Raw genomic sequence first — 56,088 nt, forward strand, 5'->3', positions numbered from 1 at the left:
TGTACGTGAGCCCGGACGACATGCCGACCGCGCCCTCCTCCATGGACCGCGCCACCAGCTGCCTCATCCGGTCGAGTTCGGCGGCGGTGGCGGGCCGGTCGTCCCAGCCGACGACGTGCATACGGACCGTGCCCTGCGGGACGAGGTAGGCCGCGTTGACCGCGATGCCCCGGCCGTCGAACCCGTGGTCGAGCCGGTCCAGGTACTCGCCGACCGTACGCCAGTCGAAGTCGACGGAGTCGTCGCCCGGGCCGCTGCCGTTCCAGCCGGCGATGGCCTGCCGTACCTGGCCGAGCGTCGTGTCGTCCACCGGCGCGTACGACAGCCCGTCCTGGCCGATCACCTCCAGGGTCACGCCCTGTGCCGCCTTGGCGGAGTGGTCCGGGTCGCGCAGCAGCGCGAGGTCGCTGTGCGCGTGCATGTCGACGAAGCCGGGGGAGAGGGCCAGCCCGGCGGCGTCCAGGACGCGGGTACCGGTCGGGCGGCGGCCCCCGGCCACCGTGCCCTCGCGCCGGATCTCCGCGATCCGGCCGTCCTCGACGCCCACGTCCGCGCGGTACGACGGGCCGCCCGTGCCGTCGATGACCCGTACGTCGCGTATCACGAGATCCATGCCCGCTCCCGGTCCTCTCGGATGATGTGCCGGCTTTGCTGGTGGTCGCGCCCGGCGTCCGTGGTTCGTGGTCCGTGACCCGCCGCGATCCAGCCAAGGAGCGGCCGGCCCGGACGGCCCACCTCGTCCAACCGGAACACCTCAGCCCGCCCGGCCTGCTCCGCGCGGAACCGGGCCCTGCGCGTACGCGGCCTGCACCAGGGGGCGGTCGGCGTTCCCGGCCGTGGTCGCGGTGCGCGACGGCCTCAGAAGAACGTGCGGATGAAGTCCGTGACCGTGCCGTCCGCCTCCACCAGCGGGATCAGCTGCCACTTGTCGAACGTCGTGCACGGGTGCGACAGCCCCATCCCCACCCAGTCCCCGACCTCCAGGTCCGCGCCCGGCTCCGTGGCCAGCCAGCCGTGCTGGTCCGACAGGCCCGTGACCGTGATGCCCGTGGCCGGGCGGATCTCGCCGGTGCGGGCGTCCCGTACGGCCTGGGGCTCCGGCAGGTCGATGTCGTACGGCGCGTCCCGCTTGCCCGCGTTGACGAACGCCTGGCCGGGCGACGGGCGGGAGACGACCTGCGCCCAGAGCCGGAAAGCGGGCTGCAGGCTGCCTTCCTCCGGGACGCGGTTGAACGGGGTGACGCGCCGGTAGTGGCCGTCGTCGTGCGAGACGTACGCGCCGGAGCGCAGCAGCTTGAGCACCGGCCGGGACAGCGCCGGGATCTCCCCGAACACCTCGGCCACCGTGTCGAACCACGCGCTGCCGCCCGCGCTGATCACGATCTCCTCGGGGCCCCCGGGCCCGGCGGAACCGTTCGCGCCTCCGAACCGGCCCTCCCCGTCGAACCTCGCCGCCAGGGCCGTCAGCCGGCGCAGATAGGCGCCGACCCGGTTGGTGTCGGGAGAGGGGACCTCGCCCTCGTAGCCGGCGACCCCGGCCAGCCGCAGCGTGGTCACGGCGGCCACCGCGTCCGCCACGGCCGCGCAGTCCGCCTCCGTACGGGCGCCGGTACGGGCGCCCTCGCCGGCGCCCAGCTCGACCACGACGTCGACCGGACGGGTGGCGCCCGCGTCCCGGAGCGCCTCGTCCATCAGCTCCACGCCGCGCACGGAGTCGACGTAGCACAGGAACCGGAAGCCGGGGTCGCGGTCCAGCTCGGCGGCGAGCCAGCGCAGGGCGGCGGCGTCCACCAGCTCGTTGGCCAGGAAGATCCGCCGGATCCCGAAGGCGCGGTAGACGCGGGCCTGGTGCGGGACGGCGGCGGTGATGCCCCAGGCGCCGCGCGCCACCTGGCGGTCGAAGAGCTGCGGGGACATCGAGGTCTTGCCGTGCGGGGCGAAGGCGAGGCCGTGGCGCTCCGAGTAGGTCTCCAGCAGGGCGAGGTTGTGCTCGACCGACTCGGCGGAGAGGGCGAGCACGGGCGTGGTGAAACCGCCGGTGAACAGGGACCGGCGCTCGGCGGCGAGCGCGGCGACGGTCAGCCCCTCGGCGTCGGGCGGGAGCGCCTTGAAACGGTGATCGACCCGCTCGTCGCCGAGCCGGTCCCGGTGCGGCGGATCGTCGTGACGTCGCTCGGCGTGGTGCTCGACGGCCATGAAGTCTCCCCTTGGGGCCGGCGGCCCGGTCCCGGCGTTCATTGCGTATGCTGCAACGACCATTGCGTATTGCGCTGCACGCTGTCTAACATCCCAGCCGACAGCGGGTCAATGGTGCCCCTCTGGAAGACAGCTGTGGACAGGCGAACGCCCAGGAGCCCCAAGTGACCGATCCCGTCGAACCCGCCGACACCGACACCGCCGCCCTCCCCCTCCCGGACGGTGCGGGGGACGACGGGGTGGAGGTCGTCTGTCTCGGCGAGTCCATGGTCACCTTCCTGCCGTCCCGGCCCGGCCGTCTCGCCGACGTCCCCTCCTTCGCCCGTACGATCGGCGGCGCCGAGTCCAACGTCGCCTGCGCCCTGGCGTCCGCCGGACACCGGGTGCGGTGGATCAGCCGGGTCGGCACGGACGGCTTCGGGGACCACCTGGTCGACGCGGTCGGCGCGTACGGCGTCGACGTGTCGGGCGTCCGCCGCGACCCCGGCCGGCCGACCGGCGTCTACTTCCGCACGGCCACGGACCGGGACACCGCGGCGCACGAGGTCGCGTACTACCGGGCGGGCTCGGCGGCGTCCGCGATGTCCCCGCGGAACATGGCCTACGACGACCTCTTCGCCGGCCGGGTGCTGCACCTGTCGGGCATCACCGCCGCGCTCTCGGCCGACTGCCTCGCGCTGATGCGCGACCTGACCGCGCCCCGCCCCGGGCGTCCGCTGGTCTCCTTCGACGTCAACCACCGCCCGGGCCTGTGGCGCGACGGGTCAGGACCGGATGTCCTGCTGGAACTGGCCCGGGGCGCCGACCTCGTCTTCGTGGGCGAGGACGAGGCGGCGTCCGCCTGGGACCTGCACGGGGCGGACGCGATACGGGCGGCGCTCCCCGAGCCGCGCACGCTGGTGGTCAAGCGCGGCAGCGCGGGGGCGACGGTCTATACAGGCGACACCGTCACCTCGGTCCCGGCCCTCCGCGTCGACGTCGTCGCGCCCGTCGGGGCCGGGGACGCCTTCGCCGCCGGTTTCCTCTCCGCGACCCTGCGCGGCCTGCCCGCGGCCGCCCGGCTGCGCCACGGACACCTGATGGCCGCCGCCACCCTGACCGTCGCCGGCGACCTCGGCACACCGCCCTCCCGGTCCCGCGCCGACCACCTCGCCGCACTCGACGCGGACGCCTGGGGCACACTGCGTCTCGGGCCCGGCTGGACGGCCGAGGCCCCGGAGGAGGTACGTACCCCATGAGCCAGACGGTCGACCGCGCCCTGAGCATCCTGCCGCTGCTCGCGGAAGGACCCGCCGACCTCGGGCAGGTCGCCGAACGGCTCGGCGTCCACAAGTCCACCGCGCTCCGGCTGCTGCGCACCCTGCACGAGCACGGACTCGTCTACCGCCAGCAGGACCAGCGCTACCGCCTCGGCGCCCGCCTCTTCGCACTCGCCCAGGAGGCGACGGAGAACCTGGACGTACGGGAGATCGCGCACCCCCACCTGGTCGCGCTCAACGAGCGGTGCGGCCACACCGTCCATCTCGCCGTCCGCGAGGACGACGAGGTCCTCTACATCGACAAGGTCGACAGCCGCTACCCGGTCCGCATGTACTCACGGATCGGCAGGCCGGTCGCGATCACCGTCGCGGCCGTCGCCAAACTGCTGCTCGCCGGCGCGCCCGAGGCCGAGCGCCGCGCGGTGGCCGAGCGGCTCGACTACCCCATGTACACGGCCCGTTCGACGCCCGACGCCGCCTCCTACCTCAAGGAGCTGGCGACCGTACGCGAACAGGGCTGGGCCACCGACCTCGGTGGCCACGAGGAGTCCATCAACTGCGTCGGCGCGCCCATCCGCGGTGCGGACGGCCGGGTCGTCGCCGCCATGTCGGTGTCCGCCCCGAACGTCGTCGTCAGTGCCGACGAACTCCTCGCCCTGCTCCCGCTGGTGCGCCGCACCGCCGACGCGATCAGCCGGGAGTACTCCGGCACCACCCACCCCAAGGACCCCGAGGAAGCCACGCATGAGTGAGCAGATCCCCAAGACCGCGCTGACCCCGGCCACGCACACCACCCCGCCGGCGAAGTTCTCGCACGGCGTCCGCAAGGGCAACATCCTCCAGGTCGCGGGCCAGGTCGGCTTCCTGCCGGCCGTCGAGGGCCAGGTGCCGACCCCGGCCGGCCCGACCCTGCGCGAGCAGACCCTCCAGACCCTCGCCAACGTCAAGGCGATCCTGGAGGAGGGGGGAGCGAGCTGGGACGACGCCATGATGGTGCGGGTCTACCTCACCGACGTCGACCACTTCGCCGAGATGAACGCGATCTACAACGAGTACTTCGAGGGACAGGGCCTGACGGAGCCGCCCGCCGCGCGGACGACCGTCTACGTGGGTCTGCCCGCGGGCCTGCTGATCGAGATCGACGTGCTCGCGGTCCTCGGCTGACGGCCGGAAACCCGCCGCACCCGCGCCCGCACTCACCGCCCGCGTCCGCACTCACCACTCGCACTCGTCACCCGTACACGTCACCCGCATCACTCGAAACACCGTGCCTTCACGCATGCCCCCGCCCGTCGGCCGGGCGCCCACCCCTGGGCGCCCGGGCCGCGGTCCCCCTTCGCCGCCGCCCGGAACGCGAGGTCCCCCTCCCATGCTGCTCGCCGCCGACGCGCCACCCCAGACCCCGCCCCACACGGGCGGTCTGCTCCTCCTCATACCCGGCACCGCCGGTCTGCTGACCGTCGCCGCCCTCGGTATCGCCCTGCTGCTCTTCCTGATCATCAAAGGCCGGCTCCAGCCCTTCGTGGCACTGCTCGGCGTCTCCATAGCCGTCGGCCTCGCCGCCGGCCTCTCGGTCACCGAACTCTTCGGAACGGTCCAGAAGTCCGCCGCCGTGTCCCTGATCGAGTCCGGCATGGGCGGCATCCTCGGCCATGTCGCGATCATCATCGGCCTCGGCACGATGCTCGGCGCGATCCTGGAGGTCTCCGGCGGCGCCGAGGTGCTCAGTGCCCGCCTGCTGCGGCTCTTCGGTGAGAAGCGCGCGCCGCTCGCGATGGGCGTCACCGGAGTCGTCTTCGGCATCCCGGTCTTCTTCGACGTCGGCATCTTCGTCCTGGCACCGATCGTGTACGCCGCCGCCAAGCGGTCCGGCAAGTCGATCCTGCTGTACGCCATGCCGCTGCTCGCGGGTCTCTCGATGACGCACGCGTTCCTGCCGCCGCACCCCGGTCCGGTCGCCGCCGCCGGGCTGTTCGGGGTGGACCTGGGCTGGGTCATCCTCATGGGCCTCGTCGTCGGCGTCCCGTCCGTCCTCGCCGCCTGGGCGTACTCCGCGTGGATCGGCAAGCGGCTGTTCGTGGGAGTGCCGCAGGACATGATGGAGGCCGCGGAGGAGTCCAAGGCCGCCGTCGCCGCCGAGCAGCGGGCGTCGGGCACCGCGCCGGCCGAGCGGCCGGTCTCGCCGGCCACGGTCCTGTTGATCATCGGCACGCCGCTGGTGCTGATCCTGATGGCCACGTTCTCGTCCATCGCGCTGGACCCGTCGACGGTCCGCTCGGTCCTCGAGTTCTTCGGCCACCCCTTCGTGGCGCTGACCATCGCGCTGCTGCTCGCGTACTACCTGCTGGGCATCCGCCGCGGCTGGTCCCGCCAGTCCCTGGAGACGGTCTCCACCTCCTCGCTCAAGCCGGTCGGCAACATCGTGCTGGTCGTCGGCGCGGGCGGGGTCTTCGGCGCGGTCCTCAAGGGCAGCGGCATCGCGGACGCCCTGGCCGACACCTTCAACGACGTCGGTCTGCCGGTCATCCTGCTGGCCTGGCTGATCTCGGTCGTCCTGCGGGTCGCCCAGGGCTCCGCGACGGTCGCGATCGTCACCACCGCGGGCATCGTGGTCCCGCTGGTCGAGGGCCAGGACCTCTCGCAGGCGCACCTCGCGCTGATCATCATGGCGATCTCGGCGGGTTCCATCTTCGCCTCGCACGTGAACGACGGCGGCTTCTGGATGGTCGCCAAGTACTTCGGCATATCCGAACGCGACACGCTCAAGTCCTGGACGGTGCTGGAGACCGTGCTGTCGGTGGCGGGCTTCGTGGCGGCGGCGGCGCTGAGCCTGGTGATCTGAGCGGACGGGGCCCGCTCCTCGGCGCGGGCCCCGTCGTACCTCCCCTGTCCCCGGTACCCGGCCCCGCGTTGCTCCGGACCCGCGTATCCCGACCCCCGTACCCCCGTTCTCCGTATCCCTTCAGAACTCCAGCACCGCGCGGTAGCGGGAACGGCCGCGGCGTACGTGCTCCAGCGCTTCGTCCAGGCGCTCGGCCGGGAAGGTCTCCACGTCCGGCCTGATGCCGTGGCGGGCCGCGAAGTCGAGCATCCGCCTGCTCTCCATCGGTGTCCCGACGACGCCGCCCACGAGGCTCTTCTCGGCCACCAGGAGGTTCAACGGCTGAACGGCCAGCGGCCCTGCGGGGACCCCGACCACGCAGAGCGTCCCCTGCGGCCGCAGCGCCGCGAGGTACGCGTCCCAGGGCAGATCGGCCGAGACGGTCGAGAGGATGAAGTCGTACGAGCCGGCGACCCGTTCAAGCCCCTCGTCCGCGACGACGAACTCGTGTGCGCCGAACCGGCGGGCGTCGTCCGCCTTCGCGGAGGTCGAGGAGACCGCGGTCACATGGCAGCCCCATTGCGCGAGGAACTGGATCGCGAGATGGCCCAGGCCGCCCACCCCCACCACGGCGACCCGGTCCGTGGGCCGCACTCCGTGCCGTGTGATCGCCGAGAACACCGTGATGCCCGCGCACATCAGCGGCGCCGCGTGCTCGGGGGCGAGGGCGTCGGGCAGCGGGTGGACGTACCGCCAGTCACTCGCGCGCACCCGGGTGGCGAACGCGCCGCGGTCGCCACGGAAGACAAGATCGTCCTTGTCCGGGCACAGGTGCTGCCGGCCGCTGAGACACCACTCGCAGGCGAAGCACGCCCCCGCTGTCGCGCCGACTCCCACGCGCTGCCCGACGGCCAGGCGCGTGCGGTCGACGGCGCCGCCCACCGCCGTCACCACGCCGACCGCCTCATGGCCGGCGACCAGGGGATACCGGGAGAGCCCGTGCTCGTCGTCGACCATGGCGACATCGGTCTGGCAGACGCCGCAGTGCGTCACGGCGACGTCCACCTCCAGGGGCCCCAGGGGCTCCGGCTCGTAATCGAGCCGCTGAACGGGGCCGCCGGCCTGTTCCACCGCGTATGCGCGCACCAATGACACGTCTCTCCACCACTTTCTAACTAACTAGTTGGTTTCTGCTGCGCACGCTAACCCGACGCGCGCTCGTTCGGCAACTGACCAGTTGGTAACCTGGCGGCGTGTCCACTCGGCCCACTCGGAAAAGCGACGTCACCCGCCGCCGTCTGCTCGACGCGGCCACCGTCGACTTCGCCGCCCATGGAATCGCGGGAGCCCGCGTCGACCGCATCGCCGCCGCCGCGGGCGTCAACAAGGCCCAGCTCTACGCCTACTTCGGAGACAAACTCGGTCTCTTCGGCGCCGTCTTCCGCCTGCACGCGGACGCCGTCGTCGACTCCGTGCCGTTCACGGCCGAGGACCTGCCCGGCTACGCCGTGGGGCTGTACGCCGCCGCCGCCGAGCGGCCGGAGCTTGTCCGCCTGGCCGCCTGGGCGAGGCTCGAAGGCGTGGTGACCGAAAGGCTGGTGACCGACACCTCGGCGGTCGCCGCCAAGCACCGGGCGATCGCCGAGGCGCAGCGGGCCGGCCCCGTCACCGCCACGATGGAGCCGGAGGATGTCCTCACCCTGGTGATCGCCATGGCCCTGGCCTGGTCCCCGGGCGGCCCCTCCGCCCCCTCTGCCGCCTCCGACGACCCGTCCTCGGACCACGCACGCCGCAAGAAGGCGCTCTTCGCGGCGGTCTCCGGCGCCTTCGCCCCGGCCCCGCGGGGGCCGTGAGCCCGCACGTCGAAGGCCGTTCCCGGGTGTCCGTCCGGGAACGGCCTTCGTGGTGGCCCGAGCGTGCGGCCGGGCAAGCGGTCGGGCCGTACGCCGTCCGGCGGCTGGGCGGTCACGCCGTCCGGCCGCCGCGCGGTCACGCCGTCAGCTCGCGCAGTAGGTCGCCTCTTTTCCGATGGACCGGTACATGCAGTCAGCGTTCTCGATGAGCTGGAGCACCGCGTCCCTGTTCCGGCTGGTCTCGCGCTCGATCACCTCGTCGGGCGGGTAGAAGCCGCCGCCCGAGGCGCCCTTCGGGTACATCTCGAAGGTGTACGCGAAGATCTTCTGGTTGCCCCACAGCCAGTCGTCGATCGAGCCGTCCGTGATGTACAGGTCGCTGGACTGCTCGGGCGTGTAGCCGTTGCTGGCGGCCATCTCGCGGCCCACGGTGGCGAAGGCGTCGCGGTCGTCCTGGGTCAGACCGGGGGCGGTGTCGGCGGTGGTGTAGCCGTACGGCCAGAGCACCAGCTCGCTGTAGGTGTGGAAGTCGATCGCGGCCTTGATCTGCTGCTTCCCGCCGACGACCCGCGAGCGCACGAAGTCCGCGACGACCTTGACCTCGGGGGCCGACTCGCCGGCCGCGCCGCGGTAGGTCTCGGAGCCGGTGGAGCCGGACGAGCCGCCGCAGCAGCCCCACTTGAAGTTCCAGTTGCGGTTCAGGTCCGTGCCGACGGACGAGGAGCCGGAGTTGGGCTGCCGGTTCTTCCGCCAGCTGCGGTACGAGCCGGTGGCGATGTCGTACTCGCCGCCGTCCGGGTTCAGGTCCGGCACGATCCAGATCTCACGGTTGTTCACCGCGCTGGTGATCCGGCTGTCCGAGCCGTAACCCGCGCCGAACTCGCGCAGCAGGTACAGCGCCATCTCGACGGTGAGGTGTTCGCGCGCGTGCTGGTGGTGGGTGAAGAGGACCTCGGGCTCGTTCTCGTCGGTCGCGACATTGTCGCTGATCTTGATCGCGAGGATGTCGCGACCCTCGTGACTCTTCCCGATCACCCGCTTGCTCATGATCCCCGGGTACGCGGCGATCCGCTGGTTGATCTCCGCCGCGGCCTCGGCGTAGTTGTGGTAACGGGAGTCCGCGGACGGGAAGTCGAAGGGCTGGGCGGCCAGGCCGTTCGTACGCGCCGGAGGCGCGGCGAGGGCCTTGAGCCCGTAGCCGAGCGCCCGCAGCCGCGCCGCCTCGGTGCCGTCGGCGCTCACGACGACGGAGTGGTCGCGGACCTCGTCGATCGACACGCCGGTGGAGGCGAGAGCGGTGCGGTCGGCGACGGTGGCGGGGCCGTTGATCTCGTACTGCCTGATCTCCTGGTCGCCGGGAGCGATGGAGGAGGCGGACACGGTGGAGGCGGCGGAAGAGGTGGAGGTGGTCGCCGGGGCCGCCGGGGTGGAGGTGGCGGTCGCGATGAAGGGGGTGCCCACCGCGAGGGCCACCAGGGTCGCGAGGACGGTGGATCTGCCACCGGGAGTGCGACGTCGCATGCTGTCTCCTGGGTGTGGAGTGTGGGGGTGGGGCGTGCGTCGGCGTCCGCGGGCGCGGAGTCGGTCACGCTGTGCGTTCCCTGTGCGCGCCGTGGTCCGCGCACATCGTGGGTGGGATGGCATGGACGGGTCAAGATGGCGCCTTCGGTCATTCAGTCATACTGTTCGGCGACGGGAGAACGGCGGTACGCCGCCGGCCTGAGACAGGCCGACGGGCGAACGGGGCGAGACGGGGCGTCATATGACGGACAGCGGGTGGAGCGACGGGGACCGGAGTGAGCGGGCGGCGCCGACCGGGAGTGCCGACTCCGAGGAAGGCCCCCGTTCCGGCTTCGGTCCGCCGCCCTCCGGGCCCGCGCCGGTGACACCGCCGTCCGGGCCCGCGCCGGTGACACCGCCGTCCGGGCCCGCGCCCGGCGCCCCGCCGAACCACCCGGCGTACGCTCCGCCGCAGTCGCCGCCTCCCCACGCCCCGCCGGGCGCTGCTCCGTACGGATCGCCCGCACCGCACGCTTCCCCGTACAGGCCGCCCCCGCCGCACGCTGCTCCGTACGGTGCCCCGCCGCACGCTGCCCCGCCGCCGTACGGACCGCCCGCGCCGTACGCCCAGCCGTACCCGGCCCACCCGCAGGGGCCCGGGCAGCCGCCCTACCCGCAGGGCCCCGGGCAGCCGTTCGCCGCGCAGCCCGCGGCCGTACAGCCGCCGGCCGGGCCCGACTTCCTGGCCGCCGACCGCCGCAGCGCCGTCGTGGTCGACGCCGCCGGGGTGTCCTTCGAGTGCAACGGCCACACCCTGGACTTCCCCTGGCAGGACATCGCCACGGTCCACTACAAGGCGGGCAGTCCGGGGCACGTCCTGATGGTGGCCGTGGTGCTGCCGGACGGCAGGTTCTTCGAATGCGCGGTGATCGCCCGCAACCGAGGGAAGCTCCAGCAGTGGTTCGCGGACCTCGCGCCCGTGCTCGGTGTCCACCTCGCCGGCCGGGGCCGATAGCCCAGGCCAGTGAGCCCTGGACCGTGTGCGGGCCCGCGATGAGATGTCGAAGTCCACTCGCGGGTGGTCCGGGATGTCCGCCGGGAGCGTGGACACATGCCCTCGCTTTCCGTTCGAGGGCGGGCCCCGCCGCCGGGGCGGAATGCCCGATATGCCGTTCGGTGGCCGCCGCGTTCCGGCGAAGGTCCGTACGGCACGGAACGGGCGGAGGGCCGTCCGGCGGCGGCCTGATGTGAACGTGCGTGCCACTAGCGGCAGTTGGGGCCCCTGTAGCTCAGTGGGATGCGGTGGCGCGATTCCTATGGGTAGGGTGCCCGTCAAGAACGGGATGTTCGAACGAAGGGCGCACGATGGCCGCACGGATCAACGTCGACCGTCACGCCTGCGCGGACCATGGTCTGTGTTGCGGCGCCGCCCCTCGATCCTCGACTGCGACGACCAGGGCGATCCCGTGGTGAGGCTCTCACCGCTGACGGGGGAGGCTTCGGCGGTCGCGCGGCACGCCGTGGAACTCTGTCCCGAGCGGGCGCCGAGGATCGAGGATGGCGGCCGCACACCCGGCTCCTGACGCACCGTCAGCGGCACGTCGGGAAACCACGGCCCCGTCTCCGTCAGTCGCGACGACGTCCCCCGTGAGCCACGAAGAATGTCCCGTCAGTCACGACGAACCCGCCGTCAGCCACGACGCGGATCCGCCCGCCGAGGGGAACGGGATCCGTGCGGGGATCCCCGTACCCGACCTCGGAGGTACCACAGCGATGACGCCGACCGACCCCACCGACCGGAGCGCGGAAGAGCTCGCCCCGCCGCCCGGGTGCCCGGCGCACCAGGGCGGTGACGTCCCGCACGGCGGGGACCGTGTGAGCCCCTTCGCGGTCTCCCTGAACGGCCCCCGTTTCCATTCCGAACCCCACCGCCTCTACGAGGAGATGCGGCGCGAGCACGGCGCGGTGGCGCCCATCGTCCTCGAGGGCGGCATCCCGGCGTGGCTGGTTCTCGGCTACCGCGAACTCCACCAGGTCACCGGCGATCCGGTGCTTTTCAGCCGGGACTCCGAACTCTGGAACCAGTGGGACCGCATCCCCGGGGACTGGCCGCTGGCCCCGCTGATCGGCCGCAAGCAGCCGTCCATCCTGTACACGACCGGCGAGCGGCACCGCGAACGGGCCGCGATGATCAGTGACGCGCTGGAGTCGGTCGATCCCTTCGCGCTCCGCCAGTACGCCGAGCGGTTCGCCGACGAACTGATCGACGGCTTCTGCGGCGAGGGCGGCGTGGACGTCATCTCCCGGTACGCGATGCCCTTCCCGGTGCGCGTCCTCGCGAAGCTCTACGGCTACCCCGACGAGATGGGGCCAGGACTGGCCGCGGCGGCCATCGACCTGGCCGACGGGGGTGACCGCGCCCAGGCGGCCCAGGCCCATCTGGCCGAGGCGACGGCCGCCCTGATGGCCGACCGGGAGGCCGGGAGCGGCCCCCGCGACGTCGCCGCCCAACTGGTCGGCAACACCTATGGCTTCACGGAGGAGGAGATCCTCCACGACCTGATCGTGCTGGTCATCGCGGGCCACACGCTGACGGCGGACTGGATCGGCAACTCGCTGCGGCTGATGCTCACGGACGACCGGTTCGGCGCGTCCCTGGCCGACGGGCGCAACAGCGTCTCGGAGGCCATGAACGAGGTGCTGTGGGAGGACACGCCCGCGCAGAACGGTGTGGGCCGGTGGGCCTCCCGCGACACCGAGCTCGGCAACCGGCAGATCATGGCCGGTGACATGGTGTGCCTCGGCCTGGCCGCCGCCAACAAGGATCCGCGGATCCGGCCCGACGGATCGTCGCTCACCGGCGGGAACAACGCGTTCTTCTCGTTCGGACACGGCGAGCACCGCTGCCCGTTCGCGGCGCAGGAGATCGCCGAGACCATCGCCCGTACGGCCATCGAGGTGCTGATCGACCGGCTGCCCGACATCGACCTCGCCGTCCCGGCCGAAGAACTCACCCGCCGTCCGTCCCCCTGGGCGCGGGGGATGACGGCGCTGCCGCTGACGTTCGCCCCGACGCCGGCGCTGGGCGCGGGCCGCGGCTGAGCCGCGGTCGCCACCGGCGCGACGGGGAGCGCGGGCACGGTACGGGGACGGTACGGGGACGAGTTCGGGGAGCGGTGACGCGCCCGTGCCCACCGAACTCTCACCCCGCGCCCCCTTGCGCGATCACCGCCACCAGGATTTGGTGACTTCGATCACGTACGTACGCAGGACGAGCGGGAGGCGGCGACACGTATGGCGGACACCGCGGACAGCACGAACACCACCGACGGCCCCACCACCGGCGCCCCTGGCGCCACCGCCGGTACCGGCCCGGACGCGGCCGTCTCCCGGCCGCGCAAGTCGAGTTGGACGTACATCGGCCCGGGCATCGTCGTCGCCGCGACCGGCGTGGGCGCCGGCGATCTGGTCGCGACGCTGATCGCGGGCAGCAAGTTCGGCTACACGCTGATGTGGGCGGCGGTCATCGGCTGTGTCGTCAAGATCTCGCTGGCGGAGGCCACCGGCCGCTGGCACCTCGCCACCGGCCGCACGCTCTTCGACGGCTGGCGCAGCCTCGGCCGCTGGACGACGGTCTACTTCGCGGTGTACGTCGTCGTCTGGGGCTTCGTCTACGGCGCGACCGCGATGTCCTCCAGCGCGCTGCCCCTCGCCGCGCTGTTCCCCGACGGCCCCGGGCTGAAGACCTGGGCGGTGATCACCGGCCTGATCGGGCTGGTCTTCGTCTGGTTCAACCGGTACGCCGTCTTCGAGAAGGTCATGACGGTGCTGATCGGCGTCATGTTCGTGGTCGTCATGTACGTCGCGATCCGCGTCACCCCCGACATCGGCGCGTCCTTCGCCGGCCTGCTGCCCGTCCTGCCGGACGGCTCCCTGCTCTACACGCTGGGCCTGATCGGCGGCGTCGGCGGCACGATCACGATGGCGGCGTACGGCTACTGGGTCAACGCCAAGGGCTGGACCGACACGGGCTGGATGAAGGTGATGCGGCTGGACAACCGGGTCGCGTACATCACCACCGGCCTCTTCGTCGTCGCGATGCTGATCGTGGGCGCCGAGCTGCTGCACGCTTCGAACATCGCCCTGACCCAGGGCGACCGGGGCCTGATCGACCTCGGCAAGGTCCTGGAGGACCGCTTCGGCGCCACGACGGCCAAGCTGTTCCTGGTCGGCTTCTTCGCGACGTCGTTCTCGTCGCTGATCGGGGTCTGGCACGGGGTCAGCCTGATGTTCGCGGACTTCGTGGCCCGAATGAGGCGGAACGAGGTCCCGGACGGGGCGGACGCGTCCCCGGCCGAGGCGGTCGGCTCCGGGGCAGGCGCGACCACCGAGGTCGCCTCGGGCGCACGGGAGCGTTCGCTCCCCTTCCGCGCCTACCTGTTGTGGCTGACCTTCCCGCCGATCACCCTGCTCTTCCTCGACGAGCCGTTCGGCCTGGTGGTCGTCTACGGCGTGCTGGGCGCCTTCTTCATGCCGTTCCTGGCGCTGACCCTGATCTGGCTGCTCAACTCCTCGCGCACTCCGAAGGAGTGGCGGAACGGCATCCTGAGCAATGTGATGCTGGCGGCGGCCGGGCTGCTGTTCGTGGTGTTGTGCGTGCAGCAGGTCCGGGACCTCTTCTGACCGGGCGCCGCTTCAGGTCCCGTCCGGCCGGACGGGACCTGAAGCGGGCCTGCGGCAGGTCGCGAACCTACACGCTCGACCAGATCCAGGAGGCGGCCAAGCTCAGCCAGTCCCGTCGGCCGGGCGGCAAGCTCATGCTCGTCCTGTGATCGGGTACCTCCGCCGGCTCGTCGTCACAGCAGTCCCACAGACGACCCCCGCCGACGTTGTCCTGCACAGCAGTCGAGTCCCGTATCCCAATGAGCGGTCGAGTCGTCGCGGGGCTCCGGGCGGCCAAGTCATGTGAGCCATCCGGACGGCGACAAGCTCACAGCCATACCCGGTACCCCTGGGCCCGGCGGAGGCCGGCGACGGGGGCGTCACGGCAACAGCGCGGGCGTCCTGTGGGCGGTGGAATCCTCGACGCGGAGCCGGAGGGGCCGACGGGGTTTGCCGCCTGTCCTGCCCATGTCAGCGGGCGTCCTTCGCAACGGAGAGGCGCGGCTACCGGGTCTCATCGCAGTGCACCGGGCATTAGCCCGGGGAGCGGAAGTCAACTCTTTAAACTCTCGCAACATCCCTCCGGCTTGACTGCGGGAGTTGGCCCACCTGGGGTCCGCAGAGAGGATTCATCATGCAATTCAGGCGAAGCTGGGGCATCGGTCTGGTCACTGCCGCAGTGCTGATCGGCGGCGGGGCGACGATTGCCAATGCTGCCTCCGGCGCCTCCTCCCACGACGGTGGGGACCAGCCCGCGGTAGTTCTGCCCGAGGGGGACCGTCCCGGTACGCCCGCGGGCGACGAGACGTACCGCCCCTGATCTCGCGTAGCTTGAGGTGGCTCGGTGCCGGGGCGGCTGCCCCGGCACCGGGTATGACGGTCCGCGCAGCTATTGCTGGGGCCCGTTACGAAAGGAAGAGCTCGGAAGTGGTGCGGGGGACGAGAGGAGCAGGGACGTGAAAGTCCTTGTGGTCGAGGACGAGCCTCTGCTCGCGAAGGCGCTGCGGATCTGTCTGCAGCGAGACTCGATGACGGTCGACGCGACCGGTGACGGCGGATCAGCTCTGGAGATGCTGGAGCTCAACGACTATGACGCCATGGTTCTCGATCGTGATATCCCGGTCGTGCATGGTGATGAGGTGTGTCGTCGCGCCGTTCATGCGTATCCGCAGGTAGGGGTGCTGATGCTGACCGCCGCTGGTCGGCTGGATGACCGCGTGGAGGGTCTGCGACTCGGTGCTGACGACTACCTGGCCAAGCCGTTCGAGTTTCCTGAGCTCATTGCCCGGCTCCGGGCGATTTCGCGACGTACGGGGCCTCGACTCCCTACGCTGCTCCGGGCCGGTGACCTGAGCCTTGACCCCTTCACCCGCCAGGTCTCTCGCTCCGGCGTCCCGCTGAGCCTGACCAACAAGGAATTCGCCGTCCTCGAGCAGCTCCTGCGCGCGGGCGGCGGAGTGCTGAGTGCCGAGGAACTTCTTGCCAAGGCATGGGACCGGAACGCCGATCCGTTCACCAACTCTCCCCGGGTGGTGATCTCCACCTTGCGTCGCAAGCTCGGCCACCCCTGGCCCATCGAGACCATCGCCGGCGCTGGGTACCGCATCATCACCGAGCAGGCCTCGTGTCCTCAGAAAGATCAGGACGCCGCCCGATGACCTCTCGGCGATTCTCGGTGAAGGCGCGGGTCACCATTGTGTTCGGTGCGTTGCTCACCATCAGTGCCGCCCTGCTCATCATGCTGGTGGTGGGTCTTATGGCCTATGTGCCGCGGTACACCCTCACCCCGGTCGATGTGACGCTCGTCCCGGGTCAGGCACCGAGTTCGGCCAGATCCTCCAGTGTTCCAACCACCGTGTCGAGCCCCGCTGATTTCCTGCGCCTCCTGACCATCTTCTCCTCTCTCGCCTTTCTCATCGTCATCGTGATCGGCGCCCTGCTCATGCGCGCAGTGGTCGGCCGTGCTCTGGCACCCCTCGCCGAAATCGACGCCGCGGCACGCAGCGCGGTCGCGGGCGACCTCAGTTCCCGCGTGGACGTGGACGGCCCGCCCGACGAGGTCACCAGCCTGGCCCGCACGTTCAACGCGATGCTGGGCCGACTGCAGCGATCCTTCGACCTCCAGCGCCAGTTCGCCGCCAACGCCTCGCACGAGCTCCAGACACCGCTCGCGGCCAGCCAGGCGGTTATCGACGTCGCCCTGGGCGACCCGAATCTGGGCCATATGCGCGACCTGCTCACTGATCTCCGCCAGCTCAGCACCCGCAGCACACAGACAGTGACGGCACTCCTCGATCTTGCGGCAGCGGAAGACGGCGAACTCAACCGGCAGACGGTCGCGCTGGACGCCGTGGTCCAGCAGGTACTGAGTGAACAACGGCCCCAGGCGGCTGTCGTGGACGTCGAGCTACGACTTGCCCCAACCTCTCCGGTCCCGGTCAAGGCCGACCCGGTACTCCTGCGACTGATGCTGGACAATCTCGTCAGCAACGCCATCCAGCACAACACGAAGCCGGGAACGGTGGATGTCAGCCTCACGGTCGACGCCGAGCAGGCCCTCTTCAGCATCAGCAACTCCGGACCCGCCCTCTCCCCCGAACAGGCCGCCCAGGTCACCCAGCCGTTCTACCGAGCCGAGGGCCGGACGGTCAGTGCCACCGGCAGAACTGGACGCGGGCTGGGCGCCGCGCTGGTCGCCCACATCGCGAAGCGACACAGCTGGCCCTTGGGCGTGACCGCGCGACCAGCCGGCGGCCTTCTTATCACTCTGCAAATACCGTGCAGCCCCCTGTCACACGACTGAAGTTCCCCCCGCGAACTGGATCGTCAGACCCGAGTACTAGCCGTGTGAGGTCCCGTACAGGTCGACGACTTCGGCGCCTTCGCGACGGATCCGTTCACTACCCCAGGCACCGAGCGGTTCGAGCGCCTGGTTGAGCGTGTGCCCGTGTTCGGTCAGGGAGTAGCACCCCGGAGACCTCAGCACGGTCACCATGATGGGCGCGACGGCCGACCACATCGTCGAGACCAGCCGGTCACTCGGCCTCGACCTCGCGCTCCCCCTGGCCGTGCGGGCCCACTACCGGCGCGCGATCGAGGACGGGCACGGCGGCGACAACTGGACCCGTGTCATCGACAGCATCCGAGCGCCGCGCTGACCGGAGGCGGGCCACCGCCGGGACGCCGGCTCTCGGGCGGCGACCGCGCTCACCGTACGGGAAGCCGCTCACCGTACGGGGAAGCCGAAGGAGTACCCCTGCTGCTTCAGCCAGGGCAGCACCTCGCGCAGGGCGGCCACGGTCTGAGCGCGATCCCCGCCCGCGTCGTGGAAGAGGACGGTCGGTCCGCCTGAGATCTCGCGCTTGACGGTGGCGACCATGGCGTCCGCGCCGGGACGCTCGAAGTCCCTGGAGTCGACGTTCCAGCCCAGCGGACGCATCCCGCGGGACGCGGCGAGCTGCCGGCTGTACGGCGTGAAAGCGCCGCCCGGGGCCCGGTAGTACTGCGACCGGACGCCTCCGGACGCCTTGGTGATCATGCGTTCGGCGTCCAGGATCTGCTGGGACTGGTAGGCCTCCGGCTTGGTGTCCATGGTGGTGTCGTGCGAGACCGTGTGGTTGCACAGCCGGTGTCCGGCCGCCACGATCTCCTTGACCAGGTCCGGGTGCGCTTCGGCCTGCGGGCCCACCATGCAGAACGTGGCCTTGGCACCGTTGTCCTTCAGCAGTCGCAGCACCTGCGGCGTCCAGGTCGGGTCCGGTCCGTCGTCGATGGTGATGTTGACGCCCCGCTCGCCGGCCTCGGAGGCGTGCGCGATCTCCGCCGACACCTTGGCCGGGGCCCGGTCCTGGCCGGCCGGCGCCGAGGCACGGGCTTCCGGCTGCCGGCCCCCGGCGGGATCGGCCTGCGCGGTCCACACCGAGGTGGCGGCCGCCAGCGCCGTCACCCCGAGCGCCGCCGCGACAACCCGGCCGTGCCATCCCCGTCCCCTGTGCCTCGCCACGTTCGCCCGCCCCTTTGCTGTCTCCGCCGATGTCGTGCGCCCATGAAGACACACGAACCTGTTTGGGGGCTCCCTCTGTTACCGATCACGGACACACCCGCGGGCGGTCGGGGACAGACGCAGGAGTTCCGCGACAGACGGGACGGGTACACAGACGGGACGGGTACGGGGACGGGGCTCGGAACGGGGCCGACGCGGACGGGCCCCAGCACGCCGGACGGCGCGCCGGGGCCCGAGGGGTTGTCGCGGCGGTGCCGCCCGATGCCCGTACGGCTACGGGAGGCCGTGGACGTGCGGGCCGACCGCGTTCGACCAGGCGTTGCCGGCCGTCGCGTCCCAGTTGGTCGACCAGGTCATCGCGCCACGGATGCCCGGGTAGGTGCGGGGCGGCTTGAACGAGCCGCAGTTGGTGCCCCGCGCCAGGCAGTCCAGGGCGTTGCGCACCACCGACGGGGCGACGTAGCCGCTGCCCGCGCCCCGAGTGGAGGCCGGGACGCCGATGCCCACCTGGGACGGGGCGAGGCCGCCTTCGAGCTGGATGCAGGCGAGGGCCGTCAGGAAGTCGACGGAGCCCTGGGAGTAGACCTTGCCGTCGCAGCCCAGCATGGAACCGCTGTTGTAGTACTGCATGTTGACGACCGTGAGGATGTCCTTCACGTTCAGCGCGGTCTTGAAGTACTCGCCGGCCGTCGACTGCATGTCGATCGTCTGCGGGGCCATGGTGAGGACCATCCCGCTGCCCGCCTTCGCCGACAGCTGCCGCAGCGCCTTCGTCATGTACGTCGAGTTGAGGCCGTTCTCCAGGTCGATGTCGATGCCGTTGAAGCCGTACTCCCGCATGAGCGCGTACGCGCTGTCGGCGAAGGCCGTCGCGGAGGCGTCGCTGTTGACCGACACCGTGCCCCGCTCGCCGCCGACGGAGAGGATCACCGAGACGCCGGCGTTCTTCTTCGCCGCGATGTCCGCTTTGAAGTCGGCGACCGAGGCGTAGCCGACGGCCGGGTCCAGGGTGAAGCCCAGGCCGCCGGGCGTCGAGGTGGCCTCGGCGAAGGAGACCGCGATGATGTCGTACTGCGACGGGACGTCACGCAGCTTCTGGACGGCCGCGCCGTTGTCGAAGTTCTGCCAGTAGCCGGTCACGGCGTGCTTCGGGACGGACGGGCCGTTCGGCTCCGGGTCGCCCGGGCCGGTGCCCGGCGCGGTCCGCGCGGTGACGGTGGCGGACTTCGCGGACTCGCCCGCCGCGTTGGTGGCGCTCACCTGGAACTGGTACGAGGTGTTCGCCGCGAGCCCCGTCACGGTCGCCGATGTGCCGGTCGCCGACTGGACCTTCGTACCGCCCCGGTAGACGGAGTAGCCGGTCGCCCCGGCGGCCGCGCCCCAGTTGAGCGTGGCGGAGGACGAGGTCACGGAGGCCACGGTGACGCCCGTGGGGGTGGCGGGGGGCTGGGGGTCGGGGTCGCCGCCCCCGCCGCCGTCGGGACCGAGGACGGAGACGTCGTCGACGTAGTACGGACTCTGCCCGTACCAGCCGTGGGTGTAGACCGTCACGGAACGGGTGGCGGGGCCCGTCCTGAAGCTCGTGGTGAGCTGCTTCCAGCCGGGGCTGTCCGGGGTCCAGGTGGACACGTCGGTGGTGCCGGTGCCCTCGGCGCCGAGGTAGGCGTAACCGCCCTGGACCCAGGCGCTGAGCGCGTACGCCGAGTTGGGCCGGACCGCCACGGTCTGTACGCACTTGGCGTTGTCCTGCCCGGCGGGCGTGGCCTTGAGCGCGGCGCCGCCGCCGTGCGCGGGGGAGGCGACGGCGCTTCCGCTGCCCGCGGAACAACTCCAGCCCGACAGCCCGGACTCGAATCCCGCGTTCTTGACCACATTGACGTCGGCGGCCTGGGCTGTCCCGCTCAGGCCGGTGATGCTCAAGGCGCCGACGGTGACCACGGCCGCCGCGGCACCCAGCAGTGATTTCAGGCGTGCCGGTGTCCGTGGGGCCGGCAGTCGTCCGGGTCCGCGTCTGCCGCCGCTGCCGTTCATTGACGTAACCGCGCGTTCCACTTGTTGCCTCCGCTGGGTCGTGGGGGGACGGTGGCCATCGCCCATACAGTTGGTCCAGACCAATTGCCTTGTCAAGACCCCTGCGACCAGTGGAGGTTGAAACGGCCCGCGCGCGGGCCCGGAACCTACGGCCGGGCGCCGGGCTCGAGTTCGGGCACGGCGTCGGGCCCGGGCCTGGCGGTGCGTGGCTCGGGCATGGAGTCGCGCCCGGCCCCGGAATCGACGGCTCTCTGTTCCGCGGGCGGTTCGTCGGACGCCCTGGCCGCCGCGTCCGACGGGGTCCGGGCGCGGTCCGCGGGCTCCGCCGGGCTGCCGGGGCCGGGGGTCCGGGACGGGGCGGTGGGGCGATCGTCGGTGGTCGGGCTCTTCTCGGCGGGCCGCGGTGACGCCGGCGCCGACGCCGACGGAACGGGCACCGGCTCGCGACTGGGGGGCGGCGGTGGGGCGAGCGGCACCGCCGGGGGCGCGGGTGCCACCTGGGCCGACAGCCGCAGGGGCAGCACGATGAGGGCGGCGACGGCGCAGGAGGCGCCGACGGCGGCCCCGGCCCGCAGCAGCCGCCGCCGCGCCGCGGTCCGGCGGATCGTCTCGTAGCGGCCCGGCGGCGGGGCGAGGTGATCCGAGGGAGGTCGCAGGACGAGTGCGAGCGGGTCGTCGGGCTCGTGGTCCCGGCCCTCGTCAGCGGGTGTGATCAACGCTTCTCCTCAGGTGGGCGCGGAGCCGCTCGCGGGCCGCGTGGAGGTCGGCCTTGATGGTTCCTTCCTTGCGCCCGGTCAGCGCGGACACCTCCCGGAGCGGCATGTCAGCGTAGTAGTGCAGCAGGATGGGGACGCGCAGCCGTTCCGGCAGCGACTGCACGAGCATGCGGACGGAGGGGTCGGCCTGCTCGGCGTGCGGGCGGACGGCGGCTTCGGCGGTGGCCCGGCGGACGGCTTTGCGTTCGCGCTCGAGCTTGCGCCAGTGGTCCCGGACGAGGTTGGCCGCCGTGACGTAGAGGAATCCCTGGGGCTCCGAGACGGAAGTCCAGCGGGCCCAGAGCCGGGTGAACGCCTCCGAGGCGATCTCGTGGGCCGTCTCGTCGTCGTCGACCAGCCGGCGGCACCAGCCGGCGAGGCGCGGGTAGAGGGCGGCGAACAGTTCGGACGCTGCCTTCTCGCGGGACCGTTTCAACGCTCTCCATGGTCGTGAGGGCACTCGTGGGGGGGCAGGGGGGAAGACCCCGGGCCGCCGGAACGGGTTCCGGCGGCCCGGCGCCAGGGGTACGGGCGGGGCCGGTGTTCGACGGGGAGCGGGCCGCGGGCCGCACGCGGTGGGCCGCGGGCGGTGGGTCAGCGGCTCGCCGAGTCCAGTGCTGCGAAGACGATCACGTTGTCGCGGTAGCCGTCGTCGCTTTGAGGGCCGCCGCAGGTGATGAGCCGCATCTCGGGGCGGTCCACGTTCCCGTAGACGTCGTCCGCCGGGAAGTCGGCCTTGGCGACCGTCCGTACGGTGCCGACGGCGAACACCGCCGTCGTCCCGTTCTCCAGGCGCGCCTCGATCCGGTCGCCCCGCCGCAGCCGCGCGAGGTGGCGGAAGACCCCGTCCCCGTAGTCGCCGACCGTGACATGACCGAGGATCACCGACGGGCCGGTCTGACCCGGTGTCGGCGAGTGCCGGTACCAGCCGGCCCGGTCGTTCGCCGTGGCCGGGGGCACCTCCACGCTGCCGTCCGAAGCCGGCCCCAGCCGCATGACCGGGGTGTCGACCTCGATGGCCGGGATGCGCAAGCCGACCGGGACCGATCGTCCGAGGGGGCGCGCGGCCTTGGCGGGGGAGCCCGGATGAGGCGGCGTGGCGCCGGCGCGTGCGGTCGTCTTCCGGCCGGACGCGCCCTGACCGGCCGCGTCACGCCCGGACGTGTTCCGACCGGTCCCGGGGCCGCCGCACCCGACGAGCAGCGAAGCCAGCGCCGCGGTGGCGAAGGCGCGCCTGGAGAGCGGTGTCATGCCCCGGTCGCCTGCCGGCGGCGTACGAGGAAGAACCCGGCGCCGCCCAGCGCGAACGCCGCGGCGGCCCCGCCACCGATCAGCGCGCCGTCGGTGCCGGCGTTCGCCGACTCGGTCACCACACCGGTGTTGGGCGCTCCCTCGGGCACGACGGAGACCTGGTCCCGGGCCGGTGCGGGTGTGGCGGCGGGGCCGTCCGAGTCCTTGGCGGGCCGGTCGGCCGGCCGGGCCTGCTCGGGGACCGCGCTCGGGGCGGGCTTCTCCGCGGGCCGCGCCGCCTGCTGCTCGGCGGCCGGTGCCTTGGGAGCATCGTCCGAGGCCTGGGCGGCCTGGGGAGCCCGCTCGGCCGGCCGGGCCGGGGCCGCGTCGTCGGCGAACGCGGGCACCGTGCTCGCCAGCACGGCGGTGCACGCGAGTGCGAGGGCACTGAGGACAGTTCGGCGCATGAACGCTCTCTCTCGTCGGCCCGCCCGGTGAAGCGGCGGGCTGCGTTACGGATCGATCGGAGAGACGAGGCGCCGCCGGGACCGGTTGTAAAGAGAAGGCAAAGTCATGCGCGGGGCGCGTGGGCACGGGGGTGGCCGTCGCCCGGCCAAGGGGCGAGCGGAGATCGGCCCTCCTCCGGCCAGTGCCGCGACCGGCACGGTTTGCCCGTCAAGGAGGGGCGCTAGGTGGCCGTGACCACCAGGTCCGCCGCCGACCGGCCCGGGGCGACCAGGCGGGCGTTCGCCTCGTCCGAGGCCAGGACGAAGCGTTCCGCCTCCTCCCGGCTCTTGCCGAAGCGCTCATGGCGGGTGATCAGCCTCCGTACCCGCTCCTCCGTGTCCAGATCCACCCACCAGGTCTCGTCCAGCAGCTCGCGCACCGCGCCCCACGGGGCGTCGTCGAGCAGCAGGTAGTTCCCCTCGGTGATCACCAGGGGCACCTCCGGGAGGACCGGAATGCTCCCCGCCACGGGCTGCTCCAGCTCACGGTCGAAGCCCGGCGCGTACACCGGCTCGCCCGGCCGCGCCGCGCGCAGCCGCCGCAGCAGCGCGGTGTAGCCGTACGGGTCGAACGTCTCCGGAGCGCCCTTGCGCCCCATCAGGCCGAGCCGGCGCAGTTCGGCGTCGGCCAGGTGGAAGCCGTCCATCGGCACCAGAACGGCGCGTTCGGGGCCCAGTTCGGCGACCAGGCGCGCGGCCAGCGTGGTCTTCCCGGCGCCGGGCGGGCCGACGATGCCGAGCAGCCGGCGGCCGCCGGACGCGGCCAGGCGCTCGGCGCGCTCCAGGAGTTGCCGGGGAAACATGTCAGTCCTCCTCCTGGAGCCGGTCCGCCGCGTACCCCGTCACGCATCCGACCACCAGCACCGCGTTCGACAGCGACAGGTCCTCCACGGTCATCCGTTCCCACTGGAGCGCCAGATTCAGCGCCTGCGCCGTCACGGGGACGGTCAGGACCGCCACCAGGTGCCGTGCCGCGCGGTCACGGAACGGGTCCCGGTGGAAGCGGCCGGCGGCCCAGGCGGCGGCCGCGACACACAGGGCGTTCGGCAGGTGGACCAGTGTCAGCCGGCCCGCGAACGTGTCCAGGTCCTCCCGCGGGGCCAGTTCTCCGTAGACCAGGGTCGCCTGGACGTACTCGGTGACGAGCAGGACGACGATGCCGGCCGCCCAGGCGACGGCGAGTGCGAACAGCGGGGCGCCCGGCCCCTCGTCGCGCCCGGAGCGCGTGCCCGGGTGGTCGTACCGGGTCATCGGTCCCCGCCTCCCCCAGGCGTGCCGCACGGCTGGGCCCCGCTCAGCTCGGATCCGTATGTCTCGCACATCTCGTACACCTCGCACATGCCGCGCGTTCCGCGCCTCCGACCCGCCCGCACCGTCCCGTCGCTCCCGCCGCCTCACAGCACCGTGAAGACGTACACCACCGCGAATCCGGCCGCCCCCAGCCCGCATCCCGCCACCAGCAGCGCGTACTGGAGCACGGGCGTCCCCGAGCCGCGGCCCGTGACCGTCGCGGTCCGGTCGGGGGCGGCCGGGTCGTAGGCCACCGTGACCCGCGTACCGGCCCGCACCGACCGGGTCGCCAGGTCCTCGAACTCGATCTCCCGCCCGTCATCGGTGCGGAAGGTGAAGAAGTATCGCCGCGTGTCCGAGCGGTTGTACGGCTCGGTCTCGACGCGCGCGCAGGTGCCGGGGACCCGCACGCCCCGGCGCAGCGCCCGGGTGACCGCGGCCAGCCGGCGCGCGTAGTGCGTCGCGAGCCAGCCGAAGAGCAGGACCATGCCGAGGAAGAAGAGGTGGTCGCCACCGGGAATGTCCATGGTGCCCGCCTACGTGACCGTGATGGAGCGGAGGATCTTCGTCAGGTCGCCGTCGCCGAGTCTGCCCTTCCGCGCGTCGACCCGAACCGCGTACGTCTTCTTCGCCGAGTCCAGTCCCGCCACGATCACTCCTTCGACGCGCGTCCCCTTCTCCGTGAACGCGAAGTCGGTGCGCCGGGCCTCCGCCGGGCCGTCGGGCCCCGCGACCTCGATCGCGCTCTGTTCGCCCAGCGTCGAGCCCAGGGCGACGGCCGCCTCGGCGCCGATCGCCGCCTCCTCGGCCGAGTCGGCGTCGGTGAAGTCCAGCTGGACGGTGATCATCCCGATGTCCTCGCCGCCCTCGGTGAGGGTCGCCGCCGCGGCGTTGTGGCGGCTGCGTTCCTTCCCGCCCTGGGGGACGAAGCCGGGCGGGTGTGCGACGGTGACCGAGGAGGTCTTCAGCGTGCCCCAGCCCTCCGGGACCGTGCCGCCGCCCGCGTCCGTGGCGCCGCAGCCCGCCGCGGTCAGGACGACGGCGGCGACGACGGCGAACCGGGCGGCGACGGCGAACCGGGCGGCGACGGCCGATCGGGCCCCGGTGGTGGCGGTGGAGAAAGAGTGCTCGCTCATCACGGATTCGCTCCTGTCACCCGTCTTCGCTCCTGTCACCCGTCGACCGTCACTTCGCACAGTAGCTGTACGGCACATAGCCGCGGCTGTCCCCGTGCGGCGCCCCCAGGAACCGCGCCTCGTCCAGGGTCTCTTCCTTCCGCTCGGTCGACACCGAGAAGCCGAGACTCAAGCCCAGATTCAGCTCGAAGCCGTACTCCGCCGCGTCGGTCCGCCCGGTGTAGCGGAGCCTGCTGGACAGCCCCTCGTCGAACAGCAGTCGCCCGAACGGGTCGTCCGCGCCGGGACGCTTCGTCGGCGCGTGGCCGTCGAACATGTAGGTGAAGGGCGCGGTGTTGTCGCCGTGGCCGTCCAGCCACTCCTGGGCGATCCGGCGCTGCCGGTCGCCCTCGGAGCCCTTCGGAATGATCACCGAGTTGGAGACGACCTCGATCCCGGACTCCTGGTCGCCGCCCTTCGCGCTGCCCTTGCCGCCGCGCTTGTCGGCGCCGTCCTTGCCGTTGCCGCCGTCGAAGCCGGCGCCGTCCTTCGCGCCGCCCTTCTCCACCGTACGGGTCATGTCGACGCGCACCAGTTCGCCCGTCTTCTTGTCGTAGGAGACGGTGATCGTGCCCGTCTGTGTGGTGGAGGCGGACGACTCGCCGGTCAGGCGCCCGGCCTCGTAGCCCGCCTTCGAGCCGTACTCGACGGCCGCGCTGTACGTGTACGCCTTGGTGCCCCGGAAGTCGTTGTTCGTCCAGGTCGCTTCGGGCGAGAAGGTGAAGTCGCCGCCGAGCGTGGCGCTCAGCTTCTTCTCGTCGCCCGCCGACAGCTTGAGCCCGCCGGCCACGCCCGTCTCCAGGCCGACCTTGCCGTAACTGATGTGCCTGTTGCCGAGCTTGTCCTCGATCCGGTCACGCAGCTTCTCCTCCTCGGCCATCGGGCCCTTGCCGAAGAGATAGAGGATGCTGTTGCCGAGGCCGCCGCCGCGCGCGCCCGACTGTCGGTTGGCCAGTTCGTACGTCTTGAGCTTCTCGATGTCGTCGCGGAAGGCGGCGGCCTCCTCCTCGCTCTCGAAGACCCAGGTGTCGCCGTTGGTCACCTTGAGCCCGGCGCCGAGTTCGACCTTGTCCGCGCCGAACCTGCCGACCTTGGCGCCCGGTCTCCAGTCCTTCTTGGCGGCGACGGACGCGGCGTCGGTGAAGGTGAGCATCACCAACTGGTCCTTCCCGCCCACCTCGCCGTCCCCGTCGAGGTCCTTGCCGGAGGCGAACATCTGCTGCTGGAAGCCGTACTCCTGGCCCCATTCGAAGAACAGGACCTTCGCCTTGCCGCCCGCCTTGTCCGTGACCGAGGAGATCTGGCAGAGGGCCGGCTCGTAGTCGGCGTCGCTCCTGGACGCCGACTCGTCCCGGTCGCCGCCACCACCGCCCGCGGTGCAGGGGCCGCTGAAGGTCACCAGGCAGCGGAGTTCGGCCGCGATCCGGGTGTCGACTCCCGTACCGACCAGGGCTCCGGCGACCGCCGCGACGACCACCAGCACACCCACGTACTCGGTGGCGGTGGCGCCGCGGTCGCGTGCCACCGGTTTCTTTCCCGTTCCCCGTCTCACCCGACGTCCCCCTCGTCCGATGCGCGTCCCCCGTGGGACTCCGGTGCCTTTCGCACGCGGAATCGGAATGGGAGCGTACGGTCGCGGCCCGCGCGATGGCGTGGGCCCCTGGGCCCAATCCGGGCCCAAAACGGAGCACTTGGTTACCGAAACGGAACGTGTTGGTGCTGGAAGCAAACAAACAGAATATTCATTGAAACGCGGGTTAACTATTGACTGCTTCGCCCGACTTTGCTGGTTCTTGTTACTCGGAGCTGCGGGACCGTCGTCCGATAGGTGTTCTCTAGCCCTTAAGTCGTGGATAAAGTGCTCTGCCAGAAGAGCCGAACAGGCGTGAACCGTGGCCGACGGGTTCCCGACGGCTGGATCCGAACGGGGAGTCACCGTGCCCACCGCGATCGCAGTCACCAGCCCCGATCTGGTGCTACCGCCCACGGACCCGTCGACGCCCACCGCCGCCCTGGTCCACCCGCCGGACGCCCAGCCCCTGGACGCGGCCCTGGCCGACATGCAGGTTCTGGTGGAACAGCACGGCTATGTCGTCGTGCTCTGTCCCACCTCCCTTCCCCTCGCTCACGAACGGCGCCTGCACACGGTGCGCGGCATCCTGGAGAGCGACCGCATCGCTCTGCTGAAGCTCGATCTGCCGCCGCTCGGCGTGGCCGTACTCGTGCGTCAGCTGCGTCAGTTGTCCATCTGCGACTTCAGCGCCGGCGTCATCGCCTCGGCGGCCCGGCTGCTCACGCACTACATCCACGCCGGGGCGCTGCTCCACTCCGTGACCAAGCTCGACCGGGTTCCGGTGAGCCTCAAGACGCATGCCAAATCCTGGTTGCCGGGTACGCAGTTCGGGGTGGTCGCGAACCCCGAACCCCAGTTGATCAGGATCGGTGCCGGAGAACTCGCCGGACCGGACTTCGCCACCCGGATGGTGATCGGAAAGGGGCAGTCGCAGTCGGACTGGGTGACCACGAAGCTGGCTCCCGCCTGGCAGGTGCAGGGAATCCAGGAGAGTGCTCTCCTCGCCGATTCACCGCGCTGGTGGGGTACCGCCAAGATGGTCGAATTCGCCGCCTTCCTCCCGGACATCTCCGTCCTTTATCAGCTGGTCGCCTCCGTCCGCCGGGAGAAATGCCCCTGGTGCGGTATCGAACTGATAGGGGACCGGTGCGGATTCTGTTCGGCGCCTCTCGTGCCGTACGAGAACCGGGTCCGGCCGGCAGACGTCCTCAGCCACGGAACGCCCATGCAGCCCGACTCCTAGCGCCCGTAGCGCCCGGCGCCCGGCCGGTCCCGGCGGCCCGCCCGTGGCCGGTACTCCGAGACGGTGGCTGCTCCCGGGGGTGCTCCCGGAAACCGCTCCTGGGAGGCCGGTGGCCCGGACCGCCGCTGACCGGACACCGCTTCCCGGGCCCCGGAGCACCCTCGCCGCCGACCCGGCCGGACCGGCGCCGGAGCCCGCCGCCAGGGCCTCGGGAGCGCCCCGTCGGCCCGAGCGCACCGTACGGCGCGACCGCGCCGCGACCGGCCCGTCCGCACCGCGGCGGCACCGCACCGGTGGCCCGCCGCCCGCCCTCCACCCGTCCCTCCGCACCCTGTCACCGAACGAGGTCCTACCGCCCATGAATTCACGGCAGCGCCGCGGCGTCATACTCCTTCTTCTCTCGGTCCTGTGTGCCTTCGGCGCTTTTGTCGGCGTCCTTTCGGTGATCAGCGACGTGAATTCGAAGGTCGGCCCCGTGGTCAAGGCGTACGAACTCAAGGAAGACGTGGCGCCGTACACGGAACTCAAGCCGAATCAGTTCGCCAAGGTCACCATGCCCAGGCGGTGGCTTTCCGAGAACGCCGTGACCGACCTGGCGGTGCTGAACGGCAAGATCGCCGTCACCCAGCTGAAAAAGGGGTCCCTGCTCCAGGACGACATGATCGTCCAGCGGCCGGAACTGGCCAATGACGAGCAGGAGATCGCCATCATGATCGACGCCGAGACGGGAGTGGCGGGCAAGATCACCCCCGGCGACCTGGTGAACATCTTCGCCACCTTCGAGGGCGACGGCCAGGCCGCCAGGGCCCAGTCCCGGATCATCGTCTCCAACGCCAAGGTGCTCGACGTCGGCAAGATCACCGCGCTGGAGCCGGGCAGCGACAACAACAGCCGCAGGGCGGCCCGGCAGGCGGTGCCCATCACGTTCGCCCTGAAGACCAAGGACGCCCAGCGCGTGGCGTACGCCGAGTCCTTCGCCTCGCACGTACGGCTCGCGCTTCTGGCCGACGGCAGCCCCACCACCCTGAGGCCGGGCGAGAACACCTACACCCTCGAAGGGGACAAGTGAGAGACACCGACGCCTTCGGAGGGGAACGAGTCGGAGGGGAACAAGTGAGGGACGCATGACCACCCGAATCCTGCCGGTCGTCGGCGACGCCGACGCCGCCCGGTCCATCACCACACTGCTCAGCCAGCTCCCCGACGCGGAACCGGCCGGTCCGGTCGGTGACTCGACCTCGCTCATCGACACGCTGGCGCGGCTGGCCGCCGAGTCGGTCGAGGAACTGCCCGAGGTGGTCCTCGTCCATGAGCGGATTGGCCCCGTACCGGCGCTCGAGCTGATCCGGGAAGTGGCCCTGCGCTTCCCCGCCGTCGGTGTCGTCCTGGTCACCACGGACGCGAGCCCGGGCCTGTTCTCCGCGGCGATGGACGCGGGGGCGCGCGGCCTGGTCGGGCTGCCGCTCTCGTACGAGGAACTCGCCCAGCGGGTCCAGGCGGCGGCCGGCTGGTCCGTGGGCGTACGACGCCACCTCGGCCCGGGCGGGGACGTCTTCACCGGCCCCGGTGGCACGGTCGTCACGGTCAGCGGGGCGAAGGGCGGTGTCGGCACGACCGTGACCGCCGTCCAGCTGGCGCTGGCGGCCCAGGCGTCGGGCCGGACGACCGGACTCGCCGACATGGACCTGCAGTCCGGGGACGTCGCCTCGTACCTCGACGTGCAGTTCCGGCGTTCGATCGTCGACCTGTCCACCATCCAGGACATATCCCCGCGCGTGCTCCAGGACGCGGTCTTCAGCCACCAGAGCGGGATCGGCCTGCTGCTGGCGCCGGCGGAGGGGGAGCGGGGCGAGGAGATCAACGAGCGGTCCGTACGGCAGGTCGTCTCCGCGCTCCGCAACCGTTACGAGGTCGTGGTCATCGACTGCGGCACGCAGATGAACAGCGCGAACGCGGCGGCCATCGAGATGGCTGACATCACCTTGCTGGTGACCACGCCGGACGTGGTGTCCGTCCGCGCGGCCAAGCGCATGGTGCGGCTGTGGGACCGGCTCCAGATCCGCAAGGCGGAGGAGACGGTGACCGTGGTCAACCGCTTCACGCGGAACACGGAGATCCAGCCGCCGCTGGTGGAGCGGATCACGGGCACGCGGGTCTCGCGCGTGACGATCCCGGCGAACTTCAAGGAACTGCAGGCGTCGGTGGACGCGGGCCGGATGCAGGACCTGGAGGCCAAGTCCACGGTGAAGCAGGCCCTGTGGGGCCTCGCGGGAGAACTGGGACTGGTGAAGATCCCCGAAACGGGGGAGAAACAAGGCAGGTTCAAGGGGGACCGCGGGTCGATCGGGGTCCTGCGAGGACGGTCGAAGTCACGGTGACGGCGGCGGTTTGGCGACGGACGAGGACCGAGGGGGCGCGTTGAACCATGAGAGTCCAGGAACCGGCAGAACGACGCGGGCGACACGGAAGGCGTGAACGACGCGAGCGGCGCGAGCGGTACGAGTGGGGTGAGCGGTACGAGTGGGGTGAGCGGCCCGGGCGACGGTCACGTCCGGGGGCGCGGCCCGGGGCGCGGCCGTTGTCCCGGCTGTCGGCGCGGCTGAAGGACGACCGGGGCCAGGCCGTCCTCGAATTCGTCGGGACGGCCCCCCTCATCCTGGCCACCTGCGTCCTGCTCTGGCAGGCGGCGCTGGTGGGCTACACCTTCTCACTGGCGGGCAACGCGGCGGACGAGGCGGCGCGGGCCGGGGCCGTGGCGGACCCGGGCAACCGGAACGCCGCGTGCCACGAGGCCGCCTCGGACAAGCTCCCCGGTTCCTGGAGCCTGGGCGACGTCAGGTGCCCGGAGGCCGGTGACCTCGTCGAGGCGACCGTCCCGGTGAAGATCCCGGTCCTCGTCCCCGGCTTCGATCTTCCGGTCGATCTCGAGGGCCGCGCGTCCGCGACGAAGGAGAGCTGACCCATGCTGAGACGTCGTCCGAACGGCGAGGCGGACACGGGCCAGGCCGCCGTGGAGTACGCGGGTGTGCTGACGCTCCTGATCTTCGTGGGGCTCGTCGGCGTCCAGCTCGGCCTCGTGGCGTACGCGGCCCAGCAGGCGGGTACGGCGGCGCGGGCGGCCGCCCGTACCGCGTCGTACGCCGAGACCTCGATGAGCGCGGACGCGGCGGCCAAGGCCGCGGTGAGCGGCTGGCTGGACGCCGGGATCGATGACATGAGCACGACGTCGGAGGCGGTGACGGTCACGGCGCGCGTCAAGGTTCCGGAAATCCTGCCCGTCTTCGACTTCGGCGATGCCAAGAGGACGTCGACCATGCCGCGCGACTGACCGACGTGCGACCGAGGCGCGATCGAGGCGTGTCCGAGGCCGCGGTCGACGCGCGACGTACGCGCGGGACCTACGCGCCCGACGAACCGACAGCGGCGGTAGCGGCGGTCACGGCGTGACGTGACACCGCGACAGCGACAGCAGAGACAACAGCGACAGCAGAGACAACCGAGCAGCAGTACACCAGTACAACCTGGGAGTTGAGGACATGAGCCTGCGGGCGCGCATCAACAGCCCCGAGCCGGCCAAAGGGCAGAGCGAGGAGAGTCTCCTCGTCGGGGTCTACCGCGCCAAGCTCCTTGAGGAGATCGACCTCGCGGAGATGTCCGCGCTGGCGGCGGCCGAGCGCCGGGCCCGGCTGGAGCGGGTGCTCGGCCACATCATCAGCCGCGAGGGCCCGGTCCTGTCGACCATGGAGCGCACGCAGCTGATCCGCCGGGTGGTCGACGAGGCCCTCGGCCTCGGCATCCTGGAGCCACTGCTGGAGGACGCGTCCATCAGCGAGATCATGGTGAACGGGGCGGACCAGGTGTTCGTGGAGCGGGGCGGCCGGCTGGAGCTGCTGCCCATGCGGTTCACCTCCAACGAGCAGCTGATGCAGACCATCGAGCGCATCGTCTCCACCGTGAACCGCCGGGTGGACGAGGCCAATCCGATGGTCGACGCCCGGCTGCCGTCCGGCGAGCGCGTGAACGTGATCATCCCTCCGCTCTCGCTGACCGGGCCCATCCTCACCATCCGGCGCTTCCCCCGGGCCTTCACGCTGCACGAGATGATCGCCCTCGGCTCGCTGGACGAGCACATGATGCTCCTGCTGTCCGGCCTGGTGCGCGCCAAGTTCAACGTGATCGTCTCCGGGGCCACCGGCACCGGCAAGACGACGCTGCTCAACTCGCTCTCCGGGCTGGTCCCGGACGGCGAGCGCATCGTCACCATCGAGGACTCCGCCGAGCTCCAGCTCCAGCAGTCCCACGTCATCACGCTGGAGAGCCGGCCGGCGAACGTCGAGGGCAAGGGCCAGATCACCATCCGTGACCTCGTCCGCAACTCCCTGCGCATGCGCCCCGACCGCATCATCGTCGGCGAGGTCCGTGGCGGCGAGACGCTCGACATGCTCCAGGCCATGTCCACCGGTCACGACGGCTCGCTGGCCACCGTGCACGCCAACAGCGCGGAGGACGCGCTGATGCGGCTCCAGACGCTGGCGTCCATGTCGGAGGTCGAGATCCCGTTCGTGGCGATCAAGGACCAGATCAACAGCGCCGTCGATGTCATCGTGCAGCTAACCCGGCACGCGGACGGTTCCCGCCGGGTCACCGAGATCGCCATCCTGGACTCGCACGGCCGGGAGGAGTACCGGATCGTCTCCGTCTGCCGCTTCCTGGCCGAGCCGATGGCCGCCGACGGGCGCGTGCACGGGAAGTTCGCGTACTATCCGCTGCCCCGGCGCATCGCCGACCGCCTCTACCTCAAGAACGAGCCCGTGCCGCCCGCCTTCGGGGTCGCGGAGACGGAGTCGGACCTGACCGTACGCAAGTCGGTGGCCTGAGCATGCGCCACGCCCGTCACTCGCGCCCGCGCCCGGACCTCACGCGGCCCACTCGCCACTCGCGCCCGCGCCCGGATCGTCGCCCGTCCGTGTGTCCGGCCCGCCGCCGTTCCGGCCCTCCCCCCAGAGCGCGCCGCGCATGTCCCGCCCACCGAAAAGGTCCCCTCCGCCATGGATAACCTCCCGCTGCTGACGATCGGCGTCACCCTGCTCACCTGCGTGCTCGCCGTCGTCGGCCTGCACGTCTACGCGTCGGGCAAGGCCCAGGGGCAGGCGCTCTACGAACGCATGTCCCAGACGGGACCGCCGAGAGCCGGGAGCGGCCGGCCCCGGCGGTTCGTCGCCCTCGACCGCCGGCTGCGCGCCACCTCGGTCGGACGGCGTATCGAGCGCAAGATCGCCGCCACCGGCCTGGACCTGACCCCGGGCGAGTACGTGGTGTACGCGGCGGCCGGGGTGCTCGGCCTGTACTTCGCCGTCGGCGCGGTCTTCGCCCCGTTCTTCGGGGTCCTCGCCGCGCTGATCGGCATATGGGGAGGCAACGCCTTCCTCAACTACCAGCGGGCCAGGCGCACCGAGGCGTTCATCAACCAGCTGCCCGAGCTGACCCGCGTGCTCGCCAACGCCACCCAGGCCGGTCTGGCGCTGCGGACCGCCCTGGCGATGGCGGCCGACGAACTGGACGACCCGGCGGGCGAGGAACTGCGCCGGGTCGCCGACCAGCTCGCCGTCGGACACTCCATGGAGGACGCCCTCGGGGAGCTCTCCGACCGGCTGCCCTCGCGCGAGCTCGTCGTCCTCGTCACCACGCTCGTACTCTCCAGCCGGGCCGGCGGCCAGGTGGTCAGTTCCCTGCGCAACCTCACCGAGACCCTGGAGGAGCGCAAGGAGACCCGGCGTGAGGTCACGACGATGCTCTCCCAGATCAAGGTCACCTCGGTCGCGGTGCCGGTGCTCGGTCTCGGCTTCCTTTTGCTGATCAATGGCATGGGAGACGGCGCGCTGGACAAGATGACGGGGTCGGTCCTGGGCCAGGCGGCGGTCGTCGCGGCCTTCGCCATGTACGCGGTCGGCTTCGTGCTGATCCGGCGGCTGTCCCGGGTCCTGGTCTGAGAAGGGGGGAGGACACATGACAGGTCTGCTGCTCGCGGCCGCGTTCGGACTGGCCGTCTACGGCGCCTTCTTCGGAGTACGTCTCATCCGCGCCGACGCCAAGCTGCCCAGCGACCTCGCCATCGCCCTGGAGGTCGGCGCCGGCCGTACCACCGCGGTCGGCTCCGGCATCGACCGGCTCGGGATGCGCTACGCCCCGGCCGTGCTGCGGATGATGGGGCCCAAGCGGGTCGAGGCGCTGCGCCGCCGGCTGGACATGGCGGGGAATCCGGGCGGCATCACGGTGGACCGGTACGCGGCCCGCCGCGCGGTCTACGGGTTCCTCGGGATCCTGGCGGCGCTCGCCCTGGTGCTACGCGGACAGCCGGTCATCGCGCTGCTCGCGCTCGCGTTCGGACTGGTGTGGACCGATGTGATCATCCGTTCGGCCATCCGCCGGCGCAAGGACGACATCGAACGGACCCTGCCCGACTTCCTGGACGTCCTCGCGGTCGTCGTCTCGGCCGGGCTCGGCTTCCGCCAGGCCCTGGAGAGGGTGGCGGAGAAGTACCAGGGGCCGTGGTCGGACGAACTCCGCATCACCCTGCGCCAGATGGACATGGGCGTCAGCCGCCGCGTCGCGTTCGAGCAGTTGCGCAAGCGCAACGCGTCCGAGCAGGTGTCGATGTTCGTGACGGCCCTCCAGCAGGGCGAGGAGCTCGGTGCCCCCATCGTGGACACGCTGATCCAGATCGCCAACGACATGCGCCGCACCGACGCGCAGAACGCCCGGCGCAAGGCGGCCCAGGCCGTTCCGAAGACCACGCTCGTGGTCACGATGGTGATGCTCCCGGCCACGCTGATGCTGATCGTCCTGGGCTTCTACTACGGCTCGGGGGTGGACTTCGGCGACATCCTGGGCGGGTGACGTACGGGACGCCGCCGATGTGGCGGGACCGCCGCACAGCACGTCGTACGAACGACCCGCCACCACGGACCGACGACTCCGACCGACGACCCCGACCCACGACCCCGACCCACGACCCCGACCCACGACTCCACCGACCTGCACGAAGCGCGATCCAGCCCCGCACAGGAGAACGGGAGGTGACCCCACCATGTCCCCGAAGACCGTCGCACTCACCGGCGGCGCCCACGACGACGCCTTGTCGACGACGGCGAGAGGCGCCGCTCCGCGCCATGTCCCGCCGCTGGCGATCCAGGTCAACGCCCTCCAGGCGCTGTGCCGCCAGGTGTTCGCCTTCAGACTGGCGATGATCGCCCTCGCCACCCCCTTCGCCCTCTCCCGCACCGCCGCGGGAGTGGGCCTCTGGCTTGTCGGTGCGGCCGTCCTCGCCACCTTCATGGTGTCGTACGCCCTGCTGCGGGACTGGGAGCGGTTCGGGCCGTTGCTCCTGCGCCATCCCCTCCTGCTCGGCGTCGACATGATCTTCGGCGCGCTGCTGCTGGTGACGGCCTCCCCGGACTCCACGCTGGCGTACGTCACCATCTGCACGCCCCTGCTGGCCGGGCTCGTCTACGGCTGGCGGGGCGCGGCGTTCTTCGCCGTGCTCCAGTCGCTGTTCGTCGCCGGGGCGTACGCCGTCAACAGCGCCGCGGAGCCCGCTTTCACCGCTCTGCTGCTGCCCGGTCTCTGCGTGATAGCCGGCGCGATCGGCAGCACCCTGCGCAACCTCATGCTCGGCTTCGGCACCGCCAGCCAGGCGCTCACGGAGGCGCGTGCCCAGCTCGCCGTGGCCGGCGCCGTGGAGGCCGAACGAGCCAGGCTCGCCCGCGAGATGCACGACTCGGTCGCCAAGACGCTGCACGGCCTCGCCCTGGCGGCGGACGGCCTGGCGCGGTCGGCGGACCGGATCGACCCCCAGGACGTCAAACGGCAGGCGGAGCTGGTGGCCCGCTCCGCGCGGCGGGCCGCCGCGGAGTCGCGCGAGCTGCTGTCGGACCTGCGGCGCGAGTCGGGACTCGACGGCGGGGTCGACGTGCTGAGGGAACTGGATTCGCGGACCAAGGACTTCGCCCGCCGCCACGGCGTACCGGCCACCTTCCTGCTGATCAGCGGTACGCCGGTGCCGCCCGTCCCGCACGCCGTGGCCCGGCATGTGCTGACGATCGCCACCGAGGCCATGGAGAACGCCTACCGACACGGGCGCCCGAGCCGTGTGAACGTCTCGGCGGGGCCGGTGGGCCCGGTGCTGAGGGTCAGCGTGTACGACGACGGTGCCGGACTGCCGCCGGGCACGACCCTGGCCGACCTGCGGCGGGCGGGCCACTTCGGCCTGGTCGGGATGGTGGAGCGGGCGGCTTCCATCGGCGCCCGGATCCGGATCGGCCGGGGGCGGGCCGCCAAGGGCACCGAGGTACGGCTGGAACTGCCGCTGACCGCCCTGCGGCCCGTGACGCGGAAGCAGCCGGCCGGGCCCTCGGCCGCGCCTCCCGCGCCGGCACTGCGATGACGCCGCACGTGCCGCCACGGGCCCGGGCCGCGGCCGCCGTGAGCCCGCGGAAGCCGTGCGGCCGCGGGGCACATCCGGACCGAGAACACACATCCACCCGTTCGCTCACTGTGAGAGGAGGCCGCGGCCATGACGCACGAGATCCCCGGTGACCCGGGTCCGTACGCGGCACCCCGGCATCCCGCACCGGCAGGACCGCCGGAACGACCGGAACGACCGGAACGACCGGAACGACCGGGCCGACCAGAGCAACGAGGGCGGCCCGGACGGCCCGAACAGGTGTGGGCGCCCGGCGATCCCTTTCCGCGGGCGATGCCGGCCGCGCCGCCGATGCGGGTCGTGGTCGCCGACGACAATCCGGTGGTTCGGGCGGGGCTCACCGTCCTGCTCTCCGGCCGCGACGACATCGAGGTCGTCGCGGAGGCGTCGGACGGCCGCCAGGCGTACGACGAGGCCCTGCGGCACCGGCCGGACGTCATCCTGCTCGACGTGCGCATGCCGGGCGTCGACGGCATCTCCGCGCTGCCGCACCTGGTGGGCCTGGCCCCGGTGCTGATGATGACGTACAGCCGGGAGGGCGAGATCGTGCACGAGGCCCTCCGGCTGGGAGCGGGCGGTTACCTCGTGCACGGGGAGTTCACCGCCGACCAACTGGTCGAGGCCGTACGGGACATCAGTCAGGGCCGGGCCCACTTCACCCACTCGGCGTCGAGCGCGCTGCTGGCGTCCGTACGGGACGGGGGCGCGAGCGGCGGACCGGACGGCGGGCCGGTGGTGCCGCTGCCGGACGGCCTGGGCACGGCGCTCACCGGGCGGAGCCGTCCAGCGAATACACAACAGCAAACATCTGCAAATATATATGAGGCGCCATCCGGTCATCCTTCCCTGTCTACCGCAACGAATCGCCAGGCGGGGGGTGTTGAACAGGAATCAGCCGCTCGGAAATTTCCTCAAAACGCTTCGCTTTCGCAAGTCGATGTGGCACATTCTTCCCAGGGTCGGCAGCAGACCGGTGCCGCCGGGAGCCCTGCCCTGTACGCGGAGCTGAGCCAACGGGAGGTGGAGATCATGGACCTGATCGCGTCCGGTATGACGAATCAGCAGATCGCCGCTGCCTGCTTCATCAGCCAGAAGACCGTCAAGAACCACATCAACCGGATCTTCGGCAAGCTGAACGCGGGAAGCCGCGGCGAGGCGATCGCCCTGTGGCACGGCATTGGCGGAAGGGGGCCGGCGACCCATGGCTGACCGCGAACGGCGCGCCCCGCGCGGCCATGACGGAGACGAGCCGCGCACCGGCGACGTGCCGGGCCCGCGCGGCTGCGGCATACCCGCCCCGGACGCCCGCCCCGCCCCGCGCGCCACACCCGTCGCCCCGTCCTGGCGGGCCCAATCCATGAGTTGGGCCCGGAGTTGGGTCCTCGGGCCCATGGCCGGGAGCACCTCCCCCACGTACGTTTCTCATGTCGCCAGCGAGACCGGCCGGGAGGAAGCCGGAACCGCGAACGGCACCGAGAATTCGTATGCGTCGGCCGACAAGGGGCCGGCCGGCACCGGAGGGGTACCCCATGTCGAACATCACGCTGAAGGCCGCCGCCCACGCCAAGGTCTACGTCGGCTCCTGGGCGAACACCGCCGTGTCGGCGATCAAGAGCCGCCGCGACCAGGGCCAGGGCGCCGTCGAGTACGTGGGTGTGATCGTGCTGGTGGCGCTGATCATCGTGGCCATCGTGGGCTCGGGCGTGGACGAGACGATCGCCGACGGTCTGACGGAGCAGGTCGAAGAGATCCTGAGCGGCGAGTAACCATGCGCCACGCTCGTGAGTCAGGGCAGGCCGTCCCCATCTACATCACGATGGTGGCGGGCCTGCTCTTTCTCGCGCTCGCGTTCTTCACGGTCGGTCAGGCCGGCGCCGCACGCAACGGAGCCCAGGGCGCGGCGGACGCCGCGGCCCTGGCGGCGGCCCAGGAGTCCCGTGACCAGTTCCGTCTCGATCTGGAGGCCAACCTTCTCGACCCCGGCTGGCTGGACGACGTCTTCAACGGAAATCCGCTGGGCACGTACGACGGCTGCCGGGCCGCGAGCCAGTTCGCCGCGCTGAACGACGCCCAGCTGGTCGACGGGGACTGCCGCGCGCTGGGGGACGGCCGGTGGGGCTTCACGGTCCATGTCGAGAACCAGAAGCCGATGGGCGAGAACATCCTGTCGGCGGCCGAGAACAAGCGGGCCGACGCCCACGCCACGGCCGTCGTCGTGCCCCGGTGCTCCTTCGAGCCCGCGGAGGAGGACGAGGAGCCGCCCGCGGACGGGGACGACGGCGACGACGAGGGTGGCGAGGGTGACGACACGCCGACGTCACCCGGCTCCCTCGTTTGCGACGGCGGCGTCCCGTGGACTATCGATCCGGAGCATCTCGACCTCCTCCCGGACATGGCCGACCTGTTCTCCGTCCGTCTGGACGAGGACTGACCGCGAGCGAACGCAAAGGAACCGGATTCATGAGTGTGTGGCACGGGGCGAAGGCCCGTAGGGCGGCGGGGGCCGCCCTCGCCGTGGTGGCGCTGAGCGTGTCCCTGACCGCTTGTGGCGGCGGCGACGGGGGCGGTGACAAGGAGAAGAGCGCCGGCTCGTCGTCCTCGTCCTCCACCCCCGGCGACGCGAAGCCGAAGGAGAGCGACGGCCCCACGGTGCCGGACACCAGCAAGACGCTGGCGACGATCAACGGGAGCAAGGGGCTCCAGTTCGTCATTCACACGGCCACACGTGACGAAGGCGGGTTCCTCACGATCACCGGCACCCTGAAGAACACGTCCAGTTCGTCGGAGACGATCCCGATCGCGTGGAACGGGTCGGAGACGCAGGTCCGCAGGACCGGCCGCTCCCTGGCCGGGTTCACGGTGGTCGACAAGGCGGAGAAGAAGCGCTACTACGTCCTGCGCGACACCGACGGCTACCCGCTGACGACCACCGGCATCAGCCGTCTCGACGGCGGGGCCGCCGAACCGTTCTTCGCCCAGTTCCCGGCCCCGCCGGCCTCCACCACTCAGGTGGATCTCCAGATGCCGCTGATGCCCACCGCGACGATTGAGATCTCCTGATGCGTGCCACGACGCCCCGCGCCCGCGGGGCCTCCGCGCTCGCGGCACGCCCGGCGGTGACGGCGCTCGCGGCGGCGGTGCTGTTCACCGGTGTCCAGTTCACCCTGGCGGCCGGGGCCCGCGCCGACGAGACGCCGAGCGTCCCGCCGGGCACCGAGTCGACCTCCCCGCCGCCCCAGGTCGACGCCAACGCACCGGGCCTCAAGCTCCGGGGCGGCGCCACCCTCGCCCCGGCGAAGGTGCTCGACATCATCTCGGTGGTCGAGTCCCAGGGCGGCGAGGAGCGCCGCGAGGACACCCCGGAGAACGTGAAGATGGCGCTCCAGGCCGAGGTCCTCTTCGGCAAGGACAGCGCCAGGCTGACCTCGTCGGCGAACGCGCGCATCGCCGAGATCGCCGCGGAGATCAAGAAGCAGAAGGCCACCAAGGTCCGCGTCTTCGGCTTCACGGACGACCTCGGCACGTACGAGCACGGAAAGGTCCTCTCCAAGCAGCGTGCCGACGCCGTACAAGGCGTCCTGAACGATCAGTTGGGCTCCGCCGGGATCACGTACGAGGTCCGTGGCTACAGCGAGGACTACCCGATCGCGGACAACAGCAGCGAGGAAGGCCGCAAGAAGAACCGCCGCGTGGAGGTCTCCTTCCCGCGCGGGGAGAGCTCGTAGACCTTCTTCCAGGTCCCACACGAGGGGCGGACCCGCCGCGGGCCGCCCCTCGGCACGTCACAGGGGTGTCTGGGTCGGCCGGATGAGTCCGGTTTTGGGTCCTGGGGCCCAAGACTGGGGGTGTATGAGCCCATAACCTGCTGCGTATGTCGCCATCGGGGGTAGTGCGTCGTTTTCGTCGTCGTGCGCGTCGGCTCGTCCCGCGTACGGATGTGAGATTGCCGGGGCTGCGCGGAAGGCAGCGGGGTCAGGGAGCCATCGAGTACGTCGGGGTGGCGGCCCTTGTGGCCGGCATCGTCGGCGCGCTGGTGCTCACCGGGGTCGGGCCGACGCTTGCCGAGGGGATCGGTACGCAGGTGTGCCGGATCACCGGCGGTGACAACTGCGGCGGGGGAGCGGCCGGCGACGACGAAGCCGCGGGCAACGACGAGGCCGGCACGAACGATGAGACCGGCGGGGACGACGAAGCGAGCGGCGATCCCGGTCCAGGCGATCCCGGCGATCCCGGTCCGGGCGACCGCGATCCCGGCGACGGGGACACCTCCCGGGCCCAGATCGACTACGACGCCGCCCTCAAGGAACTCCAGGACGCCCAGGCCGCCGAGCAGTCCGACTCCGACAAGGCCAAGGAGGCCGCGCGGGAGCTGGCGAAGATCCTCGCCGAAGAACTGGGCATCACCGACGCCCTGAACTGCGTCACCCAGGGCGACATGGGCGCGTGCACGGAGACGCTCATCAACGTGCTCACGAGTCTCGTCGGCGGCGCCGTGGGCAAGCTCGCGGCGAAGTACGGCGCGCCGTGGAAGTGGAAGAAGGCCGTCGAACTGGTCAGAAAGCTGAAGAAGCACGGAGGTGACCTGTACGACGGCCTGAAGAACCTGGTCAAGAACCGCAAGCGGGTGGGTGACGCTGAAGACCGGCTCGCCGACGCGAAGAAGAAGCTCGACGCCGAGCGCAAGAAGAATCCCGAGGACCGGCCGGGCGAGAAGAAGCCGGTCGCCTGCCCCGTCCGGCACAGCTTTCTCCGTGGCACGCCGGTGCTCCTCGCGGACGGCACCAGGGTCGCCATCGACCGGGTTCCCGTGGGCGCTCGCGTCCTCGCCACCGACCCCGTGACCGGCCTGACCCGGGCCCGCGCCGTCGAGCGGACCATCGTCACCCACGACGACAAGGACTTCACCCGGCTCACGGTCCGAGCGGCCGGTGCGTACGCACAGCTCACGGCAACGGACACGCACCCGTTCTGGCTGAGCGGGGAGCGCCGTTGGGCACCGGCCGGCGAACTGGCCCCGGGGGACGAGCTGCGCACCCCCGGAGGCGGGACCCTGGCGGTCGCCGCCGTCGCCCGCCACACCCAGCGGCAGACCACCTACGACCTCACCGTCCAGGACCTCCACACGTACTACGTCGGGGTCGGCGCCGCGAACGCGCTCGTCCACAACAACGACTGCGAGATGACCCCGGAGGAGGCCGAGGGCGCCCGGAAACCGGCCGTGGGCGAGGGCGACGCGAAGAAGTTCAAGGACCACTTCCTCCGGCACAAGAAGCTGATCGAGGACGCGCTGGGGACCAAGTACAAGAAGCTGAAGGACGACGGCCCGAGGTTCCGCGAGGACATCGCGAACGCCATCAAGGACGGCACGTTCGAACTGGTCGGCAAGGGAACGCTGAAGAAGGGCGAGCCCGAGGGCCTGATCTATCGTGGCAAGGGCGTGACCGTCGTTCTCAGGGAGAACGGCGACTTCTGGACGGCCCTCAAGAGCGGTGAGGGGCTCGACACCTCGATCGAGATCACCAAGAAGGTGCCGAAGAAGAAGGGCGACGGGTGAGGCACGAAGAAGTGGTGAGGCGCGGAGCAACCGGCGAGACGCGCGAAGGGCCGGTGAGGTCGTGAACGCGGCGAGCACGCACCGGACCGTGGAGGAGACGCTTCGCGACCGCCGGGTCCGCGACGTCCTCGTCCCCGGCTGGGTGGACCGGGACGGCGACGTACCCGAGTTCCGCCCGCAGCCCGTGGCCGTATGGCTGCGGCTGGACGAGGGTGTGCTGAGGTTCGCGTCGGCCGGCCGGTCCGCCGGTCTGACGGCGGCCCGCGCGGCGGCCGTGGACTGGTCGGACCTCGAGTTGCTGGTGGACGCCGAGGACGAGGTGATCGTCGCCTCGTACGGGGAACAGCTCTTCGGCGACGGCCGGGAGGAACTTGTCTGCACGCGGCTGCGCGTCCACCCCGGGGACGGTACGGGGACATCGCCCGGCACGAAGACGCGGGCCGGTGAGGGAACACCGCCCGGCGCGGAGACGTCGGCGGTCGCGGGAACACCGTACGGACCGGCCGAGTGCGGCTGCCTCGCCCTCGACTTCGAGGGCGGGCACACTCTCTTCCTCGATCCCACCTGGACCTTCGGTATCCGGCTCGGCAACGGGGCGGACGAGAGGCGCCGCCTGGAGCTGTACGGCGGCGGCCCGGCGCCCCTCGTCACCGCGTTCCCCCGGAACGGCGCATGACGCGCGGGGCGCGGGGAGCGCGGACGGTGGTGCCGTTCGGGGACGAGCTCCGTGACCTGCTCGGCGAGCCCCGCCGGGCCCGGGAGCTGGCCAGCAGCCCGCGCTCGCGCGTCTGGCGGGTCGACCTGCCGGACCACGGGCCCGCCGTCGTCAAGCAACTGGTCGGGGGGAACGGGGCGGCTGGACGGTACGCCCGTGAGGTCGCGGCGCTCCGACTGGCGGGCGACGCCGCGCCCCAGGTCGTCCCCCGGCTGCTCGGCACGGAGGACCGGGCACGGCTGCTGGTGCTGGAGCGGCTGGAGCACGGCCGCCCGGCGGAGGGCTGGCAGGTGGGCTACGCGGCGGCGCTGGCCGGGCTGCACGCGGCCGGGCAGGCGGCGCCACGGACGCGGTCGTCGGCGACGCCGGTGACCGCGGCGGCGACAGCGGCGAGTGCGGACCCGGTGACCGACGACCCGGTGACCCACGACCTGATGACCGACGACCTGATGACCGGGGCATCGGCCGACGAGGGCGCCCTGCCCCGTTGGGCCGCCCCCACCGGCACCGACATCGACTCCTTCCTCGCCCTCGCGGACACCCTCGGGGCCCCGCCCGTGCCTTCGGTACGCGACGAGCTGGACGCCCTCGTCCAACGGCTCGCCCGGCCGCCGGCGCGGCCCGCGCTGCTGCACGGCGATCCGTGCCCCGGCAATGACCTGCACACCCCCGACGGCATCCGCTTCATCGACTTCGAACAGGCGTCGATCGGCCGAGGTGTGACAGAACTGGCCTATCTCCGCATCGGTTTTCCCACCTGCTGGTGTGTCACCGCCGCCCCGGAGCCGCTGCTCACCGCCGCGGAGGACGCGTACCGCTCGGCCTGGCACGAGGCGACCGGAGAGGCGGCCCCGGACACCACCACGAGCGACCTCGTCGACGCTTGCGCGGGCTGGCTGATCCGGGGCGACGCCCTCGTACAGCGTGCCCACCGGGGCACCGCCGACCGGCTGGCGAGGCTCGCGCACCGGGACTGGACCTGGGGCACTGCCACCGCCCGGCAACGGCTGCTGCACCGGCTGCGCGTGGTGGCGGAAGCGGTGGAGGACAAGGACGGCGACGACACGTCGCTCGACGGACTGGGAAGGCTGTGCGGCCAGATGGCCGACCGGATGACGTCCCGCTGGCCGCGCCTGGGTCCCGTGCCCGCGCTGCGGCCGGACGATTCGGCCTGAGCCGCCGGTCCGACCGCCCACGGCGAACGAGGAAAACGAGGAAAACGACGAACGAGACGGGGGAGAAGCGGACATGAGGACACGTACCGCGTACAGGACCGGGGCCGCCGTGACCGTTGCCCTGGTCCTCGGACTGACGGGCGCCTGCGGAGGCGGGCAGGGCGACGGCGGGGACGGCGGGAAGGACAGGCCCGACGACCGGGCGAGTACGACGACCGGGGCGACGACGGGACCGCCGGAGCGGGCTCCCGCACCGGCCGCCGCGAGTCCGCGCCCCGGTCTGACCGGCATCGGGGCACGCGACGGAAGGGTCCTGGCGCAGGGCGAGCTGGACCGCGCCGTCCTCGCCACCGGCGACGTGTCCGGTTTCGAGGTCCGCCCGATGGACCCGCCCCCGGCGCGGGGAGAGACCGCCGACAGGCGCGCGTGCGCACCACTCGTCGGCCTGATCAATGGAACACCGGAACCGCGGGCCAAGGCCGTGGCCTACCGTCAGCTCGTGGGGGGGGACGGCAACGGCGGTCCGGCCGTGTCGGAGTTCCTCGGCGCCCACGGCGTCGGTGACGCGCGCACGCTGCTGAGCCGGCTCAGCACCGCCATCGGCTCCTGCGCGGACGGCTTCACCGCACGCGGCGGCGACGGTCCCTCGACGTACACCGGTGTGCGCCGCCTCGACGTGGCGAAGACGGGCGACGACGCGCTCGCGTACGAGGTCACGGGAGACCACGAAGGCGATCCGGTTCCGCTCGTCTTCCATCTCGTACGCGTGGGAGGCACGGTGGCCACCTTCTACACGGCGAACTTCGAGAGCGGCACGACACCGATCCTCCCGGCGGGCCTGCTGACCGCCCAGGCCGCCAAGCTCGCTTAACCCGTCGCTCCCGCCGCGCCGTCCGCCCCGCCGGCCCCGCCGGACGCGGTGCCGCCGTCGACGCTGATGCTCACGCGCGCGCCCGGCCGCAGGCCCCACCGTTCCATGGCTCCGGCCTCCGCCTCCAGGACGTGGCGGGCGCGCAGGCGGGGGAGGGGGAGCCGGCCGGGCTTGAGCGTCTGCACGTCGAGGACGGTCAACTCCTTGTCCACATAGGCGACATCGATCGCGAAGCGCATCCGGAAGGTGTGGACGCTGTTGCAGGGCGTGATGAGCAGCGCGCCCTCGATGCCGTCCCGTCCGAGAAGCCCGCGCCGCCGGGTGCCGTACGACGCGGCGATCTCCAGGGCGATACCGGTGGAACGATTTGTGGGACTCTCCGCCGGGGCTCCGTTCCGCCCGATGACCGTCAACTGACCGCTGCCGTTGCGCCACATGCCCATGGAGGTAGACCGTAGCGGTCCCGCGGCGGGATGTTATGGGCCCCTGGGCCCATGACCGGGCCCGCCGTTGGCCCTAGGGTCGGTGTCGTGTACGCCACGCTGATCGTCGTCGCCGCTCTCTGGGGCGGAGCCACCGGACTGCTGCTGCCACGCGCGGCGTACCGGCTCTCGGTCGAGCCGGACGAACCCTGGCGCCAGGGCTGTCCGGCGGGCCACCCGTTCACCGGCCCGGCCGGGGGCTGGCTGGGCCCGGCGACCTGCGCCACCTGCCGTACGCTCCGGGCGGCCGCGGGCGTGGCCGCCCCGTACACGGCCGGCTCCGTGCCCGGCGGCGACCCGACAAGCCCGGCCGCCGCCCCGGACCCGGCCGCCGCCCCGGACCCGTACGCCGTACCGGATCCCGCGCCGAACCCGGATCCCGCGCCGGCCTCCGGCCCCGCCCCGGATGCGGCCCCGGCCCCGGACTCCGAGCGGGCCCCCACCTCCGACCGTGCCGCCGTCGGGACCGGCCCCGGCCGGGCCGTCCCGTACCGGCCCTCCCTCCTCGTGCCGCTTCTCACCGCCCTCACCTGCGCGTTGCTCGCCGCCGCGGTCGGGGCCCGGCCGGAGCTGGGTGTCTGGCTGCTGCTCGCGCCCTTCGCCGTGCTGCTCGCGCTCGTCGACCGCAATGTCCACCGGCTGCCCGACCAGCTCACGCTCCCCCTCGCCGGAGCGGCCACCGTGCTGCTCGGGCTCGTGGCGCTGCTCCCCGGGCACGGGGGAGCCTGGCACACCGCCGTGCTCGGCGGACTCGCCCTCGGTGCCTGTTACTTCGTGCTGTTCCTGATCAACCCCAACGGGATGGGCTTCGGTGACGTCAAGCTCGCCCTCTCGCTCGGTGTGGTCCTCGGCTGGTACGGCTGGCCGACGCTGTTCGTCGGCGCGTTCGTCGGATTCCTGCTGGGCTCGCTGTACGGGATCGGGCTGATCCTGCTGCGCCGCGCGGGCCGCAAGTCGGCGATCCCCTTCGGCCCGTTCATGATCATCGGGGCGTTCCTCGGCATCGTCCTGGGCGCCCTCGCCGCCCCGTGACCGACGGCAGCGCCCGCCCCGTGACCGACGCCACCGCCCGCCCCGTGACCGACGCCGTCCGCCGATGACCGACACCCGCTCGCCGATCACCGACGGGACCGCCCGACGACCGGTGCCGCCCGCCGAGTCACCGCCCCAAAACCGTTCGCCCCCGCCGGATCCCCTCTGCCACCATCATCCCCATGCCGCTGTCCGACCGCCGCTTCGAAGAACTGATCGCCGAGGCCGAGGCCTCTCCCGTCGAGGGATGGGACTTCTCCTGGCTGGACGGCCGGGCGACCGAGGAACGTCCTCCTTGGGGCTACGCCCGCTCCATGGCCGCCCGTATGGCACGGGCCACCGCCGCGCTGGACCTCCAGACGGGCGGCGGTGAAGTCCTCGCGTCCGTACCCGAGTTGCCGCCGCTCACCGTGGCCACCGAGGGATGGCCGCCGAACATCGGCCGGGCCGCCGCCCGGCTGCGGCCCCGCGGGGTGCGTCTGGTGGCCTGTTCCGACGACTCGCCGCTGCCGTTCGCCGACGGCGTTTTCGACCTGGTCGTCAGTCGGCACCCCGTACGCGTCCGGTGGGACGAGGCCGCCCGGGTCCTGCGGCCCGGCGGTACCTATTTCTCCCAGGAGGTCGGGCCCGCCAGCGTCTTCGAGCTGGTCGAGTACTTCCTCGGCCCGCAGCCGCCCGAGCTACGCGACCACCGCGATCCCCGCCACGCCGTGCGCGGTGCCGAGGCGGCCGGGCTCGAGGTCGTCGATCTGCGGACGGCGCGGCTGCGCACCGAGTTCTTCGACGTCGGAGCCGTCGTGCACTACCTGCGCAAGGTGATCTGGATGGTGCCCGACTTCACGGTCGAGCGGTACCGGGACCTGCTGGCCGGGCTGCACCGGCGCATCGAGGCCGAAGGCCCCTTCGTGGCGACGACGACCCGCTTCCTGATCGAGGCCGCCAAACCGGACCGGGCCGCCCCGTAGCCCGCGCCGACGCCTCCGATCCGCCCGGCCCGCCCCGGTGGCCCCGCCCGCCCCGGGGGCTCCGCCCGCTCCGGTCGCCCGGTCACGCCTCCGGCTTCTCCACGTCCCCGGCACCCGGTCCGGGTCAAGGGCGACCGAGAGAGGTTCGCTCCTGTGGGTGACGACACGCCATGGCGACTATGCGCCATACCGCCATCCGAAAACGTCATCAAGCGCGACATACCTGGCCACGGGGCGTCCTTTGGTCATTCCTTCACGACTCCCCGGCACGCCAAGGGCTCCATCCGCCCTTACGAAGGGTTATGGTGGAAACCCCCCCTCGGGCCGGTCCGTATCCCCCCCACGGACCGGCCCGGTTCTCTGTCGCGGGACCGGCCGGTTCCCCGCCTCGCCGGTCCCGGCCGGTCCGGGCGGGGCCCGCCGGCCTCACACCGGCCCGCCGACCCGCCGACCTCAAGCCGACCGTCGGTCCTGGACCAGCCCGCCGGTCCCGTCCCGGCCCGGCGTCAGCTCGGAGTCGTCAGCCCGGCGCCGTCAGCTCCGCGCCGCCCAGATGTTCGTCCCCGCCGTGTCCACCGCGAACGCGTCGATCTCCCGCAGTTCCTCCTCGCTCAGCGCGGGCCCGGCCAGCGACGCCACGTTGTCCTCCAGCTGCCGCACGCTGGAGGCACCGATCAGCGCGGACGTCATCCTCGGGTCACGCAGCACCCACCGCAGCGCCAGCTGGGCCAGCGACTGGCCCCGGCGCCGGGCGATCTCGTTCAGCCCGCTCAGCCGCCGCAGCACCTCCTCCGACAGCAGGCCCGGATCCAGCGACGTGTCCCGCGCGGCCCGGGAACCCTCCGGGATCCCCTTCAGGTACTTGTCCGTCAACAGGCCCTGCGCCAGCGGGGCGAACGCGATACAGCCCATTCCGGCCGTCTCCAGGGTGTCCAGCAGCCCGTCGTCCTCGATCCAGCGGTTGAGCATCGAGTACGACGGCTGGTGGATCAGGGCCGGCACGCCCATCTCCGCCAGCAGGGCGGCGGCCTCCACGGTCTGCTCCGCCCGGTACGACGACACCCCCACGTACAGCGCCTTGCCCTGCCGGACGGCGGACGCCAGCGCGCCCATCGTCTCCTCCAGCGGAGTGTTCGCGTCGAAGCGGTGCGAGTAGAAGATGTCGACGTAATCCACCCCCATCCGCTTCAGGGACGCGTCCAGCGACGACAGCAGATACTTCCGGGAGCCCCATTCGCCATAGGGGCCGGGACGCATCCGATATCCGGCCTTGGTCGAAATGATGATTTCGTCCCGATAAGACGAGAAATCCTGGGCGAAGAGCTTGCCGAAATTCAGCTCGGCCGATCCCGGCGGCGGTCCGTAGTTGTTCGCGAGGTCGAAGTGTGTGATCCCGAGATCAAAGGCGCGGCGCAGGATCGCGCGCTGTGAATCGAGCGCGCGGTCGTCGCCGAAGTTGTGCCACAGGCCCAGGGAGATCGCGGGCAGTTTCAGGCCACTGCGCCCACTGCGCCGGTACTCCATGGCGTCATACCGGCTGTCGGTCGCGAGGTGAGGGGGAAAATGAGTCACGCTTCTCTCCTTATCACGGACTTGTGACATACCGGGTTGGGTGCCGGTGGCACCCGCGCAGTAGTGTGACGGCTTCGGGGTCCCAGGACCGGCCCCAGGATCCCGTGAGCGGACGCGCCGGTCCCCCTCAAAAACCGAGCCGGTCCCCGTCAAAAGTCGAGAGGTGGACTCAGTGAACTTGCGCGACCTGGTGTACAGGCTCTACGCACGCCGCGTGGAGGGCCGTCTCGACCACACCCAGGTGCCCAAGCACATCGGGGTCATCCTCGACGGCAACCGCCGCTGGGCCCGGGCCTCCGGCGGGACCGCCGAGCAGGGGCACAAGGCCGGGGCCAGCAAGATCCAGGAACTGCTCGGCTGGTGCTCCGAGACCGACGTCGAGGTCGTCACGCTCTGGATGCTCTCCACGGACAACCTCAGCCGTCCCGAGGAACAGCTCAAGCCGCTCGTCGCCATCATCGAGGACGCCGTCCGCGACATCGCGGCCGACGGCCGCTGGCGCGTGCACCACGTCGGCACGCTCGACCTGCTGCCCGCCGGCACCCAGACCGTCCTCAAGGAGGCCGAGGAGGCCACCGCCGGCAACAAGGGCATACTCGTCAACGTCGCCGTCGGGTACGGCGGCCGACAGGAGATCGCGGACGCCGTCCGCTCGCTGCTGCTGGACCACGCGGACAAGGGCACCAGCTTCGAGGACCTGGCCGAGATCGTCGACATCGACATGATCTCCTCCCACCTCTACACGCGCGGGCAGCCGGACCCGGATCTGGTCATCCGGACCAGCGGCGAGCAGCGGCTGTCGGGGTTCATGCTCTGGCAGACCGCCCATTCGGAGTACTACTTCTGCGAAGTCTTCTGGCCGGCTTTCCGTAAGGTGGACTTCCTCCGTGCCCTGCGCGACTACGCGGCACGCGGCCGTCGTTACGGCGGCTGACCGGGTCTGACCGGCCCCTGACCGGCCCTGACGGGCCTTGACCGGGCGCCGAACCCCCGGCGGCCCGCCCGCTCGTGACTGGAAACGCCCGGTTCCGCGGCGCCTCGCCCGGGCTCTTCACCATCGGTTCACCCGCTGTCCGCCGTCCGCTCCGGCATGGCGGCGCGCGTTCGAGGGAATACCTCCCCCAAGCCGGTGTCCGAAAGTAAGAGGGACATCGCGTCTCAGCGGACGGCATGGGGCCGTCCGCCCGGGAGGCCCTTTGCACCAGGACGACCGTGCGGTGAGACGTACGGGCGACTCGGAGGGCCGGAGCTCGGCCCGCGCAGAGGTCCGTGCCCGGCCCACCCGCCCCGCGACGCCGTCGCACCCCGACCTCATCCGAGGGGGTACGTCCTTCCGTGGTGACCAGCACAAAGCGCCGCACGCCCGACAGGCGCACCTACGTTCTCGACACCAGCGTCCTGCTGGCCGATCCGAACGCCATGTCCCGCTTCGACGAGCACGAAGTGGTGCTCCCGATCGTGGTGATCACGGAGTTGGAGGCCAAGAGGCACCATCCGGAACTCGGCTACTTCGCCCGGCAGGCGCTGCGCCTGCTGGACGACTTCCGGGTCAGGTACGGACGTCTCGACGCCCCCGTCCCGCTCGGCGACCTGGGCGGCACCCTGCGCGTCGAGCTCAACCACTCCGACCCCGGCATCCTGCCCGCGGGCTTCCGGCTGGGGGACAACGACTCCCGGATCCTCGCGGTCGCGCGCAACCTCCAGGCGGAGGGGTACGACGTGACGGTCGTCTCCAAGGACCTGCCGCTGCGCATCAAGGCGTCCTCCGTCGGCCTCCTGGCCGAGGAGTACCGCGCGGAACTCGCCATCACCGACTCCGGCTGGACGGGCATGAGCGAGCTGTCGCTCACCGGGGACCAGGTGGACCTGCTGTTCTCGGAGGAGACGCTCTACGTGCCCGAGGCGGCGGACCTGCCCGTGCACACGGGGCTGGTCCTGCTGTCCGAGCGCGGCAAGGCGCTCGGCCGGGTCACCGCCGAGGGCAATGTCCGGCTGGTCAGGGGTGACCGCGAGGCGTTCGGGATCCACGGCCGCAGCGCGGAGCAGCGCATCGCCCTGGACCTCCTCCTCGACCAGGACGTCGGCATCGTGTCGATGGGCGGCCGGGCGGGCACCGGCAAGTCGGCGCTCGCGCTGTGCGCGGGGCTGGAGGCCGTGCTGGAGCGCAGGCAGCACCAGAAGGTCATGGTCTTCCGGCCGTTGTACGCGGTCGGCGGCCAGGAGCTCGGCTATCTGCCCGGCACCGAGGCCGAGAAGATGAGCCCCTGGGCGCAGGCGGTCTTCGACACGCTCTCCGCGGTCGCCGGCCGCGAGGTGATCGAGGAGGTGCTGGGGCGGGGCATGCTCGAAGTGCTGCCGCTCACGCACATCCGCGGCCGGTCCCTGCACGACGCGTTCGTCATCGTCGACGAGGCCCAGTCGCTGGAGCGGAACGTGCTGCTGACCGTCCTGTCCAGGATCGGGGCGGACTCCCGGGTGGTCCTCACCCATGACGTGGCGCAGCGGGACAACCTGCGCGTAGGGCGGTACGACGGAATTGTCGCGGTCGTGGAGAAACTGAAAGGACATCCGCTCTTCGCGCATGTCACGCTCACCCGCTCCGAGCGCTCCCGCATCGCCGCGCTCGTGACCGAAATGCTGGAGGACGGGCAGATTTAGGGAGTTGTGCGGGGTGCTGTACGGTGATGTGCGCGTCACGCGTATTGCGCCCCGTATCACCGCAGTTGGCGCCGCCCGGCAAAGGCGATAGAGCCTAGCCGGGCGGCGTAGTGCCGCGCGCCTTTTCCTCGAATCCCTTGCCACAAACGGAGTGTGAGCTTTCCCACGCGACAGGGAATTGCCTCGCGGCGGCGCCGTCCGGCAGAGTCTTGCTTCCGTCAGGCCCCGCATGCGGCACACGCACACCTCCATGGGTGTGGCACCACACAACTCAAAAGCTGTCGCCGCATGCCGCCCGCGAACCACGCGGCAGCCCCGTACCGGGGTTGCCCGCCGGGCCCGTGTCTCCCGTGACCAGTAGCAGTGGAGGCCAGTGCCAGGGGCACGATCCGCGCCCGCGAGGTCACCTATGCGGGCGATGCTGGAAGGACACCGTGTGAGCCGGATCTCGGTCCGGGGGTTCGCTGTGGCGTCGGCCACCGCGGTCACCACCGTCGGCGCCGTCGTCGGCGTTGCCTCGGGCAACACCGCCCAGGTCGCGTCGGACGACAACTTCGAGACGACCGCAGCCGATACGACCCTCCTCGCGGACATCCCCGCGGGGCAGCAGGCGCAGGTGCAGACCGCGTCACTGGCCCAGCAGGCGGACGTGCAGGCGGCCGCCGCCGACGCGACGGCGAAGAAGTCCGCCGAGGAATCCGCTCGTATCCAGGCCGCCAAGGACGCCACCTCCAAGAAGAAGGCGGCCGACAAGGCGGCCGAGGAGGAGCGCAAGGCGGAGGAGGAGCGCAAGAAGGCGGCGGCGGAGAAGGAGCGCGCCAGCCGCGACGAGGTCCGTTCCGCGTCCTTCACGCAGCAGAGCTCCTACACCGTCGCCGAGGTCCAGGCGATCGCCCGGCAGATCGTGCCGGCCGACCAGTTCCAGTGCTTCAGCAACATCGTGAACCACGAGTCGACGTGGAACTACAAGGCGCAGAACCCCTCTTCGGGCGCGTACGGCCTGGTGCAGGCGCTGCCCGGCTCCAAGATGGCCTCCGCGGGCGCCGACTGGCAGACCAACCCGGCCACCCAGATCAAGTGGGGCCTGAACTACATGAACGAGCGCTACGACAGCCCCTGTGGCGCGTGGTCGTTCTGGCAGGCCAACAACTGGTACTAGGCATGTGAGTCCGCCGGAACCTCTCTGTCCGGCGCTCAACCCCACGCAGCCCTCCGCCGTCCTACGGTGGGGGGCTGCGCACGTGTACCGTCGGTCCCGACGACCCCCGGGACCGAGCGTGGGGAGAGCGACAGGGGGAAGAGGAAGCATCATGTCGAAAGTGCCGGGGTGGCTCGGTCAGGTGGGCGCGGAGCTGACCCGTATCGGCGAGCGCCTGGAAGAGCGCAGGGCCGAGGCCGAACGCAGAGCCGAGGCGGAGGCCGGCGAACCGGCCGCTCCGGCGCCGGCCGACGGAGCGGTCCCCCCGCCCCCCGCGTACGCCCCCGCGGTCTCCGCCAGGCCCGAACCGGTCGAGGCCATACCGTGGGGCATCCGGGTCGCGGCCGAGGCCGGCTGGCGGCTGCTCGTCCTCGCGGGCACGCTGTGGGTGCTGATGCACGTCATCAGCGCCGTGCAACTGGTCGTGCTGGCCTTTGTCGCGGCCCTGTTGATCACGGCACTGCTCCAGCCCACGGTCGCCTGGCTCAAGCGCACGGGCGTCCCGCGCGGTCTCGCCACCGCCCTGACGGCGGTGGCCGGCTTCGTCCTCATGGGGCTGGTCGGCTGGTTCGTGGTGTGGCAGGTCATGGAGAACATCGACGACCTCTCCCACCGGGTCACGGACGGTATCGAGGAGCTCAAGTCCTGGCTCCTCAACAGCCCGTTCCATGTGACCGAGGACCAGATCAACGACATAGCGAAGAACCTGAACGACTTCGTCGGCTCCAACACCGAGGCGATCACCTCCGCCGGCCTCCAGGGCGTGACCGTGATGGTGGAGTTCCTGACCGGGATGTTCCTCGCGATCTTCTCGACGCTGTTCCTGCTGTACGACGGGTCGAAGATCTGGCAGTGGGCGCTCAAGCTGGTTCCGGCGCAGGCCCGGGAGGGCGTGGCGGGCGCGGGCCCGCGAGCCTGGCACACCCTCACCGCGTACGTGCGGGGCACGGTGCTGGTGGCCCTGATCGACGCGATCTTCATCGGGCTCGGCCTGTACTTCCTCGACGTCCCGCTGGCCGTGCCGCTGGCGGTCTGCATCTTCCTGGGCGCCTTCGTGCCCCTGGTCGGCGCGGTGGTCTCCGGGGCGCTGGCCGTGGTCGTGGCGCTGGTCACCCAGGACGTGTTCACGGCGCTGATGGTGCTGCTGGTCGTCCTCGGGGTGCAGCAGATCGAGGGCCATGTGCTCCAGCCCTTCATCCTGGGCCGAGCGGTACGGGTGCACCCGCTGGCCGTCGTGCTCGCCGTCGCGGTCGGCGGCCTGGTCGCGGGGATCGGCGGCGCGGTGGTGGCGGTGCCGCTGGTGGCGGTGACCAACACGGTCGTCGGCTACCTCCGCGCGTACAGCCAGGGCCTGGAGCCCCACCACGCGCCCGCACCGCCCGAACCCGCCGCCGCTTCGGCCCCGGAACCGGCGGTGGCCGACGGCCCGGCTGCGTCGGCCACACCTTCGGCGGCGGCGCCGGGGGACGGGCCCGGGTCCGACAGCCCGGCGCGGGCCCAGGAGAGCACGTAGGCCGAGCCGGCGGGCGGCCGGTACGGACACGAGAGACCGACGCGCGGGGCCCCGGTGGACGGATGAGTCCACCGGGGCCCCGCGGGCGTGTACGCGCGCCCGCTGACGTTCCGCGAGGCGGAAGCCTCAGCCGGCCGCGTCGGCCAGGACGGCCTCCGCGTCGAGGGTCGTGCCGACCGCCTGGATCACCGCGGCGATCTTGAAGGCTTCCTGGATCGTCTCGCGGTCCACGTCCGCCTTGCGCAGCACCTGCTCGTGCGAGTCCAGGCACTGGCCGCAGCCGTTGACGGCGGAGACGGCGAGCGACCAGAGCTCGAAGTCCACCTTCTCCACGCCCGGGTTGCCGATGACGTTCATCCGCAGGCCCGCGCGCAGCGTCCCGTACTCGGGGTCGGACAGCAGGTGCCGGGTCCGGTAGAAGACGTTGTTCATGGCCATGATCGCGGCGGCCGACTTGGCGGCCGTGTACGCCTCGGGGCTCAGGTTGGCCTTGGCCTCCGGCTCCAGCTCACGCAGCACGCGCGGCGAGCGCGAGGCGATCGCGCAGGCCAGCACCGTGCCCCAGAGCCGCTGCGGCGGCAGGTCGCTGTTGCCGATGACCGAGCCGAGGTTCAGCCGCAGGTCCTTCGCGTAGTCCGGCAGGGCGGACTTCAGTTCGTCGAGTGCCATCGGATATCACTCGCCCGACAGGAGCTTGACCGGGTCGAGGGTGTCCTCGCCCTTGCTCCAGTTGCACGGGCACAGCTCGTCCGTCTGGAGGGCGTCGAGGACCCGCAGGACCTCCTTGGGGTTACGGCCGACGGAACCGGCGGTCACCATCGTGAACTGGATCTCGTTGTTCGGGTCGACGATGAAGACGGCGCGCTGCGCGAAGCCGTCCTCGCCCTCGATGCCCAGGTCGCGCATCAGCTCGTGCTTGGAGTCGGCCATCATCGGGAAGGGCAGGTCACGCAGGTCGTCGTGGTCCTTGCGCCAGGCGTGGTGGACGAACTCGGAGTCACCGGAGAACCCGAGGATCTGGGCGTCGCGGTCGGCGAACTCGTCGTTCAGCCGGCCGAAGGCCGCGATCTCCGTCGGGCACACGAAAGTGAAGTCCTTGGGCCAGGCGAAGACGACCTTCCACTTGCCCTCGTAGCTCTTGTGGTTGATCTGCTCGAACTCCTTGCCGCTCTCCAGCGACACACAGGCGGTCAGATCGAACGAGGGGAACTTGTCACCAACAGTGAGCACGTGCTCTCCTTGCAGGGGTCGGAATTCCCCTTTTCGGGGTCTTCCAGGGGGTTGGACAGGTCACCGATGGTGGCACAGACGTCATTGATCATAGAAATAGCTAGACTCGGTCGCCGCGATCGGAAGGACCTATCAGTGGTGGCCATGCAACACGTCAAGCACTCCGGCCCCCGGCCCGGCAAGCACCCCGGCCCCCGGGCCAGGCAGCCCAGCCTCTCCCAGCTGCGCGCGTTCGTGGCGGTGGCCGAGCACCTGCACTTCCGGGACGCGGCCGCCGCCATCGGGATGAGCCAGCCCGCGCTCTCCGGCGCGGTCTCGGCGCTGGAGGACGTACTGGGCGTGCAGTTGGTGGAGCGTACGACACGCAAGGTGCTGCTCTCCCCCGCGGGGGAGCGGCTGGCGGTCCGGGCCCGGGCGGTGCTGGACGCGGTGGGGGAGCTGGTGGAGGAGGCCGAGGCGGTACGGGCGCCCTTCACCGGGGTGCTGCGGCTCGGCGTGATTCCGACCGTGGCGCCCTACCTGCTGCCGACGGTGCTGCGCCTGG

55 protein-coding genes and 2 pseudogenes (2 of these 57 cut by a window edge) are annotated in these 56,088 nt (G+C 71.5%); 37 read left to right on the top strand and 20 right to left on the bottom strand.

All coding sequences use genetic code 11. From position 1 onward, the window contains the following. Together ACU6P3_RS22015 and ACU6P3_RS22020 are read right to left on the bottom strand one after the other, a co-directional pair. Positions 1-613, bottom strand: partial view of an N-acyl-D-amino-acid deacylase family protein gene (locus ACU6P3_RS22015; RefSeq protein ID WP_447193774.1) — the 5' end (the start) only. 1,034 nt of this gene lie to the left of the window's left edge; only the first 613 of its 1,647 coding nucleotides appear in the window; the start codon lies at positions 611-613; the stop codon falls past the left edge of the window. Positions 614-858: 245 nt separating this feature from the next. Beyond that, on the bottom strand, positions 859-2,196 hold the full coding sequence (locus ACU6P3_RS22020) for an amino acid deaminase (protein ID WP_447193775.1): 1,338 nt from the start codon (positions 2,194-2,196) through the stop codon (positions 859-861). Positions 2,197-2,435: 239 nt separating this feature from the next. Here ACU6P3_RS22020 and ACU6P3_RS22025 point away from each other — a divergent pair, with 239 nt between their 5' ends. The 4 genes from ACU6P3_RS22025 to ACU6P3_RS22040 all read left to right on the top strand — a co-directional run bounded on the left by ACU6P3_RS22025 (position 2,436) and on the right by ACU6P3_RS22040 (position 6,297). Beyond that, positions 2,436-3,434, top strand: coding sequence for a sugar kinase (locus ACU6P3_RS22025; protein WP_447198014.1), 999 nt, complete (start codon positions 2,436-2,438; stop codon positions 3,432-3,434). Beyond that, positions 3,431-4,207 carry an IclR family transcriptional regulator gene (locus ACU6P3_RS22030; RefSeq protein WP_447193776.1) on the top strand — a complete coding sequence of 259 codons (777 nt, stop codon included), beginning with the start codon at positions 3,431-3,433 and terminating at the stop codon, positions 4,205-4,207. The genes ACU6P3_RS22025 and ACU6P3_RS22030 overlap by 4 nt, the downstream gene beginning before the upstream one ends. Then, positions 4,200-4,619: a RidA family protein gene (locus tag ACU6P3_RS22035; protein ID WP_447193777.1), complete on the top strand. Its 420-nt coding sequence runs from the start codon at positions 4,200-4,202 to the stop codon at positions 4,617-4,619. Before ACU6P3_RS22030 ends, ACU6P3_RS22035 begins: the two co-directional genes overlap by 8 nt. 205 nt (positions 4,620-4,824) lie before the next feature. Then, positions 4,825-6,297 (top strand): GntP family permease, encoded by a 1,473-nt coding sequence (locus ACU6P3_RS22040; protein ID WP_447193778.1) that lies wholly within the window; start codon positions 4,825-4,827, stop codon positions 6,295-6,297. Between the two features lie 120 nt (positions 6,298-6,417). Here ACU6P3_RS22040 and ACU6P3_RS22045 read toward each other — a convergent pair whose 3' ends face one another. Beyond that, entirely contained in the window at positions 6,418-7,422 is a 1,005-nt protein-coding gene (locus ACU6P3_RS22045) for an NAD(P)-dependent alcohol dehydrogenase (RefSeq protein ID WP_447198015.1), read from the bottom strand. 107 nt (positions 7,423-7,529) lie between these two features. Here ACU6P3_RS22045 and ACU6P3_RS22050 point away from each other — a divergent pair, with 107 nt between their 5' ends. After that, positions 7,530-8,129, top strand: coding sequence for a TetR/AcrR family transcriptional regulator (locus tag ACU6P3_RS22050; protein ID WP_447193779.1), 600 nt, complete (start codon positions 7,530-7,532; stop codon positions 8,127-8,129). Between the two features lie 144 nt (positions 8,130-8,273). Here the strand turns inward: ACU6P3_RS22050 and ACU6P3_RS22055 are convergent, their stop codons facing one another. Beyond that, on the bottom strand, positions 8,274-9,650 hold the full coding sequence (locus ACU6P3_RS22055) for a M14 family metallopeptidase (RefSeq protein WP_447193780.1): 1,377 nt from the start codon (positions 9,648-9,650) through the stop codon (positions 8,274-8,276). Positions 9,651-9,891: 241 nt separating this feature from the next. Between ACU6P3_RS22055 and ACU6P3_RS22060 the strand changes: the two genes are divergently transcribed. The 6 genes from ACU6P3_RS22060 to ACU6P3_RS22085 all read left to right on the top strand — a co-directional run bounded on the left by ACU6P3_RS22060 (position 9,892) and on the right by ACU6P3_RS22085 (position 17,094). Continuing rightward, positions 9,892-10,644, top strand: a complete 753-nt coding sequence (locus ACU6P3_RS22060) for a hypothetical protein (protein WP_447193781.1) — start codon at positions 9,892-9,894, stop codon at positions 10,642-10,644. A gap of 758 nt (positions 10,645-11,402) precedes the next feature. Further along, the gene (locus ACU6P3_RS22065) at positions 11,403-12,731 is read left to right on the top strand and encodes a cytochrome P450 (RefSeq protein ID WP_447193782.1); all 1,329 of its coding nucleotides are present in this window, start codon (positions 11,403-11,405) and stop codon (positions 12,729-12,731) included. Between the two features lie 192 nt (positions 12,732-12,923). Beyond that, entirely contained in the window at positions 12,924-14,312 is a 1,389-nt protein-coding gene (locus ACU6P3_RS22070; RefSeq protein WP_447193783.1) for an Nramp family divalent metal transporter, read from the top strand. A 613-nt stretch (positions 14,313-14,925) separates the two neighbouring features. Then, positions 14,926-15,111: a hypothetical protein gene (locus ACU6P3_RS22075; RefSeq protein ID WP_447193784.1), complete on the top strand. Its 186-nt coding sequence runs from the start codon at positions 14,926-14,928 to the stop codon at positions 15,109-15,111. Positions 15,112-15,247: 136 nt separating this feature from the next. After that, complete coding sequence (locus tag ACU6P3_RS22080) at positions 15,248-15,949, top strand: response regulator transcription factor (RefSeq protein ID WP_051765380.1); 702 nt, start codon at positions 15,248-15,250, stop codon at positions 15,947-15,949. Then, positions 15,946-17,094: a sensor histidine kinase gene (locus tag ACU6P3_RS22085; RefSeq protein WP_447193785.1), complete on the top strand. Its 1,149-nt coding sequence runs from the start codon at positions 15,946-15,948 to the stop codon at positions 17,092-17,094. Before ACU6P3_RS22080 ends, ACU6P3_RS22085 begins: the two co-directional genes overlap by 4 nt. A gap of 36 nt (positions 17,095-17,130) precedes the next feature. On the opposite strand, the pseudogene ACU6P3_RS22090 reads toward ACU6P3_RS22085, so the two are convergent. Continuing rightward, positions 17,131-17,256 (bottom strand): annotated as a pseudogene (locus ACU6P3_RS22090) (winged helix-turn-helix transcriptional regulator); the annotation flags it as partial. A gap of 1 nt (position 17,257) precedes the next feature. Here ACU6P3_RS22090 and ACU6P3_RS22095 point away from each other — a divergent pair. Continuing rightward, positions 17,258-17,449 (top strand): annotated as a pseudogene (locus ACU6P3_RS22095) (imine reductase family protein); the annotation flags it as partial. 68 nt (positions 17,450-17,517) lie between these two features. On the opposite strand, the gene ACU6P3_RS22100 reads toward ACU6P3_RS22095, so the two are convergent. From ACU6P3_RS22100 to ACU6P3_RS22150, 11 genes are all read right to left on the bottom strand, one after another. Then, complete coding sequence (locus ACU6P3_RS22100; protein ID WP_447193786.1) at positions 17,518-18,294, bottom strand: polysaccharide deacetylase family protein; 777 nt, start codon at positions 18,292-18,294, stop codon at positions 17,518-17,520. Between the two features lie 273 nt (positions 18,295-18,567). Continuing rightward, positions 18,568-20,325 carry a chitinase gene (locus ACU6P3_RS22105; RefSeq protein ID WP_447193787.1) on the bottom strand — a complete coding sequence of 586 codons (1,758 nt, stop codon included), beginning with the start codon at positions 20,323-20,325 and terminating at the stop codon, positions 18,568-18,570. Positions 20,326-20,471: 146 nt separating this feature from the next. Beyond that, entirely contained in the window at positions 20,472-21,041 is a 570-nt protein-coding gene (locus ACU6P3_RS22110) for a hypothetical protein (RefSeq protein WP_447193788.1), read from the bottom strand. After that, on the bottom strand, positions 21,025-21,516 hold the full coding sequence (locus ACU6P3_RS22115; RefSeq protein WP_030749946.1) for an RNA polymerase sigma factor: 492 nt from the start codon (positions 21,514-21,516) through the stop codon (positions 21,025-21,027). Before ACU6P3_RS22115 ends, ACU6P3_RS22110 begins: the two co-directional genes overlap by 17 nt. Before the next feature lie 158 nt (positions 21,517-21,674). Continuing rightward, positions 21,675-22,331 (bottom strand): class F sortase, encoded by a 657-nt coding sequence (locus tag ACU6P3_RS22120; RefSeq protein ID WP_447193789.1) that lies wholly within the window; start codon positions 22,329-22,331, stop codon positions 21,675-21,677. Beyond that, the gene (locus ACU6P3_RS22125; protein WP_447193790.1) at positions 22,328-22,777 is read right to left on the bottom strand and encodes a sortase-dependent protein; all 450 of its coding nucleotides are present in this window, start codon (positions 22,775-22,777) and stop codon (positions 22,328-22,330) included. The genes ACU6P3_RS22120 and ACU6P3_RS22125 overlap by 4 nt, the downstream gene beginning before the upstream one ends. 221 nt (positions 22,778-22,998) lie before the next feature. Beyond that, complete coding sequence (locus tag ACU6P3_RS22130) at positions 22,999-23,619, bottom strand: nucleoside/nucleotide kinase family protein (protein WP_447193791.1); 621 nt, start codon at positions 23,617-23,619, stop codon at positions 22,999-23,001. Between the two features lies 1 nt (position 23,620). Then, the gene (locus tag ACU6P3_RS22135; RefSeq protein ID WP_447193792.1) at positions 23,621-24,067 is read right to left on the bottom strand and encodes a hypothetical protein; all 447 of its coding nucleotides are present in this window, start codon (positions 24,065-24,067) and stop codon (positions 23,621-23,623) included. Positions 24,068-24,210: 143 nt separating this feature from the next. Continuing rightward, a complete protein-coding gene (locus ACU6P3_RS22140; RefSeq protein WP_447193793.1) occupies positions 24,211-24,633 on the bottom strand; it encodes a DUF3592 domain-containing protein in 423 nt (140 codons plus the stop codon). Between the two features lie 9 nt (positions 24,634-24,642). Next, positions 24,643-25,242, bottom strand: a complete 600-nt coding sequence (locus tag ACU6P3_RS22145) for a hypothetical protein (RefSeq protein WP_447193794.1) — start codon at positions 25,240-25,242, stop codon at positions 24,643-24,645. A gap of 49 nt (positions 25,243-25,291) precedes the next feature. Continuing rightward, complete coding sequence (locus ACU6P3_RS22150; RefSeq protein ID WP_447193795.1) at positions 25,292-26,806, bottom strand: hypothetical protein; 1,515 nt, start codon at positions 26,804-26,806, stop codon at positions 25,292-25,294. A gap of 412 nt (positions 26,807-27,218) precedes the next feature. Here ACU6P3_RS22150 and ACU6P3_RS22155 point away from each other — a divergent pair, with 412 nt between their 5' ends. The 18 genes from ACU6P3_RS22155 (at position 27,219) to ACU6P3_RS22240 (ending at position 44,894) form a co-directional block, all read left to right on the top strand. Continuing rightward, complete coding sequence (locus ACU6P3_RS22155; RefSeq protein ID WP_447193796.1) at positions 27,219-28,097, top strand: hypothetical protein; 879 nt, start codon at positions 27,219-27,221, stop codon at positions 28,095-28,097. Positions 28,098-28,455: 358 nt separating this feature from the next. Then, positions 28,456-29,166 carry a Flp pilus assembly protein CpaB gene (cpaB, locus tag ACU6P3_RS22160; RefSeq protein ID WP_447193797.1) on the top strand — a complete coding sequence of 237 codons (711 nt, stop codon included), beginning with the start codon at positions 28,456-28,458 and terminating at the stop codon, positions 29,164-29,166. 55 nt (positions 29,167-29,221) lie between these two features. Continuing rightward, positions 29,222-30,475, top strand: a complete 1,254-nt coding sequence (locus ACU6P3_RS22165) for a CpaE/TadZ family protein (RefSeq protein WP_030749919.1) — start codon at positions 29,222-29,224, stop codon at positions 30,473-30,475. A gap of 200 nt (positions 30,476-30,675) precedes the next feature. After that, positions 30,676-31,056 (top strand): TadE/TadG family type IV pilus assembly protein, encoded by a 381-nt coding sequence (locus ACU6P3_RS22170; RefSeq protein WP_447193798.1) that lies wholly within the window; start codon positions 30,676-30,678, stop codon positions 31,054-31,056. Between the two features lie 3 nt (positions 31,057-31,059). Next, a complete protein-coding gene (locus ACU6P3_RS22175; RefSeq protein ID WP_447193799.1) occupies positions 31,060-31,425 on the top strand; it encodes a TadE/TadG family type IV pilus assembly protein in 366 nt (121 codons plus the stop codon). A 208-nt stretch (positions 31,426-31,633) separates the two neighbouring features. After that, positions 31,634-32,974 (top strand): TadA family conjugal transfer-associated ATPase, encoded by a 1,341-nt coding sequence (locus ACU6P3_RS22180; protein WP_447193800.1) that lies wholly within the window; start codon positions 31,634-31,636, stop codon positions 32,972-32,974. A 171-nt stretch (positions 32,975-33,145) separates the two neighbouring features. Continuing rightward, a complete protein-coding gene (locus tag ACU6P3_RS22185) occupies positions 33,146-34,087 on the top strand; it encodes a type II secretion system F family protein (RefSeq protein ID WP_447193801.1) in 942 nt (313 codons plus the stop codon). 16 nt (positions 34,088-34,103) lie between these two features. Further along, positions 34,104-34,994 carry a DUF5936 domain-containing protein gene (locus tag ACU6P3_RS22190; protein WP_447193802.1) on the top strand — a complete coding sequence of 297 codons (891 nt, stop codon included), beginning with the start codon at positions 34,104-34,106 and terminating at the stop codon, positions 34,992-34,994. Between the two features lie 190 nt (positions 34,995-35,184). Then, entirely contained in the window at positions 35,185-36,540 is a 1,356-nt protein-coding gene (locus ACU6P3_RS22195; RefSeq protein WP_447193803.1) for a sensor histidine kinase, read from the top strand. 129 nt (positions 36,541-36,669) lie between these two features. Further along, a complete protein-coding gene (locus ACU6P3_RS22200; protein ID WP_447193804.1) occupies positions 36,670-37,788 on the top strand; it encodes a response regulator in 1,119 nt (372 codons plus the stop codon). Positions 37,789-38,108: 320 nt separating this feature from the next. Then, positions 38,109-38,345: a hypothetical protein gene (locus ACU6P3_RS22205; protein ID WP_447193805.1), complete on the top strand. Its 237-nt coding sequence runs from the start codon at positions 38,109-38,111 to the stop codon at positions 38,343-38,345. Between the two features lie 2 nt (positions 38,346-38,347). Then, positions 38,348-39,010, top strand: a complete 663-nt coding sequence (locus ACU6P3_RS22210) for a pilus assembly protein TadG-related protein (RefSeq protein ID WP_447193806.1) — start codon at positions 38,348-38,350, stop codon at positions 39,008-39,010. 29 nt (positions 39,011-39,039) lie between these two features. Continuing rightward, positions 39,040-39,639, top strand: a complete 600-nt coding sequence (locus tag ACU6P3_RS22215; RefSeq protein WP_447193807.1) for a hypothetical protein — start codon at positions 39,040-39,042, stop codon at positions 39,637-39,639. Continuing rightward, positions 39,639-40,304 carry an OmpA family protein gene (locus tag ACU6P3_RS22220; RefSeq protein ID WP_344274322.1) on the top strand — a complete coding sequence of 222 codons (666 nt, stop codon included), beginning with the start codon at positions 39,639-39,641 and terminating at the stop codon, positions 40,302-40,304. Before ACU6P3_RS22215 ends, ACU6P3_RS22220 begins: the two co-directional genes overlap by 1 nt. Before the next feature lie 272 nt (positions 40,305-40,576). After that, complete coding sequence (locus tag ACU6P3_RS22225) at positions 40,577-42,133, top strand: polymorphic toxin-type HINT domain-containing protein (RefSeq protein ID WP_447193808.1); 1,557 nt, start codon at positions 40,577-40,579, stop codon at positions 42,131-42,133. 61 nt (positions 42,134-42,194) lie between these two features. Beyond that, complete coding sequence (locus ACU6P3_RS22230) at positions 42,195-42,809, top strand: hypothetical protein (RefSeq protein WP_447193809.1); 615 nt, start codon at positions 42,195-42,197, stop codon at positions 42,807-42,809. Next, on the top strand, positions 42,806-44,023 hold the full coding sequence (locus ACU6P3_RS22235; protein WP_447193810.1) for a phosphotransferase family protein: 1,218 nt from the start codon (positions 42,806-42,808) through the stop codon (positions 44,021-44,023). Before ACU6P3_RS22230 ends, ACU6P3_RS22235 begins: the two co-directional genes overlap by 4 nt. Before the next feature lie 73 nt (positions 44,024-44,096). Further along, positions 44,097-44,894 carry a hypothetical protein gene (locus tag ACU6P3_RS22240; protein ID WP_447193811.1) on the top strand — a complete coding sequence of 266 codons (798 nt, stop codon included), beginning with the start codon at positions 44,097-44,099 and terminating at the stop codon, positions 44,892-44,894. Here the strand turns inward: ACU6P3_RS22240 and ACU6P3_RS22245 are convergent. Further along, the gene (locus ACU6P3_RS22245) at positions 44,891-45,337 is read right to left on the bottom strand and encodes a DUF192 domain-containing protein (protein ID WP_447193812.1); all 447 of its coding nucleotides are present in this window, start codon (positions 45,335-45,337) and stop codon (positions 44,891-44,893) included. The two genes, ACU6P3_RS22240 and ACU6P3_RS22245, sit on opposite strands and share 4 nt — an antisense overlap. Positions 45,338-45,424: 87 nt before the next feature. Between ACU6P3_RS22245 and ACU6P3_RS22250 the strand changes: the two genes are divergently transcribed. Together ACU6P3_RS22250 and ACU6P3_RS22255 are read left to right on the top strand one after the other, a co-directional pair. Next, entirely contained in the window at positions 45,425-46,408 is a 984-nt protein-coding gene (locus ACU6P3_RS22250) for a prepilin peptidase (RefSeq protein WP_447193813.1), read from the top strand. 182 nt (positions 46,409-46,590) lie between these two features. Further along, entirely contained in the window at positions 46,591-47,373 is a 783-nt protein-coding gene (locus ACU6P3_RS22255) for a class I SAM-dependent methyltransferase (RefSeq protein WP_447193814.1), read from the top strand. Between the two features lie 534 nt (positions 47,374-47,907). Here the strand turns inward: ACU6P3_RS22255 and mgrA are convergent. Beyond that, a complete protein-coding gene (gene mgrA, locus ACU6P3_RS22260; RefSeq protein ID WP_447193815.1) occupies positions 47,908-48,945 on the bottom strand; it encodes an L-glyceraldehyde 3-phosphate reductase in 1,038 nt (345 codons plus the stop codon). A 172-nt stretch (positions 48,946-49,117) separates the two neighbouring features. Here mgrA and ACU6P3_RS22265 point away from each other — a divergent pair, with 172 nt between their 5' ends. The 4 genes from ACU6P3_RS22265 (at position 49,118) to ACU6P3_RS22280 (ending at position 54,314) form a co-directional block, all read left to right on the top strand. After that, the gene (locus ACU6P3_RS22265) at positions 49,118-49,879 is read left to right on the top strand and encodes an isoprenyl transferase (protein WP_030749863.1); all 762 of its coding nucleotides are present in this window, start codon (positions 49,118-49,120) and stop codon (positions 49,877-49,879) included. A 401-nt stretch (positions 49,880-50,280) separates the two neighbouring features. Continuing rightward, the gene (gene phoH2 / locus ACU6P3_RS22270) at positions 50,281-51,603 is read left to right on the top strand and encodes an RNA 5'-3' helicase PhoH2 (protein ID WP_030749861.1); all 1,323 of its coding nucleotides are present in this window, start codon (positions 50,281-50,283) and stop codon (positions 51,601-51,603) included. Between the two features lie 436 nt (positions 51,604-52,039). Then, positions 52,040-52,762 carry an aggregation-promoting factor C-terminal-like domain-containing protein gene (locus ACU6P3_RS22275; RefSeq protein ID WP_447193816.1) on the top strand — a complete coding sequence of 241 codons (723 nt, stop codon included), beginning with the start codon at positions 52,040-52,042 and terminating at the stop codon, positions 52,760-52,762. A gap of 151 nt (positions 52,763-52,913) precedes the next feature. Continuing rightward, on the top strand, positions 52,914-54,314 hold the full coding sequence (locus ACU6P3_RS22280; RefSeq protein WP_447193817.1) for an AI-2E family transporter: 1,401 nt from the start codon (positions 52,914-52,916) through the stop codon (positions 54,312-54,314). A gap of 126 nt (positions 54,315-54,440) precedes the next feature. Here the strand turns inward: ACU6P3_RS22280 and ACU6P3_RS22285 are convergent, their stop codons facing one another. Next, positions 54,441-54,983 carry an alkyl hydroperoxide reductase gene (locus ACU6P3_RS22285; RefSeq protein ID WP_030749855.1) on the bottom strand — a complete coding sequence of 181 codons (543 nt, stop codon included), beginning with the start codon at positions 54,981-54,983 and terminating at the stop codon, positions 54,441-54,443. Positions 54,984-54,989: 6 nt separating this feature from the next. Further along, positions 54,990-55,544, bottom strand: a complete 555-nt coding sequence (locus tag ACU6P3_RS22290; protein ID WP_030749852.1) for a peroxiredoxin — start codon at positions 55,542-55,544, stop codon at positions 54,990-54,992. A 144-nt stretch (positions 55,545-55,688) separates the two neighbouring features. Here ACU6P3_RS22290 and ACU6P3_RS22295 point away from each other — a divergent pair, with 144 nt between their 5' ends. Continuing rightward, positions 55,689-56,088, top strand: partial view of a hydrogen peroxide-inducible genes activator gene (locus ACU6P3_RS22295; RefSeq protein ID WP_447198016.1) — the 5' portion only. 641 nt of this gene lie beyond the right edge of the window; the window shows 400 of its 1,041 coding nt (coding positions 1-400); it begins with the start codon at positions 55,689-55,691; its stop codon lies off the right edge, out of view.

The organism is Streptomyces hebeiensis (genome assembly GCF_052983195.1).

What these genes read in the sequence shown, in the direction of transcription:
- ACU6P3_RS22085 (WP_447193785.1), top strand. Translation starts at nt 15,946, where the DNA reads ATGACCTCTCGGCGATTCTCGGTGAAGGCGCGGGTCACCATTGTGTTC.
- ACU6P3_RS22070 (WP_447193783.1), top strand. Translation starts at nt 12,924, where the DNA reads ATGGCGGACACCGCGGACAGCACGAACACCACCGACGGCCCCACCACC.
- ACU6P3_RS22180 (WP_447193800.1), top strand. Translation starts at nt 31,634, where the DNA reads ATGAGCCTGCGGGCGCGCATCAACAGCCCCGAGCCGGCCAAAGGGCAG.
- ACU6P3_RS22205 (WP_447193805.1), top strand. Translation starts at nt 38,109, where the DNA reads ATGTCGAACATCACGCTGAAGGCCGCCGCCCACGCCAAGGTCTACGTC.
- ACU6P3_RS22065 (WP_447193782.1), top strand. Translation starts at nt 11,403, where the DNA reads ATGACGCCGACCGACCCCACCGACCGGAGCGCGGAAGAGCTCGCCCCG.
- ACU6P3_RS22215 (WP_447193807.1), top strand. Translation starts at nt 39,040, where the DNA reads ATGAGTGTGTGGCACGGGGCGAAGGCCCGTAGGGCGGCGGGGGCCGCC.
- ACU6P3_RS22200 (WP_447193804.1), top strand. Translation starts at nt 36,670, where the DNA reads ATGACGCACGAGATCCCCGGTGACCCGGGTCCGTACGCGGCACCCCGG.
- ACU6P3_RS22040 (WP_447193778.1), top strand. Translation starts at nt 4,825, where the DNA reads ATGCTGCTCGCCGCCGACGCGCCACCCCAGACCCCGCCCCACACGGGC.
- ACU6P3_RS22030 (WP_447193776.1), top strand. Translation starts at nt 3,431, where the DNA reads ATGAGCCAGACGGTCGACCGCGCCCTGAGCATCCTGCCGCTGCTCGCG.
- ACU6P3_RS22185 (WP_447193801.1), top strand. Translation starts at nt 33,146, where the DNA reads ATGGATAACCTCCCGCTGCTGACGATCGGCGTCACCCTGCTCACCTGC.
- ACU6P3_RS22235 (WP_447193810.1), top strand. Translation starts at nt 42,806, where the DNA reads ATGACGCGCGGGGCGCGGGGAGCGCGGACGGTGGTGCCGTTCGGGGAC.
- ACU6P3_RS22125 (WP_447193790.1), bottom strand. Translation starts at nt 22,777, where the DNA reads ATGCGCCGAACTGTCCTCAGTGCCCTCGCACTCGCGTGCACCGCCGTG.
- ACU6P3_RS22135 (WP_447193792.1), bottom strand. Translation starts at nt 24,067, where the DNA reads ATGACCCGGTACGACCACCCGGGCACGCGCTCCGGGCGCGACGAGGGG.
- ACU6P3_RS22220 (WP_344274322.1), top strand. Translation starts at nt 39,639, where the DNA reads ATGCGTGCCACGACGCCCCGCGCCCGCGGGGCCTCCGCGCTCGCGGCA.
- cpaB (WP_447193797.1), top strand. Translation starts at nt 28,456, where the DNA reads ATGAATTCACGGCAGCGCCGCGGCGTCATACTCCTTCTTCTCTCGGTC.
- ACU6P3_RS22255 (WP_447193814.1), top strand. Translation starts at nt 46,591, where the DNA reads ATGCCGCTGTCCGACCGCCGCTTCGAAGAACTGATCGCCGAGGCCGAG.
- ACU6P3_RS22190 (WP_447193802.1), top strand. Translation starts at nt 34,104, where the DNA reads ATGACAGGTCTGCTGCTCGCGGCCGCGTTCGGACTGGCCGTCTACGGC.
- ACU6P3_RS22285 (WP_030749855.1), bottom strand. Translation starts at nt 54,983, where the DNA reads ATGGCACTCGACGAACTGAAGTCCGCCCTGCCGGACTACGCGAAGGAC.
- ACU6P3_RS22145 (WP_447193794.1), bottom strand. Translation starts at nt 25,242, where the DNA reads ATGAGCGAGCACTCTTTCTCCACCGCCACCACCGGGGCCCGATCGGCC.
- ACU6P3_RS22280 (WP_447193817.1), top strand. Translation starts at nt 52,914, where the DNA reads ATGTCGAAAGTGCCGGGGTGGCTCGGTCAGGTGGGCGCGGAGCTGACC.
- ACU6P3_RS22105 (WP_447193787.1), bottom strand. Translation starts at nt 20,325, where the DNA reads ATGAACGGCAGCGGCGGCAGACGCGGACCCGGACGACTGCCGGCCCCA.
- ACU6P3_RS22195 (WP_447193803.1), top strand. Translation starts at nt 35,185, where the DNA reads ATGTCCCCGAAGACCGTCGCACTCACCGGCGGCGCCCACGACGACGCC.
- ACU6P3_RS22165 (WP_030749919.1), top strand. Translation starts at nt 29,222, where the DNA reads ATGACCACCCGAATCCTGCCGGTCGTCGGCGACGCCGACGCCGCCCGG.
- ACU6P3_RS22020 (WP_447193775.1), bottom strand. Translation starts at nt 2,196, where the DNA reads ATGGCCGTCGAGCACCACGCCGAGCGACGTCACGACGATCCGCCGCAC.
- ACU6P3_RS22060 (WP_447193781.1), top strand. Translation starts at nt 9,892, where the DNA reads ATGACGGACAGCGGGTGGAGCGACGGGGACCGGAGTGAGCGGGCGGCG.
- ACU6P3_RS22035 (WP_447193777.1), top strand. Translation starts at nt 4,200, where the DNA reads ATGAGTGAGCAGATCCCCAAGACCGCGCTGACCCCGGCCACGCACACC.
- ACU6P3_RS22240 (WP_447193811.1), top strand. Translation starts at nt 44,097, where the DNA reads ATGAGGACACGTACCGCGTACAGGACCGGGGCCGCCGTGACCGTTGCC.
- ACU6P3_RS22075 (WP_447193784.1), top strand. Translation starts at nt 14,926, where the DNA reads ATGCAATTCAGGCGAAGCTGGGGCATCGGTCTGGTCACTGCCGCAGTG.
- ACU6P3_RS22130 (WP_447193791.1), bottom strand. Translation starts at nt 23,619, where the DNA reads ATGTTTCCCCGGCAACTCCTGGAGCGCGCCGAGCGCCTGGCCGCGTCC.
- ACU6P3_RS22210 (WP_447193806.1), top strand. Translation starts at nt 38,348, where the DNA reads ATGCGCCACGCTCGTGAGTCAGGGCAGGCCGTCCCCATCTACATCACG.
- ACU6P3_RS22245 (WP_447193812.1), bottom strand. Translation starts at nt 45,337, where the DNA reads ATGGGCATGTGGCGCAACGGCAGCGGTCAGTTGACGGTCATCGGGCGG.
- ACU6P3_RS22055 (WP_447193780.1), bottom strand. Translation starts at nt 9,650, where the DNA reads ATGCGACGTCGCACTCCCGGTGGCAGATCCACCGTCCTCGCGACCCTG.
- ACU6P3_RS22120 (WP_447193789.1), bottom strand. Translation starts at nt 22,331, where the DNA reads ATGACACCGCTCTCCAGGCGCGCCTTCGCCACCGCGGCGCTGGCTTCG.
- ACU6P3_RS22175 (WP_447193799.1), top strand. Translation starts at nt 31,060, where the DNA reads ATGCTGAGACGTCGTCCGAACGGCGAGGCGGACACGGGCCAGGCCGCC.
- ACU6P3_RS22140 (WP_447193793.1), bottom strand. Translation starts at nt 24,633, where the DNA reads ATGGACATTCCCGGTGGCGACCACCTCTTCTTCCTCGGCATGGTCCTG.